This window comes from Methylobacterium sp. J-001, from assembly GCF_022829565.1.
Lineage (GTDB): Bacteria > Pseudomonadota > Alphaproteobacteria > Rhizobiales > Beijerinckiaceae > Methylobacterium.
In genome coordinates, this window is the sequence record NZ_JAKSYN010000027.1 from 1 (window position 1) to 55148 (window position 55148).

The 55148-nt window shown below is 70.5% G+C and carries 54 protein-coding genes, 1 tRNA gene and 1 pseudogene; 33 read left to right on the forward strand and 23 right to left on the reverse strand.

Going from position 1 to position 55148, the window contains the following annotated elements; translation table 11 throughout:
- The 8 genes from MKK65_RS01445 to MKK65_RS01480 form a co-directional block, all read right to left on the reverse strand.
- The coding region (locus MKK65_RS01445) for a helix-turn-helix domain-containing protein (protein WP_243954679.1) at window positions 1-318 on the reverse strand (318 nt) is incomplete at its 3' end.
- Window positions 319-1051: 733 nt separating this feature from the next.
- Window positions 1052-1143: transfer RNA gene (locus MKK65_RS01450), tRNA-Ser, on the reverse strand.
- Between the two features lie 12 nt (window positions 1144-1155).
- The gene (locus MKK65_RS01455) at window positions 1156-2007 is read right to left on the reverse strand and encodes a glycosyltransferase family 2 protein (RefSeq protein ID WP_243954681.1); all 852 of its coding nucleotides are present in this window, start codon (window positions 2005-2007) and stop codon (window positions 1156-1158) included.
- A complete protein-coding gene (gene lysA, locus MKK65_RS01460) occupies window positions 2004-3272 on the reverse strand; it encodes a diaminopimelate decarboxylase (protein WP_243954683.1) in 1269 nt (422 codons plus the stop codon). Before lysA ends, MKK65_RS01455 begins: the two co-directional genes overlap by 4 nt.
- A 115-nt stretch (window positions 3273-3387) precedes the next feature.
- Window positions 3388-3735, reverse strand: a complete 348-nt coding sequence (gene lptM / locus MKK65_RS01465; protein ID WP_243954684.1) for an LPS translocon maturation chaperone LptM — start codon at window positions 3733-3735, stop codon at window positions 3388-3390.
- Between the two features lie 116 nt (window positions 3736-3851).
- Window positions 3852-4154: a hypothetical protein gene (locus tag MKK65_RS01470; RefSeq protein ID WP_058191274.1), complete on the reverse strand. Its 303-nt coding sequence runs from the start codon at window positions 4152-4154 to the stop codon at window positions 3852-3854.
- 127 nt (window positions 4155-4281) lie between these two features.
- Window positions 4282-4968, reverse strand: coding sequence for a hypothetical protein (locus MKK65_RS01475; protein WP_243954686.1), 687 nt, complete (start codon window positions 4966-4968; stop codon window positions 4282-4284).
- Between the two features lie 109 nt (window positions 4969-5077).
- The gene (locus MKK65_RS01480; RefSeq protein WP_243954688.1) at window positions 5078-5698 is read right to left on the reverse strand and encodes a DUF1134 domain-containing protein; all 621 of its coding nucleotides are present in this window, start codon (window positions 5696-5698) and stop codon (window positions 5078-5080) included.
- A 253-nt stretch (window positions 5699-5951) separates the two neighbouring features.
- On the opposite strand from MKK65_RS01480, the gene MKK65_RS01485 reads away from it, so the two are divergent.
- Window positions 5952-6488: a YHS domain-containing (seleno)protein gene (locus tag MKK65_RS01485; RefSeq protein ID WP_243954690.1), complete on the forward strand. Its 537-nt coding sequence runs from the start codon at window positions 5952-5954 to the stop codon at window positions 6486-6488.
- On the opposite strand, the gene MKK65_RS01490 is transcribed toward MKK65_RS01485, so the two are convergent.
- Both MKK65_RS01490 and MKK65_RS01495 read right to left on the reverse strand, forming a co-directional pair.
- Window positions 6469-7353: a 3'(2'),5'-bisphosphate nucleotidase CysQ gene (locus MKK65_RS01490; protein ID WP_243954692.1), complete on the reverse strand. Its 885-nt coding sequence runs from the start codon at window positions 7351-7353 to the stop codon at window positions 6469-6471. The genes MKK65_RS01485 and MKK65_RS01490 overlap by 20 nt on opposite strands.
- A gap of 162 nt (window positions 7354-7515) precedes the next feature.
- Window positions 7516-10452, reverse strand: a complete 2937-nt coding sequence (locus MKK65_RS01495; RefSeq protein WP_243954694.1) for a bifunctional [glutamine synthetase] adenylyltransferase/[glutamine synthetase]-adenylyl-L-tyrosine phosphorylase — start codon at window positions 10450-10452, stop codon at window positions 7516-7518.
- A 420-nt stretch (window positions 10453-10872) separates the two neighbouring features.
- On the opposite strand from MKK65_RS01495, the gene chpT reads away from it, so the two are divergent.
- From chpT to MKK65_RS01530, 7 genes are all read left to right on the forward strand, one after another.
- Window positions 10873-11583, forward strand: coding sequence for a histidine phosphotransferase ChpT (chpT, locus tag MKK65_RS01500; protein ID WP_243954696.1), 711 nt, complete (start codon window positions 10873-10875; stop codon window positions 11581-11583).
- 103 nt (window positions 11584-11686) lie between these two features.
- On the forward strand, window positions 11687-14434 hold the full coding sequence (locus MKK65_RS01505; protein WP_243954698.1) for a hybrid sensor histidine kinase/response regulator: 2748 nt from the start codon (window positions 11687-11689) through the stop codon (window positions 14432-14434).
- Between the two features lie 45 nt (window positions 14435-14479).
- On the forward strand, window positions 14480-14971 hold the full coding sequence (locus tag MKK65_RS01510; protein ID WP_058191282.1) for a chemotaxis protein CheW: 492 nt from the start codon (window positions 14480-14482) through the stop codon (window positions 14969-14971).
- A gap of 9 nt (window positions 14972-14980) precedes the next feature.
- Window positions 14981-15373: a response regulator gene (locus tag MKK65_RS01515; RefSeq protein WP_058191283.1), complete on the forward strand. Its 393-nt coding sequence runs from the start codon at window positions 14981-14983 to the stop codon at window positions 15371-15373.
- Between the two features lie 45 nt (window positions 15374-15418).
- Entirely contained in the window at window positions 15419-16603 is a 1185-nt protein-coding gene (cheB, locus tag MKK65_RS01520; RefSeq protein ID WP_243954700.1) for a chemotaxis-specific protein-glutamate methyltransferase CheB, read from the forward strand.
- Window positions 16600-17466: a CheR family methyltransferase gene (locus MKK65_RS01525; protein ID WP_243954702.1), complete on the forward strand. Its 867-nt coding sequence runs from the start codon at window positions 16600-16602 to the stop codon at window positions 17464-17466. Before cheB ends, MKK65_RS01525 begins: the two co-directional genes overlap by 4 nt.
- A 175-nt stretch (window positions 17467-17641) precedes the next feature.
- A complete protein-coding gene (locus MKK65_RS01530) occupies window positions 17642-18658 on the forward strand; it encodes an asparaginase (protein ID WP_243954704.1) in 1017 nt (338 codons plus the stop codon).
- 201 nt (window positions 18659-18859) lie between these two features.
- Here the strand turns inward: MKK65_RS01530 and MKK65_RS01535 are convergent, their stop codons facing one another.
- Window positions 18860-19231, reverse strand: coding sequence for an efflux RND transporter permease subunit (locus tag MKK65_RS01535; protein WP_409565345.1), 372 nt, complete (start codon window positions 19229-19231; stop codon window positions 18860-18862).
- Here MKK65_RS01535 and MKK65_RS01540 point away from each other — a divergent pair.
- From MKK65_RS01540 to MKK65_RS01575, 8 genes are all read left to right on the forward strand, one after another.
- Window positions 19230-19385, forward strand: a complete 156-nt coding sequence (locus tag MKK65_RS01540) for a hypothetical protein (protein ID WP_243954706.1) — start codon at window positions 19230-19232, stop codon at window positions 19383-19385. The two genes, MKK65_RS01535 and MKK65_RS01540, sit on opposite strands and share 2 nt — an antisense overlap.
- Window positions 19386-19491: 106 nt before the next feature.
- Complete coding sequence (locus tag MKK65_RS01545; protein ID WP_243954708.1) at window positions 19492-20175, forward strand: type 1 glutamine amidotransferase domain-containing protein; 684 nt, start codon at window positions 19492-19494, stop codon at window positions 20173-20175.
- 146 nt (window positions 20176-20321) lie between these two features.
- Entirely contained in the window at window positions 20322-20741 is a 420-nt protein-coding gene (locus MKK65_RS01550) for an amidase family protein (protein ID WP_243954710.1), read from the forward strand.
- A gap of 159 nt (window positions 20742-20900) precedes the next feature.
- Window positions 20901-21335, forward strand: a complete 435-nt coding sequence (locus MKK65_RS01555; RefSeq protein ID WP_243954712.1) for a tautomerase family protein — start codon at window positions 20901-20903, stop codon at window positions 21333-21335.
- 440 nt (window positions 21336-21775) lie between these two features.
- Window positions 21776-22510, forward strand: coding sequence for a response regulator (locus MKK65_RS01560; protein WP_243954714.1), 735 nt, complete (start codon window positions 21776-21778; stop codon window positions 22508-22510).
- Window positions 22510-23883: a sensor histidine kinase gene (locus MKK65_RS01565; protein ID WP_243954716.1), complete on the forward strand. Its 1374-nt coding sequence runs from the start codon at window positions 22510-22512 to the stop codon at window positions 23881-23883. The genes MKK65_RS01560 and MKK65_RS01565 overlap by 1 nt, the downstream gene beginning before the upstream one ends.
- Before the next feature lie 182 nt (window positions 23884-24065).
- Complete coding sequence (locus tag MKK65_RS01570) at window positions 24066-24329, forward strand: GCG_CRPN prefix-to-repeats domain-containing protein (RefSeq protein ID WP_243954718.1); 264 nt, start codon at window positions 24066-24068, stop codon at window positions 24327-24329.
- A gap of 60 nt (window positions 24330-24389) precedes the next feature.
- Window positions 24390-24725, forward strand: coding sequence for a GCG_CRPN prefix-to-repeats domain-containing protein (locus MKK65_RS01575; protein ID WP_243954720.1), 336 nt, complete (start codon window positions 24390-24392; stop codon window positions 24723-24725).
- A 236-nt stretch (window positions 24726-24961) separates the two neighbouring features.
- On the opposite strand, the gene MKK65_RS01580 is transcribed toward MKK65_RS01575, so the two are convergent.
- Complete coding sequence (locus tag MKK65_RS01580) at window positions 24962-25606, reverse strand: hypothetical protein (protein WP_243954721.1); 645 nt, start codon at window positions 25604-25606, stop codon at window positions 24962-24964.
- On the reverse strand, window positions 25603-26244 hold the full coding sequence (locus MKK65_RS01585) for a hypothetical protein (RefSeq protein ID WP_243954723.1): 642 nt from the start codon (window positions 26242-26244) through the stop codon (window positions 25603-25605). Before MKK65_RS01585 ends, MKK65_RS01580 begins: the two co-directional genes overlap by 4 nt.
- A gap of 45 nt (window positions 26245-26289) precedes the next feature.
- Between MKK65_RS01585 and MKK65_RS01590 the strand changes: the two genes are divergently transcribed.
- Entirely contained in the window at window positions 26290-27318 is a 1029-nt protein-coding gene (locus MKK65_RS01590; protein ID WP_243954725.1) for a hypothetical protein, read from the forward strand.
- Here MKK65_RS01590 and MKK65_RS01595 read toward each other — a convergent pair.
- Together MKK65_RS01595 and MKK65_RS01600 are read right to left on the reverse strand one after the other, a co-directional pair.
- Window positions 27306-28484, reverse strand: a complete 1179-nt coding sequence (locus MKK65_RS01595) for a glycosyltransferase family 4 protein (RefSeq protein WP_243954727.1) — start codon at window positions 28482-28484, stop codon at window positions 27306-27308. The genes MKK65_RS01590 and MKK65_RS01595 overlap by 13 nt on opposite strands.
- Window positions 28484-29524 (reverse strand): glycosyltransferase family 4 protein, encoded by a 1041-nt coding sequence (locus MKK65_RS01600; protein WP_058191298.1) that lies wholly within the window; start codon window positions 29522-29524, stop codon window positions 28484-28486. The genes MKK65_RS01595 and MKK65_RS01600 overlap by 1 nt, the downstream gene beginning before the upstream one ends.
- Before the next feature lie 60 nt (window positions 29525-29584).
- Here MKK65_RS01600 and MKK65_RS01605 point away from each other — a divergent pair, with 60 nt between their 5' ends.
- From MKK65_RS01605 to MKK65_RS01625, 5 genes are all read left to right on the forward strand, one after another.
- Window positions 29585-31639, forward strand: coding sequence for an HAD-IIB family hydrolase (locus MKK65_RS01605; RefSeq protein WP_243954731.1), 2055 nt, complete (start codon window positions 29585-29587; stop codon window positions 31637-31639).
- A gap of 58 nt (window positions 31640-31697) precedes the next feature.
- Window positions 31698-32543, forward strand: a complete 846-nt coding sequence (locus MKK65_RS01610) for a glycosyltransferase family 2 protein (RefSeq protein WP_243954733.1) — start codon at window positions 31698-31700, stop codon at window positions 32541-32543.
- 8 nt (window positions 32544-32551) lie between these two features.
- A complete protein-coding gene (locus MKK65_RS01615) occupies window positions 32552-33673 on the forward strand; it encodes a glycosyltransferase (protein ID WP_243954735.1) in 1122 nt (373 codons plus the stop codon).
- A 257-nt stretch (window positions 33674-33930) separates the two neighbouring features.
- On the forward strand, window positions 33931-34848 hold the full coding sequence (locus tag MKK65_RS01620) for a glycosyltransferase family 2 protein (RefSeq protein ID WP_243954737.1): 918 nt from the start codon (window positions 33931-33933) through the stop codon (window positions 34846-34848).
- On the forward strand, window positions 34845-35930 hold the full coding sequence (locus MKK65_RS01625; protein ID WP_243954739.1) for a glycosyltransferase: 1086 nt from the start codon (window positions 34845-34847) through the stop codon (window positions 35928-35930). The genes MKK65_RS01620 and MKK65_RS01625 overlap by 4 nt, the downstream gene beginning before the upstream one ends.
- Before the next feature lie 257 nt (window positions 35931-36187).
- Here MKK65_RS01625 and MKK65_RS01630 read toward each other — a convergent pair whose 3' ends face one another.
- The gene (locus MKK65_RS01630; RefSeq protein WP_243954741.1) at window positions 36188-36460 is read right to left on the reverse strand and encodes an usg protein; all 273 of its coding nucleotides are present in this window, start codon (window positions 36458-36460) and stop codon (window positions 36188-36190) included.
- Between the two features lie 308 nt (window positions 36461-36768).
- Here MKK65_RS01630 and serA point away from each other — a divergent pair, with 308 nt between their 5' ends.
- From serA to MKK65_RS01645, 3 genes are all read left to right on the forward strand, one after another.
- Window positions 36769-37992, forward strand: a complete 1224-nt coding sequence (gene serA / locus MKK65_RS01635) for a phosphoglycerate dehydrogenase (RefSeq protein WP_279596447.1) — start codon at window positions 36769-36771, stop codon at window positions 37990-37992.
- 214 nt (window positions 37993-38206) lie between these two features.
- The gene (locus MKK65_RS01640; RefSeq protein ID WP_243954745.1) at window positions 38207-39262 is read left to right on the forward strand and encodes a catalase family peroxidase; all 1056 of its coding nucleotides are present in this window, start codon (window positions 38207-38209) and stop codon (window positions 39260-39262) included.
- Entirely contained in the window at window positions 39259-39819 is a 561-nt protein-coding gene (locus MKK65_RS01645) for a cytochrome b (protein WP_243954747.1), read from the forward strand. Before MKK65_RS01640 ends, MKK65_RS01645 begins: the two co-directional genes overlap by 4 nt.
- Window positions 39820-39847: 28 nt before the next feature.
- Here the strand turns inward: MKK65_RS01645 and MKK65_RS01650 are convergent, their stop codons facing one another.
- On the reverse strand, window positions 39848-40225 hold the full coding sequence (locus tag MKK65_RS01650; RefSeq protein WP_243954749.1) for a PH domain-containing protein: 378 nt from the start codon (window positions 40223-40225) through the stop codon (window positions 39848-39850).
- Window positions 40226-40513: 288 nt separating this feature from the next.
- On the opposite strand from MKK65_RS01650, the gene MKK65_RS01655 reads away from it, so the two are divergent.
- The 7 genes from MKK65_RS01655 to MKK65_RS01685 all read left to right on the forward strand — a co-directional run bounded on the left by MKK65_RS01655 (window position 40514) and on the right by MKK65_RS01685 (window position 48837).
- Window positions 40514-41317 carry an FTR1 family protein gene (locus MKK65_RS01655; RefSeq protein ID WP_058191308.1) on the forward strand — a complete coding sequence of 268 codons (804 nt, stop codon included), beginning with the start codon at window positions 40514-40516 and terminating at the stop codon, window positions 41315-41317.
- Window positions 41318-41571: 254 nt separating this feature from the next.
- Window positions 41572-42786, forward strand: a complete 1215-nt coding sequence (locus MKK65_RS01660) for an ABC transporter substrate-binding protein (protein ID WP_243954751.1) — start codon at window positions 41572-41574, stop codon at window positions 42784-42786.
- Window positions 42787-42837: 51 nt separating this feature from the next.
- Window positions 42838-43596, forward strand: a complete 759-nt coding sequence (locus tag MKK65_RS01665; RefSeq protein ID WP_243954753.1) for an SDR family oxidoreductase — start codon at window positions 42838-42840, stop codon at window positions 43594-43596.
- A gap of 239 nt (window positions 43597-43835) precedes the next feature.
- Window positions 43836-44792 (forward strand): GlxA family transcriptional regulator, encoded by a 957-nt coding sequence (locus MKK65_RS01670; protein WP_243954756.1) that lies wholly within the window; start codon window positions 43836-43838, stop codon window positions 44790-44792.
- Between the two features lie 150 nt (window positions 44793-44942).
- The gene (locus tag MKK65_RS01675; RefSeq protein ID WP_243954758.1) at window positions 44943-45389 is read left to right on the forward strand and encodes a (2Fe-2S)-binding protein; all 447 of its coding nucleotides are present in this window, start codon (window positions 44943-44945) and stop codon (window positions 45387-45389) included.
- Between the two features lie 10 nt (window positions 45390-45399).
- Entirely contained in the window at window positions 45400-47655 is a 2256-nt protein-coding gene (locus MKK65_RS01680) for a xanthine dehydrogenase family protein molybdopterin-binding subunit (RefSeq protein WP_243954760.1), read from the forward strand.
- Window positions 47656-47775: 120 nt separating this feature from the next.
- On the forward strand, window positions 47776-48837 hold the full coding sequence (locus MKK65_RS01685) for an SLAC1 anion channel family protein (RefSeq protein WP_243954762.1): 1062 nt from the start codon (window positions 47776-47778) through the stop codon (window positions 48835-48837).
- Between the two features lie 27 nt (window positions 48838-48864).
- Here the strand turns inward: MKK65_RS01685 and MKK65_RS01690 are convergent.
- The 3 genes and pseudogenes from MKK65_RS01690 to MKK65_RS01700 form a co-directional block, all read right to left on the reverse strand.
- A pseudogene (locus MKK65_RS01690) lies at window positions 48865-49866 on the reverse strand (4-hydroxyproline epimerase).
- 10 nt (window positions 49867-49876) lie between these two features.
- On the reverse strand, window positions 49877-51133 hold the full coding sequence (locus tag MKK65_RS01695; protein ID WP_243954764.1) for an NAD(P)/FAD-dependent oxidoreductase: 1257 nt from the start codon (window positions 51131-51133) through the stop codon (window positions 49877-49879).
- 444 nt (window positions 51134-51577) lie between these two features.
- Window positions 51578-52600: a glycosyltransferase family 2 protein gene (locus MKK65_RS01700; protein WP_243954766.1), complete on the reverse strand. Its 1023-nt coding sequence runs from the start codon at window positions 52598-52600 to the stop codon at window positions 51578-51580.
- A gap of 172 nt (window positions 52601-52772) precedes the next feature.
- On the opposite strand from MKK65_RS01700, the gene MKK65_RS01705 reads away from it, so the two are divergent.
- Complete coding sequence (locus tag MKK65_RS01705; protein ID WP_243954768.1) at window positions 52773-52964, forward strand: hypothetical protein; 192 nt, start codon at window positions 52773-52775, stop codon at window positions 52962-52964.
- 11 nt (window positions 52965-52975) lie between these two features.
- Here MKK65_RS01705 and MKK65_RS01710 read toward each other — a convergent pair whose 3' ends face one another.
- The 3 genes from MKK65_RS01710 to MKK65_RS01720 all read right to left on the reverse strand — a co-directional run bounded on the left by MKK65_RS01710 (window position 52976) and on the right by MKK65_RS01720 (window position 54742).
- Window positions 52976-53380, reverse strand: coding sequence for a lysozyme inhibitor LprI family protein (locus MKK65_RS01710; protein ID WP_243954770.1), 405 nt, complete (start codon window positions 53378-53380; stop codon window positions 52976-52978).
- A gap of 19 nt (window positions 53381-53399) precedes the next feature.
- On the reverse strand, window positions 53400-53867 hold the full coding sequence (locus MKK65_RS01715; protein WP_243954772.1) for a hypothetical protein: 468 nt from the start codon (window positions 53865-53867) through the stop codon (window positions 53400-53402).
- 689 nt (window positions 53868-54556) lie between these two features.
- On the reverse strand, window positions 54557-54742 hold the full coding sequence (locus MKK65_RS01720) for a hypothetical protein (RefSeq protein WP_243954774.1): 186 nt from the start codon (window positions 54740-54742) through the stop codon (window positions 54557-54559).
- Window positions 54743-55148: the final 406 nt, after the last annotated feature.

A 55148-nucleotide genomic window follows, 5' to 3' on the forward strand; every position in this document is an offset into this window, starting at 1 on the left:
GCCCGGCGGCTCCGAGCCGGTCAGCGCCAGCACCTCGGCGACCGTCTCGGTCGAATGGGGTGGTGTCCCGGGCGGACGCGTCTTGTCACGCAGCAGACCTTCAACGCCCGCCTCGGCGTAGCGCCGCTGCCAGCGCCACACCGCCGGGCGGCTGACGCCCGCCCGCCGGGCCACATCTTGGACGCTCAGGCGCTCGGCCGAGAGTAAGACGATGCGGGCGCGCTGGGTGTGCTTGAGCGGACGGGAGCGGTCGCTGGCGATCGCGGCCAGCCGTGCCGCGTCGGTCGCATCGAGGAGTACGCATACCGTCTGAGCCATCGCACAGACTCGCACGTCTCACCGTGTGCGTGAATCCTCCGTCCGCGTCACTGCACTAGGTGCTCGAGCGAGACGAGCGCCCCCGGCGGAGCCGTCAGAAGATGATGGCAGAGGCGTACCGGCTGAAGCGCGAAGCCGAGATATTGGCCAGGCGCCGCATGCGCGGCTCCCTTCGAGGGAATGTCCATTTCGTACCCTGGGGAACAGTTCCGCAAGGAGGAGGGCAGGTCAATCTCCTTTGAGGTGCTCGTCACCTGATTTTCGTCGGCCTCCGCCGGTTCCGATGATGAGCCGCCGCTCCCAGTTCGGCGATCTCCGATGCCAGCCTTGTCGGAGCGCGATTCCGGAAAGGCGGAGAAGGAGCGGCAATAGGGCGGCCGCCAACCGATGGGCGGGGCGCCTCTCCCACCTTCGTTCGGATGAGAGGACGATGCCGTCATCGCGATCCATCGTCGATTGCGGTACCCTCCACTATGCGACGGCCTAGATCGTCGGCGTTGCCGGTCGCGCCACACGGTTCCTTCCGATTGCCTAGCGCAGGGCAGGCTGAAGGAACGATCGTTCCTTCATCTCAAGCGAATCGGCAGCGTCACGAAGCTTGACGGCGCGAGGATGGAGTTCCTTCAGAAGCAGAAGCCGGTGTCGCCGTGCGGGGACAAATCGGGGGCAAACCGAAATTAAAAATTTTGGAAAAGCTAGCAATCGCGACCACTTAAGTGGTGTCGAGTCATGTTGGCGGAGACGGAGGGATTCGAACCCTCGATACCCCTTTCGGGGTATGCTCATTTAGCAAACGAGTGCCTTCAGCCGCTCGGCCACGTCTCCGGCGCTCTGGCTCTAGAAGGTCGGACCGGGCGGGTCAACCCGATCCGGGCCGGTCGTTGTGCGGCGGCGGCGTTCGTAGTGCTTGGCGATGCGCAGATGGCGCGACATGGCGTAGTTCATGGCCGTCAGGAAGCCGTAGGTGCCGCGCAGGACGTGGCGTCGGCCGAGATAGGCCTTGAGGAAATTGCCCGGCAGCTCGACGAAGACGCGCCAAGTGGGGATCACCACGCCGCGGGCTTCGAGGTCGTCCGCCTGCTGGTCGGAATAGCGGTTCAGCTTGTCCAGCTGGTTGCCCAGCGAGCGCACCGAGAAATGGTGGATGACGCCCCGGAGGCGGCCGGGCTTGACCCCGGGCTCTAGGGCGACGCGGTCGTGGACCGGGGAGGGGGCGTAGCGCCCCCGGTCTTTGCGGTAGAGCCGCACCGGCGTGAGCTTGTAGGCCCAGGGATGAGGCCGTCCCTCGCCGGGGAAGACCTCCGCGATGCCGATTCGCCAGGCCGGCCGGCGCGGCTCGCCGGCGGTGAACAGGGCGCGGATTTCGGCGGCGAGGTCGGCGGGGACGACCTCGTCGGCGTCGAGGTTCAGGAGCCAGACGTGCCGACACTGCTCCTCGGCGAAGCGCTTCTGAGGGCCGTAGCCCGGCCAGGGATTGTGAATCATCCGGGCTCCGAGCGAAGCCGCGAGCGCCTGGGTTCCGTCCGTGGAACCCGAATCGACCACCACGAGGTCGTCGGTCAGGTCGCGCACCGCCCGGATCGTCGCGCCGATCCGATCCGCCTCATTGCGGGCGATGATGAAGATCGACAGCGGTAGCGGCGCGGCGCCCGCCCGCGGGGCCGTCGAGCCCACGGGAGCGTCGGTCACGCCAGCCAGTCCGGCATCCGGTCGAGGGCGATCAGCGCCTCCACGCTGACCCGCGGCCGCACCACGGCCGCTTGGTCGCCGCGCACCAGCACCTCCGGCACCAGGGCGCGGGTGTTGTAGGTGCAAGCCTGGACCGCCCCGTAGGCGCCCGCGCTCATCACGGCGATCAGGTCGCCGGCCTTCACCGCCGGCATCTCGCGGTTGAGGGCGAGGTAGTCGCCGGTCTCGCAGACCGGGCCGACCACGTCGGCGACGATGCGGGGCGTGTCCGGCCCCGGCTCGGCGACTGGGCGCAGGCCGTGATAGGCCTCGTACAGGGTCGGGCGGATCAGGTCGTTCATCGCGGCGTCGACGATCACGAAGGTGCGCCCCTCGGAGTGCTTCACGTACAGCACCCGGGTCAGCAGGATCCCGGCATTGCCGCAAATCATCCGGCCGATCTCGAAGACCGGGCGCAGGCCGAGCGGGGCGAAATGCGGCCGCAGGGTCGCGGCCAGGGCGGCGGGGTCGGGCGGTGGGGCGTTGTCGTCGCGGTACGGGATGCCGAGGCCGCCGCCGAAATCGATGTGGCGCAGGGGATGACCCGCCGCCAGGAGCTGCCGGGCGAGGTCGGCGAGCAGCCGTGCCGCGCTGGCGAAGGGCGCGAGGTCGGTGATCTGGCTGCCGATATGCATGTCGACGCCGTGGATCGCGATGCCCGGTAGGGTCGCGGCCGCGGCGTAGACCGCCGGCGCCCGGGTGATCGGGATGCCGAACTTGTTCTCGTACTTGCCGGTGGAGATCTTGGCGTGGGTGCCGGCATCCACGTCCGGGTTGACCCGCACTGAGACGGGGGCGGTCAGGCCGAGGCCCACGGCCGTCTCGGAAAGCTGGGCCAGTTCCGGCTCGCTCTCGACGTTGAAGCAGAAGATCCCGGCTTGGAGCGCGGCCACCATCTCGTCCCGGGTCTTGCCGACGCCGGAGAACACGATCTTGGCCGGATCGACCCCGGCCGCGAGCGCCCGATGCAGCTCGCCGCCGGAAACGATGTCCATGCCGGCGCCCTGGGCCGCGAGGGTCCGCAGCACGGCCTGATTCGAATTCGCCTTCATGGCGAAGCAGACCAGCGCGTCGTCGCCCGCGAAAGCCTCGGCGAACACGCGGTAGTGCCGCTCCAGGGTGGCGCTGCTGTAACAGTAGAACGGCGTGCCGACCTCCGCGGCGAGGCCCGTCAGGTCGACGTCCTCGGCCTGCAGGCGGCCTTCGCGATAGTGGAAATGGTGCATCTCGGCCGAGTCTCTCGAGCATGCCGGAGCGCGGGGTGTTTCCCGTGAAACATCCCAGCCGCCTGCCGGCGGGCACCCATCGACGGGTGCGGGGCGGGGCTCCGGCAGAAGCCGTCTACAGCAGCGGATCGAGAATGAAAGGCTCCTTAGGGACCCGGTAACCGCGCTTCGCGCCGCGGCTGGTCTCGATCGGCGCCCCGGTGCCACCCGGCGGAACCGCCGCGATGGAAAGTTCGTCCCCGGCCCGCACGCCAGCCGCTGTCGGCTCTTCCGCACCGCCGCCGAGGCCGACCGAGACCGGCAGGGTCCGGCGGCCGTTGACCGCGTCGGATCCAGCCTGGGCCGTCGGCGTCGGCGCCGCCGTCTGGGGCGGCTCGAGAGCGCCCCGCCGTCCGCAGGCGGCGACCGCCAGGGCGACGAGGCCGGACACGGCAAGGAGCTTCAGGGCGGGAGACGACAGCATCGCGCGCGGGTCCGACGGGCTCGGCGCCGGCGCTCGATAGCCGGCGGGAGCGTTAGCTTAGCGGTTGCCGGGCGCCGGCGCGAGCGCGGAGCCGCCACACGCGTCCGGGTCTTGCCTCAGCCGCGCCGCTCCTTGGTGCCCTGGGCACCCTGCTTGCCCTTGGCGGGGGCGTCCTGCTGCTGCTGGGCCTCGTAGGCGTCGATCGCCCGGCGGCAATTCTCGCTGAGCTTCTTCCAGTTTTTCTGGAAGCAGGCATCGGTGGCCGGATCGTCGGGGGCGAGGTTGCCGCAATAGGTGAGATAATCCCCGGTGCAGTACTTCTTGAGAGTCTCGTTGCCGCGCTTCGACTGCTGCGCCGCGGCCGGAAGCGTCAGGGCGGAGGCCGCCGCGACGGCGAGAAGGATTGGCTTCAGGCGCATGAGGATACGTACCATCTCTCGGGGTCAGGAATGTCGGGATCAATCCCGGTTGCGATGATGCCTTTGCATGGTCGAAACAAGGCAATCCGCAAACGTTTCTGAGTGACAATCAGCCATTGCGGCTCGGTCAGACGCGCTCGGGCTGCGGAGCGGGAAACGCCGCCTCGGGCATCCGGTTCGAACCGGTTAGGGCGTCGGCGACCTCAGTGATCCGCCTGCGGAGATCGGCGTTCTCGCCCTCGAAGCCGCTCTGGCGGTCCGCAAGAGTCTGCGCGAGGGCCTCCTCGGCCGCCTTCAAGCTGGCACGCAGATCGTCGCGCTCAGCCGCCAGGGCCGACTTCTCACTCTGCGGCTGATCGGCGCCTCGGCCCTGCCGAACCGCCAGGAGGCTGTCGAGGAGGTCCGCATGCGCCTCCTCAAGGGCACGCAGCGTGGCAAAGCTCGCGGTGCCGTCCTCGCGGGCGCTGGTCAGCTCGGTTTCGAGTTCCCGGGTCTTAGCCTGCACTTGCGCGATCTCGGCATCGCGGGCCGCCACGTCGCGGGCGAGGGCGGCGGCCCGCATCGCACCGGCGCCGATCGCAGCGAGATCCTCGTGGCGCTTGGCCTGCACGGTCTCGACCCGACGTTCCAGACGCCGCTGCTGCACGGCGAACTGCGCGCGCAGAAAGTCACGCTCCGCTGCGATCTCAGCCGGCGACAGCGGCAGCCGGGCCTCGGCGCGTCGCCGTGCCAGACGCGCGGCACGCGCGTTAAGCGCCGGGAGCAGTAGCAAGCCGCACAGGCTCGCCGCCAGGAAACCCAGCGCGAAGATCATCACGGTTTCGATCACGAGGGAGCAGCCCGCGCATGCAGCCGGAAGGCCCGGCCGAGGATCAGTCTAACCCAGGTCGGTTGCCGGGGCGAACTCAAGCTACGCTCATCAATCAGAACGGGTTCCAGGTCGCCTCTCGGGTGAACTTGAGATAGCCGACGTTGATGCCCAGCCGGGCGCCGACGCCACTGCGGATCGGCACCACGATGATGCGGTCGCTCACCACCGCGGTCATGCCGAAGCCGCCCACCAGATAGGCCGAGCCGTCGACGCCGCCGAAGCGACGGAACAGGTCGCGCACGTTCGGCAGGTTGTAGACCAGCATCATGGTGCGGGCGCCGTCGCCGCCGATGTCGAAGCCGAGGGACGGCCCCTGCCAGTAGACGTTCTTCTGCCCGGCATTGCGGGTGTAGAGCGTACCCTCGCCGTAGCGGACGCCGGCCACCACCGCGCCGCCGCCCTCCTGGCCGAGGATGTAGCCGTTCGGCTCACCCCAGCGGCGCCCCGCCTCCTCGACGGTGAGCGCCAGGCCGCGGGAGACCGAGCCGAAGAACCGGTGGCCGGATTCCACGATCTCGCCGGGGCGGAAGGTCTCGGGTGTGTCGAGGTCCTCGCCGCGCGCCAGCGCCGTGCCGAGGCCGGCGAGGCCCGCCAGCGGCGTACCCAGTGCCAAGCCGAGGCCCGCGCGGAGCAGATGCCGGCGATGGGTGCCGCGTTCGTCTCGTGCCGTCATCGTTGCCTCCTCGCGCGGTTCGACGGCAGCATCGGATCCGGGCCGATGCCGCCGGTCTTCGACTCCGCATCATTCCGAAAGGCGGTGATCACCTTTCAGGGCGATGCTGTAACGGTTGGTGTGGCGGATCTAGGCCGCCGCACTCACGGGTCGGTCTCGGCCGCACCTCGATCGGGATCGGCCTCACGACGGGCCCGCTCTCCGGGACGGCGCGGACCGATACGTCGGACCAGCTTCGGAGGAAAACCGCAAGATGTGGTTAACGCGCTCTGACGCCGCCCCCGCTCCGGGTTCGATCCGTGTCGGGATCTTCGACCTGCGTCGGATCGCGCCGCTACGGGTCCTCGTTGCGATCCTGATCACGGCCTGCGTGCCAGCGACGGCCGAGCCGTCGCTGGCGATGATCGAGCTGCTGGCGCTCGAGGGATTCGATCCGGTCAGCTATTTCGTGAAAGAGGGACCGCTGGCCGGCTCTGCGCGGTTCGAGCTGACCTGGGGCGGCCGGGTCTGGCGCTTCGCCAGCGGCGCCGACCGGGCTGCCTTCCGAGACAACCCCGAGGTCTACACCCCGCGGCTCGGCGGCTTCGACGCCGCCGGCATCCTGGACGGGCGCTTGGTCGATGCCGACCCCTTGGTCTTCGCGGTGATCGGCGAGCGTCTTTACCTGTTCCGGGACGGGGAGCGGCGCGCCCGGTTCCTGGCGGACCCCGACCTGGCCCGGCAGGCGGAAGCGGCCTGGCCTGGCCTACAGGACCTGCTGGACGTGCCGATCAGGGATGCGCCGCGCTGAGGCGGGTCTCCGGCGACCGGCCTTTTCCGCCGGGGGCGGGGAGGGCGACGCCTGCGGCCAGATCCGGGTCGCCGAGGGCTGCGAACGGGCCGTTGCGGTAGCTCGCCCGGTAGCGGCCATACAGGATCGGACCGCCGCCCGGGACCACCACGCAGCCGCCGGCCGCCGTCAGGATGTGGTCGCCGGCGGCCGTATCCCATTCCATGGTCGGCCCGCAGCGGATGTAGACATCCGCCTCCCCGGCGGCGATCAGCCCGAACTTGAGCGCGGACCCGGATTGGCGGGTCTCCGACACGGGCAGGGCGGCGAGGCAGGTGGCGGTCTCGGGGTCGCCGTGGCGTCGGCTCCCCAGGGCGACGAGGCCGCTCCGCGGCGCTGGGCGCGCATGCACGGGCCGGCCCACGCCTGGGCGACCCTCGAGTATGGGAGCCTCGACGCTGGCCTGCCCCGACCACCAGACCCGGCCGAGGCCGGGGGCGACGAGGGCGGCCGCCACCGGCCGGTCTCCCGCCACCAGGGCGATGTTGACCGAATAGTCCGGCGTTCCGGCCAGGAAGTCGCGGGTGCCGTCCAGGGGATCGACCAGGAAGAACTTCTGGGCCGGCCGCAACGCGAGGTCGTCGGCCGCGGTGCCCTCCTCGGCGATGACGGCGATCCCGGGAAAGCGCGCCGCGAGGGCGGCAACGATCAGCGCTTCGGCCTCGACATCGGCGGCGCTCGACGGCGAGCCGTCCGGCTTGAGGGCGTGGGGGCAGGGGCCGCGATGATAGCGCCGCAGCACCTCTCCGGCGTCGCAGGCGATCTCGGCGAGCACCGCGGCGATCCGCTCGCGCTCAGGCCCCGAAAACATCGCCGCGCCCGTCATGTCGCCTCCCGCACCCGCTTGAATGCCCGAGCGGGTTGAGCTTGTCGACGGTTTCGGCTGGGGAACGGTTCCGTTGCGTGGTCCTCGCGTGGGAAAGCGCGCCAGAAAGAAACGGGCGCGAAGTGCCTGAGGCTGTGTGTTTCCGTCACGATCCGACATCTGTCACGATCCCGGCACCCCGATCACCGTCCGCTTGATCCGCGCCAGCAGCGCGCAGGTCCGGCGCCGGTGGCGATGCAGCTCCGCCGCGAGGCCGCGGGCATCCGGCAGGCCCACAGCTTTGGCGATTTGCCGGGCCGCACTGTGTGAGGGGACCGCACCGGGATCGGCCATCACCAGCCGCTGCCACTGGTAGACCGCGTCGAGGAAGCCGTAGGTCTCGGCCAGGGGCTCGGCCATGGCGGCGGGCAACAAGCCGTGCTCGCCAGCCCGACGCAGAACCGCCTCGCCGGAGAGGCCGAATCCGTCGGCCTGGACCTCGGGGTGGTTCAGCACGATCGACTGAGCCAGGAAATCGAGGTCGAACAGGCCGCCGGGGGCGAGCTTGAGGTCGTAGGGACCGGCATGTCCGCGCTCGGCCGCGACGAGCCCGCGCATTTCTCCCGCCGCGGCGCAGACCCGGGCTGGATCGCGTGGCTGTGCGATCGTCTCGGCGATCACCGTCATGACGGCAGCGGCGAGCGCGGGATCGCCCGCCACCACCCGGGCCCGGGTCAGGGCCATGTGCTCCCAGGGCTCGGCCGCCTCGCGCTGATAGGTCACGAAGCTGTTGAGCTGCACCGCGGGCGGGCTGTGGCTGCCGTAGGGCCGCAGGCGCAGGTCGACTGCGTAGAGCCGGCCGCGGCGGGTGGCGGTGGTGAGCGCCGCGTAGAGGCGCTGTGCCAGGCGGTTATAGGCCACCACCGCGTCGAGCGGGCGCGGGCCGTCGCTCATCCGGTTGTCCGGATCGAAGTCGTACAGGAACACCAGATCGAGGTCGGAGACCGCGCTGAGCTGCCGGGATCCGAGCCGGCCGAGCGCCAGGACGCAGCACCGGCCCTTGGGCATGGCGCCGTGGTCTTGGGCGAACCGGCGCGCCTCCGCCTCGAGGTTCAGCGCGACCGTGGCCTCGGCGATCGCCGAATAGGCCTCTCCGGCCTGACAAGGCGTGATCAGTCCGGAGAGAAGCCGCGCGCCGGTGACGAACACCATCTGGCGGGTGGCGTCCCGGCACCGGTCCAGAACCTCCTCGTGGCTCGCCGGCTGCCCGACCAGCGCTCGGTACTGCTCTCGCACCTGCTCGGGCGCCGGCATCGGCGCCACGAAATCCGGATCGAGCACGGTGTCGAGGACGTGGGGGCTGAGGCTGACCGTGTCGGCGAGATGGGGCGAGGTCCCCAGGATGTCGGCGAACAGCAGGCGCAGGCGCGCGTGCGAGCGCAGGATCGCCAGGAGTTCCGCCACCGCCGGCATCCGGGCGAACGCCCGGTCGAGGGTGAGCAAAGCCGCGTCCGGGTCGTTGGTGCCGCCGAGCGCCCGCAGCAGGCTCGGCAGCAGCTCGGTCAGGATTTCCCGCGCCCGGCCAGCCTGGAGCGCCGGCCGGCGGCCGACATGCCAGCCCTGCACGGTTTCCCAGGCGAGCCGGGGATCGCGAAACCCGAACGCCGCCAGGCTCTCCAGGGTGGCGGGGTCGGGCTCGCTCGCGCCGAAGACGAGGGCGTCCTCCGGGGTGCCGTCTCCGGGCGTCGTCTCGAACAGGAGGGCGTAATGGGCCTGGACCCGGCCGGCGTGGTAGAGCAGCGCCGCCTCGAAATCCGCCCGGGTGGCGAACCCCGCGAACCGCCCCAGGGCGTCGAGCGCCGCGTCGCCGGTCGGCAGGCGCTGGGTCTGCTCGTCGCGGATCATCTGGATGCGGTGCTCGAGGGTGCGCAGGAAGCCATAGGCCTCCGTGAGCTCGTCGCGCGCTTGTCCGTCGATCCAGCCCTCTTCGACGAGGCGGCCCAGCATCTCGACGGTCCGGCGCCCCCGCAGGGTGGGCTTGCGGCCGCCGAAGACGAGTTGTTGGGTCTGGACGAAGAACTCGATCTCCCGGATGCCGCCGCGGCCGATCTTGATGTCGTGACCGGCCACCGTGATCGTGTCGTGCCCACGGACCATGTGGATCTGGCGCTTCATCGCGTGGATCTCGGCGATGGCCGCAAAGTCGAAGTGCCGGCGCCAGATGAACGGTGCGAGATCGGCCAGAAAGGCCGCTCCGGCCGGGATGTCGCCGGCGATCGGCCGGGCCTTGATGAAGGCGGCGCGCTCCCAGTTCTGGCCGAGCGTCTGGTAGTACTCGAAGGCGAAGCCTGTGGAGAGTGCCACCGCCGTAGAGCCTGGATCCGGCCGCAGCCGGTAGTCAAGCCGGTGGACGTAGCCGTCCGCGGTGCGCTCGGAGAGAAGCTTCACCAAGCCCTGCGCGAGCTTGACGAACACGGCCTTGGGATCACCGCCGGTGGTCGCGGCTGCGCGCTCGGCCTCGTAGAAGACGACCAAGTCGATGTCGCTGGAATAGTTCAGCTCGGCCCCGCCATGCTTGCCGAGCGCCAGGATCACGAGCCCGGAGCCGACCTGCGGCGCCTCCGGGTCCTGCGGCCGGAACCGTCCGGCCGCCATCCCCTGCCGGAGCAGGGCGTCGGTAGCCGCGCTCACCGACGCATCGGCAAAATCGGATAAGGCCTGGACGACCGCGTCGAGATCCCAGCAGCCGCCCAGATCGGCGAGCGCAACCAGGAGGGCGTGCTCCTCCCGGTTCTGGCGGAGACGGCGGCCGACCTCGGTCAGGTCGGGATTGTCGCCGCAGGCGACGCCGACCGCGCGCTGCCGGGCGATGATCGTGCGGCTCGCGGCCTCCGGCGACTGCCCCATCAGGGCGACCAGGCGCTCCGGCGAACGGGTGACCGCCTGCCAGAGGAAGGGCGAATGGTCGGCGAGCCCGAGCAGCAGGGTGCGGCAGGCCGGGGTGAGGAAATCGGTCGGGAAGGCCGGCTCGATCTCGGCGAGCCGAGCGTGCGCCGCGTTCGGGTCGGCGAGGTGCAGGCCGGGGCAGAGGCGCACCAGCAGGGTGGGTTCAGGCTGCATGGGGGCGCCGTGTCCGCATGATCACCCGGCGAGCCATGTCAAAATGGCTCGACGCGCTAGGGGCCTTGATGCGGCTGGCGGTCTCGCGTGGCACGCCGATCCCTCCCTGGCTGGAGCCGTCCGCGATGCCCTCGGGCGCCGGGACGGCTCGCGGTCCTCGTTGCGACGCGCGCGTGTTGGCCGGTATCGTACCCGATCCGAGGGCGGCCGGCACCGGTGCCGGCCGGTAACGCTTTTCAAAGCCGGCCGTGGCGTTTATCCGTGCGGACCGGTCCATCGCCCCCGGCCCGACCGGCGGGCCGCGCGGCATGTTTCGCGGGGACTCGACCGCTGATCGGGCGGCCAAGGATCGGCGGCTCCGAAGCGACGAGCCGGCCCGCAGAGTGTTCGCCCCCCAGATCCGCCCGCCCGGAGCGCACCATGTCCTCCCCGAACGCCCCCAGCCTGACCCTCGACGGCCTCGACCTCGCCGCCCTGCTCTGCTCCCGCGTCTGCCACGACGTGATCAGCCCCGTCGGCGCGATCGTGAACGGGCTGGAGGTGCTGGAGGACGACGATGACGAATCGATGCGGGTCTTTGCCCTCGAACTGATCGGCAAGAGCGCCCGGCAGGCCTCGGCCCGGCTGAAATTCGCCCGGATCGCCTTCGGGGCGGCGGGATCCGCGGGCGCCTCGATCGACCTCGCCGACGCCGAGGGCGTAGCCAAGGGCATGTTCAGCGACGAGAAGACCAAGCTCGCCTGGAGCGCGCCGCAGGCGCTGTTTCCTAAGAACAAGGTCAAGCTGCTGCTGAACCTCGTGATGATCGCCACCTCGGCGATCCCCCGGGGCGGGCTGATCGACGTCACCGTCTCGGGCGACGGCGAGGCCCCGACCCTCGTGCTCAAGGCCAAGGGCTCGCATGCCCGCATCCCGCCCCATGTCGAGGAGCTGATGGCCGGCAGCCCCGAGAGCGGCACCGTCGACGCCCACGGCATCCTCCCGTTCTATGCCGGCCTCGTGGCGCGGGCCGCCACGATGGATGTGCGATTCGCCATCGAAGGTGATGAAGTGACGGTCACGGCCTCACCGACAGTGATCGCGGCGCCCGCGGAGGCCGGTGACGAAGCTTCCGACACCGCGCTGGCCTAAAAAACTGGAAAACCACGGGGTGGGGAAGGGATCGAAACGCTTCCCTAACCCCGCGTGAGTAAGTACGTTGCGCGAGAGCCTCTTCGTGTAACGAGTATCGCCTATGGACGACCTGCTTCGTGAGTTCCTGACCGAGAGCGGGGAGCACCTCGACACGGTCGATGCTGAACTGGTTCGGTTCGAGCAGGATCCGAATAACCAGACGATACTTCGGAATATCTTTCGTCTCGTCCACACGATCAAAGGGACTTGCGGCTTTCTCGGTCTTCCGCGCCTCGAGGCCTTGGCGCATGCCGCCGAGACCTTGATGGGTCGCTTCCGGGACGGTCTGCCGGCCACCTCCGAATCGGTCACGGTGATTCTTTCGACCCTGGACCGTCTCAAGGCGATCCTGGCCGACCTGGAGGCCACCGGCACCGAGCCGGCGGGCTCCGACGATGACCTGATCTCGGAGCTGGAGCGCATGGCGTCCGCCGAGCCGGAGCCCGAGGCCGCGCCGGCCCCCGCGCCCGAGCCGGTCTTGCCGGAGCCGGTCTCCCGCGAGCTGAAGCCGGGCGAAGTCACCCTCGACGAGCTGGAGGCTGCCTTCCTGGCGGCCCCGGGCCCGGGCGAGGCGGACGTTTCCGCGCTGGTTCCGCCCCCCGTCGAAGCACCGAAAGCCGAGGTGCCGAAGGTCGAGGCCCCCAAGCCGGCCGCTCCCAAGGCTGCGGCGCCCAAGCCAGAGCCGGCCGATGTCGATTCGAGCAGGGCCGAGCCGGCGGGCGACACCGAGGCCGTGGTCGCCACCGAGACTACGGCGGCCGGCAAGATTCAGACGATCCGCGTGAACGTGGATACGCTCGAGCACCTGATGACCATGGTCTCGGAGCTGGTGCTGACCCGCAACCAGCTCCTCGAGATCGCCCGCCGGCACGAGGATTCGAGCTACAAGGTTCCGCTGCAGCGCCTCTCCCACGTCACGGCCGAGCTGCAGGAGGGCGTCATGAAGACGCGCATGCAGCCGATCGGCAGCGCTTGGCAGAAGCTGCCGCGCGTGGTGCGTGACCTCTCGGCCGAACTCGGCAAGCAGATCGACCTCGTGATGGTCGGCGCGGAGACCGAACTCGACCGGCAGGTCCTTGAGGTGATCAAGGACCCGCTGACCCACATGGTCCGCAACTCGGCCGACCACGGTCTCGAATCGACTGCCGGGCGCGTGGCGGCGGGTAAGCCGGCCCGCGGCACGATCCGGCTCGCCGCCTACCATGAGGGCGGCACGATCACGATCGAGATCGCCGACGACGGCAAGGGCCTCGACCTCGCGGCGATCCGCAAGAAGGCGGTGGAGCGCGGGCTGACGTCCCAGGCCGACGTCGAGCGGATGACCGACGCGCAGGTCGCGAAGTTCATCTTCGATGCGGGGTTCTCGACCGCGGCGGCGGTCACGTCGGTGTCGGGCCGCGGCGTCGGCATGGACGTGGTCAAGACGAACATCGAGACCATCGGCGGCATCATCGACATCGCCACCACAGCGGGCCGCGGCACCACCTTCACGATCAAGATCCCGCTGACGCTGGCCATCGTCGCCGCCCTGATCGTGCGCGCTGGCGAGCATCGTTTCGCTCTGCCCCAGGTGGCCGTGCTCGAACTCGTGCGGGTCGATGCCGGGGCGCAGCGGGTCGAGCGCATCAACGGTTCGCCGGTGCTGCGCCTGCGTGAGCGGCTGCTGCCGATCGTCTCCCTCACCGGCCTGCTCGGGCAATCGGACGGCCAGGGTGCGGAGACCGAGCAGGCGGGCTTCGTGGTGGTTGCCCAGGTTGGGCGTGAGCGCTTCGGCATCCTGGTCGACGAGGTCTTCCACACGGAAGAGATCGTCGTGAAGCCGATGTCGGCCAAGCTTCGACACATCCCCATGTTTGCCGGCAATACGATCCTCGGCGACGGCGCCGTGGTGCTGATCGTCGACCCCAACGGCGTGGCCCGGCAGGTCGCCCAGGGCGTCCAGGGCAGCAGCGGCCATGCCGATGTCGACGCGGAGGCCGAGGCGTCCGAGATAGGCGATACCAAGACCACGCTGCTGGTGTTCAAGGGTGGCCACGGCAGCTTCAAGGCCGTTCCGCTCTCGCTGGTGACCCGCCTCGAGGAGATCGAGTGCAACAAGGTCGAGTGGCTGGGCGGGCGACCGCTGATCCAGTACCGCGGCCGGCTGATGCCGCTGGTCCCGGCCGATCCGGCGATCACGATCAGCTCCGAGGGGACGCAGGCACTGGTTGTGTTCTCCGACGGCGAGCGGGCGATGGGCCTCGTGGTCGACGAGATCGTCGACATCGTCGAGGAGCGCCTCGATATCGAGATCGCGGCTGACCGCTCCGACCTGATCGGCTCGGCAGTGCTGCGCGGTCGCGCCACCGACATCATCAACATCGCCCACTTCCTGCCGCTCGCCTACGACGACTGGGCGCGCGGCCCGAAGAAGTCGGAGCAGGTCTCGACGCTGCTGCTCGTCGACGACTCGGCCTTCTTCCGCGACATGCTGAGCCCGGTGCTCAAGGCCGCGGGCTATCAGGTCCTCACCGCGGCGAGCGCCGATGCCGCGCTGACGCTCCTGCAATCGGATCCGCGCATCGAGGTCGTGGTCACCGATTTGGAGATGCCGGGCCGCAGCGGCTTGGATCTGGTCGCCGCCATGCGGGGGAGCGAGCCGCGTCTCGCCGGCCTGCCGGTGATCGGCCTCACGGGGACAGTCGGTGCGGAGGCGGTGGAGCGGGCCCGGTCGCTGGCGATCAGCGACCTCGTGGCCAAGTTCGACCGCAGCGGGCTGATCGCGGCCTTGGCCGAGATCAGCGCCACCACCGTTTCGCAAGCCGCCTGATCCCGGCGCCGCCCGCCCTACGACGATCGAATCCGGAGAGTTCTGATGCAGGCTGCCAATGCCAACGGCGCCGAGACCGGCCCCACCGACGATTATGTCACCGTCTATGTGGGCGACACCCTGTTCGGCCTGGCGATCGAGCGGGTCCACGACGTGTTCGTCCCCTCCGGGGTGACGCCAGTGCCCCTGGCGCCCAACGAGATCGTCGGCCTGCTGAACCTGCGCGGGCGCGTGGTCACGGCGCTGTGCCTGCGCCGGCGCCTCGGTCTGCCCGACGCCGAGCCGCAGGGCGACAAGGCCAGCCCCAAGATGGCGATCGGTCTGGAGCAGGGCGGCGAGACCTTCGCTCTCGTGGTCGACGGCGTCGGCGAGGTGCTGAAGCTCGGAGCCGACAGCCGCGAGGCGGTGCCGATCAATCTGGATCCGCGCTGGCGCAACCTCGCCACCTGCGTCCACCGCCTCGACGGCCGCCTGCTGGTGATCCTCGACGTGGATGCGCTCCTCGGCTTCAGCGCCGCCGGCGCGAAGGCGGCGTGAGGAGGGGGTATGAAAGCGCCACACGAGACGACCTGCCTGGTGGTCGATGATTCCGCGGTGATCCGGAAGGTCGCGCGCCGGATCATCGAGGCCCTGGGCATGAATGTGAACGAGGCTGAGGACGGCACCGCCGCCCTCGAAGCGTGCGCGGCGAACATGCCCGACGCGATCCTGCTCGATTGGAACATGCCGAACATGGACGGCTACACCTTCCTCCAGGCCCTGCGCCGGAGCGAAGGGGGGGCGGCTCCCAAGGTCCTGTTCTGCACCACCGAGAACGACGTCGGCGCGATCGCCCGGGCCCTTCGGGCGGGGGCGGACGAGTACATCATGAAGCCCTTCGACCGCGACATCCTGGCGGCCAAGCTCGAACAGGTCGGACTGGTCGCCGACGCCGCCTGAACCGACGCCGACTTCAACCGCGACCCAGTACCTGAGGCATTCATTATGGCCCTGAGCCCCGCGGTCGTCCCGCTTCGCAGTCCGCCTGCGCAATCCACGACATCCGCCGCTCCGATCCGGGTGCTGATCGCCGACGATTCCGCCGTGGTGCGCGGGCTCGTCGCGCGCTGGATCGCCGAAGCCGGATTCGAGCTCGCCGGCACCGCCTCCAACGGCCGGATCGCCCTGGAGATGATGGCCAAGCACGACCCGGATGTCGTGCTGCTCGATATCGAGATGCCGGAACTCGACGGCACGACGGCGCTGCCGCGCATGCTGGCGATGAGCCCGAATCTTCAAGTCGTGATGATGTCGACGCTGACCACGCGGAACGCAGACATCTCGCTGAAATGCCTCGCCCTCGGGGCGGTGGATTACATCGCCAAGCCCGAGAGCAACCGTGGCGTCACCACCTCGGAGACGTTCCGGGTCGAGCTGATCGAGCGGGTCCGTGTGTTCGGAGCCGCCCGCGCCCGGGCGCGGCGTCCGTCCGCCGGGACCGCACAGGCTCCGGCCCATGCGGCGCCCGCGCTGGCCCCCGCCGCGCCGGCGCCGCGCCCGGCCACACCCTTCACCCTCCGGCCCAAGGTCCGCAACCGCACCCAGCCCCGCGCCCTGCTGATCGGCTCCTCGACCGGCGGACCGCGCGCGGTGGGCGAGATGCTGGAGGGGATCGGCGCCGCTGCCCTGCGCCGGGTGCCGGTTCTGATCGTGCAGCACATGCCGCCGATCTTCACGGCCGTGTTCGCCGAGCACCTGTCCACCCGCACGGGGCTGCGCGCCGCGGAGGGCAAGGCCGACGAACGTCTGGAGGCGGGCCGGATCTACGTGGCGCCGGGCGGCCGCCATATGGGGCTCGTGGCGGGACCCAACGGTCCCATGATCCGGCTCACCGACGGGCCGCCGGTGAATTTCTGCCGCCCCGCTGTCGACGTGCTGTTCAAGGACGCGGCCGTGGTCTTCGGCGCTGCCACGGCGACGGTGATCCTCACCGGGATGGGCTCGGACGGCACCAACGGCGCCCGCGCGCTCACCGATGCGGGCGGCCCGGTCCTCGCCCAGGACGAGGCGACCAGCACCGTCTGGGGCATGCCCGGCAGCGTCGCCCGGGCCGGCCTTGCCGAGGCCGTGCTGCCGCTCCCCGAACTCGCGACGGCGCTGCGCGCCCTGATCACGGGCCAGCCGTCATGACCGAGTTCGAGTTTGAATACCTGCGCACCTTCCTCAAGCAGCGCTCCGGCCTCGCGCTGACCGCTGAGAAGCGCTACCTCGTCGAGAGCCGGCTGACCCCGGTCTGCCGGCGCTTCGGGATCGCCGCCCTCAGCGACCTGATCGGTGCGCTCAAGCTCGGCCAGGACGGGGCGATCGAGCGCGCCGTGGTCGAGGCGATGACCACGAACGAGACCTTCTTCTTCCGCGACCGCATCCCGTTCGACCTGTTCCGCGACACGATCCTGCCCGAGGCGCTGGTGCGCAACGCCAGCAAGCGCCGGCTTCGGATCTGGTGCGCCGCGGCCTCCACCGGCCAGGAGCCCTATTCGCTGGCCATGCTGCTCCAGGAGGCCGGGCCCCGGCTTGCCGGGTGGCAGGTCGAGATCGTGGCCACCGACCTGTCCACCGAGGTGATCGAGAAAGCCAGACTCGGCCTCTACAGCCACTTCGAGGTGCAGCGCGGCCTGCCGGTGCAGTGGCTGATCAAGTATTTCACCCAGGTCGGCGAGCAGTGGCAGATCGCACAGAGCCTGCGCTCCATGGTGGATTACCGCCAGCTCAACCTGCTGCACAGCTTCACATCGCTCGGCCAGTTCGACGTGATTTACTGCCGCAACGTGCTGATCTACTTCGACGCGCCGACCAAGTCGGACGTGCTGGCGCGGCTCGCGGCCCAGCTGGCGCCGGATGGCGCGCTCCTGCTTGGGGCGGCCGAGACGGTGATCGGCCTGACCGACCGGCTCAGCCCGAATCCGAAGCATCGGGGCCTCTATGGCAACGCCGAGCCCGTGGGCCGCACACCGGAAATGACAGCCCCGCTGCGGGTCGCGGCCGGCGTCTGACAGCCCGGCGCGATCCCGTTCGGACAAAGATCGCGCCGAATCGCGTATCCTGACGAGGGTCCCGTCGGCCGGCGCATCGCCCGCCTGCGCACGCACGGGGTCGACCGCGACCGTGCGAGACGGCATCACGGACCTGGCGGGGCCGGCGGTCGGCCGGGCAGCCAGGAGGCACGGCATGGCGGCAGGATACGGGGCGGGATTGCCCAAGGTCGCGTTCATCGGCACGGGCGGGACGATCTCGTCCCTCGGGCGCGATGCCCTCGACATCCTCGACTACACCGCCACCGACCGGCGCCTGGAAGCCGGTGGCATCCTGGACGCGGTCCCGGAACTCGCCGCGGTCGCCGATGTGATCCCGGTGCCGTTCCGGGCGGTGCCGAGCCCGGCGATCGGGTTCGCCGAGTGGCGCGACCTCGTCCTGCTGTGCGCGCAGACCGCCGCCGCGCATCCGGACCTCGCCGGCATCGTCATCGGGCACGGCACCGCCACCCTGGAGGAGACCGCCTACGCGCTCAGCCTCACCCTGACGGTCGACCTGCCGGTGGTGCTGGTCGGCTCGCAGCGGCCGATGAGCGCCCTGTCCACAGACGCCAAGCTCAATCTGGTTGCGGCGATCCGCACCGCCGCTGCGCCGGCGTCCCGCGGCCGGGGCGTACTCGTGGTGCTCAACGATGAGATCCAGGCAGCCCGCGAGGTCACCAAGACCTCGGTCGCACGGCTGCAAACCTTCCGCACCCCGGATTTCGGCGTGCTCGGCCAAGTCGACGGTGATCACGTCCGGTACTACCGCCGCTCCGAGCGTGCCCATGCGCCCGGTACCCCGTTCGACATCCGGACGCTGCCCGCCCTGCCGCGGGTGGACGTGTCCTACGGCTATGCCGATGCCGACGGTACCGCCGTGCGGGCGTTCCGAGCGGCCGGCGCCCGCGGCCTGGTCTCGGCCGGGCTTGCCCCGGGCATGACCCCGCCGGCCGAGGCCGACGCTCTCGAGGAGGCGGCCGCCGCCGGCATCCTGGTGGTGATGTCGACCCGGGCCGGAAGCGGTGTGGTACCGCTGACCACACGCCTGCGCGACCGCGGCATCCTCAGCGCCGACAACCTGAACCCACAGAAGGCCCGGATCCTGCTCGCCCTGGCGTTGACCGTGACGTCCGAGCCCGAGGCGGTCGCGCGTCTGTTCGCCACGTATTAGCGCCGCGTGCTGACAGGTGGTGTCCGGCTGAAGGCGAGGCGCTCGCAGCCTGCCGGAGAACCACGATGCCGCCGGTCCAGCGGCTGAAGCCGTGCCCATGGACTGCGCCGCGGAGGAACCTCTGCTTTCCGCGCTCGCGATCGGCCGTGCCGGCGGATCCCGAGCGCACTCGAGGGGAGGGCGTGTCCATTGCGGCTGCGCTCACACGTCCTGGCCCTCCCGTGTCCGGGCAGCGGATCGGCCCGGTATCCGGCCGGGAGCGGCGTCAGCCCCATGGCCGCCGAAAGGCAGGCGGGGCCGCGACACGAATGGGTCGATCGCGGGCAGCACCACGAGGGTGAGCAGGGTCGCCGAGATCAGGCCGCCGATCACCTTGGTGGCCGGAGGGCGCTGGACCTCGGGGCCGGCGCTGAACGAGAGCGCCATCGGCAGGAAGCCCAGCGCCGTCATCATCGCCGGCTGCGGCCGCATCTCGGCTGCCCGGGTCGCCGCCTCCCGCGGGTCGAGGCCGGCGCGCTCCAGCTTGCGGATGTAGCTCGTGAGCACGACGCCGTTCAGGATCGCGATCCCCATGGCTGCGGCGCAGGAGAGGATCACCCTGGAGACCATCGGCGCCGTCCGCATGGCCAAAGCCGACGCGATCCGCCGCGCGAGCCCGGAACTCCGGCGCATGGAGACGGCGGCTGCGCGGGAGCAGCGCGCAGAGCGCCCGTCTCAGGCACGCTGACACCGCGTCAGCGTCCGCAACACCATCGGAAATCAGCGCGGCGCGGGCCTGACCGGTCTGCCCCCGGAATCCCACCCTTCCACCCCGACGACCACGGAGAACGACAATGAAGATCCTGATGGTGCTGACGTCCCACGATCAGCTCGGCGACACGGGCCGCAAGACCGGCTTCTGGCTGGAGGAACTCGCCGCGCCCTACTACGTGTTCAAGGATGCAGGCGCGGAGATCGTGCTCGCCTCGCCCAAGGGGGGCCGCCCCCCGCTGGACCCGAAGAGCAGCGAGCCGGCTTCACAGACTGACGCGACGCGCCGGTTCGAAGCGGATGTGGACGCCCTGTCGGCGCTGGCGAACACGACCCGGCTCGAAGCCGTCACCCACGGGGTGTTCGACGCCGTGTTCTATCCGGGCGGGCACGGTCCGCTCTGGGACCTCGCTGAGGACCCGGTCTCGATCACGCTGATCGAGACGACGCTGGGAGCCGGCAAGCCCATTGCGCTCGTGTGCCATGCTCCCGGCGTCCTTCGCCATGCGAAGGCCCCCAGCGGGACGCCGCTCGTGCAGGACAGATCGGTGACCGGGTTCACGAACACCGAGGAGGAGGCCGTCGGCCTCACTCAGGTGGTTCCCTTCCTGGTTGAGGATGAACTCCGGCGGAATGGCGGACGGTTCACCAAGGCGGACGACTGGGCGCCGTACGTGGTGGCCGACGGCCTCCTGATCACCGGCCAGAACCCGGCCTCGTCCGGGCCCGCCGCCGAACGTCTTCTCGAACGTCTCGCGAACGGCTGACGACAGCCTCGGCCGTCCCTGAACACCTCCGACCGTGCATCCGTGCGGGCGGAGACCGGCCCCGGATCGGTGCGCCCCGATCCGACAGAAGCTCCGAATCCAGCGGAGCTTCTGTCCCTATGCCTCATCGCGAAGGACACCGAGCCATGACAACCGGTATCGTCTTCTCGGATGCGACACGGCTCGCCGAACTGATCCGCACCCGCCAGGTCTCGCCGGTGGAGGTCGTGCAGACGGCGGAGCGGCTGCGGGACGGCTACGCTGACTACTTTCGGCGCTACGACGCGCTGATCACCCCGGTCCTGCCGATCCCGGCCCACAAGCACGGCATCACCGAATTCGTCATCAATGGGCAGACCGTCGACGCCACCTACCTCCAGGGCGCGACCGTGCCGCTGAACGTCACGGGCCTGCCGGGCCTGTCGATGCGGTTCGGGACGAGCGGCGAGGGACTGCCGATCAACGTCCAGGTCGTCGGCAGCTGGCAGGCCGAATCGACGATCCTTTACGTCGCCGCGCTGCTGGAGGCGTTGAGCCCGGTTCGGGGACTGCGCCCGAGCCTCTAGGACGGCCGTTCCGTGTCGGCGCCAGCCCGGCACGGAACGGAGCGGGGCGTCACGGCCTTGGTCCCACCGGCCGGCGGACTGCGTGATGGCGGCCGGCCGGCGAGAAGTCGTCCGGCGGACCGGGCGGCACGCCGAGCATCAGCGATCGGGAGAACGCCCATGCCGACCTATGCCCTCTCGACTGCGAAGGACCTCACGGCCGATCAGCGCGCCGCGATCGTCGCGAGTATCACGGCCATCCATGCGGTCGAGGCGAACGCTCCGCGCTACTTCGTGCAGGTCCTCTTCCATAAGGTCGAGCCCGGCTCGATCTTCATCGGCGGCGAGCCGGCCTCTCCCGACCACGTCTGGGTGCGTGCCGATATCCGGGCGGGCCGGACCCGGGAGCAAAAGGCCGCGATGCTCCGGCGCATCATGGCGGAGACCAGCGGGATCCTCGGCATCTCGGACCAGGACGTCTGGGTCTACATCTCGGACATCCCGGCCCTCGGTGTCCTCGAATTCGGCCATGTGCTGCCGGAACCAGGCGAGGAGGAGCAGTGGCTCGCCGCGTTACCCAGCGCTCTGCGCGAGAAGCTCGAGCAGGCGACCTGATCTCGGTCTGGATCTGCCCATCCTCCGGGCGACCCGGCAGCCACGACGGCAGCACTCCCCTGACACGGCAACGATGCCGATGCGGTCCGTGTCGGCGGTTGCGATAGCGCGGCGTCGGATCCGTCTCCGGAGGGGCAGAGGATCCGGATCCGATCCGCGTCGATCTCATCTGCGCCGGCTGTGATCCATGCCTTTGCCGGAGCCAGACCGAACGTTGTCCGGGAAGCGTGGTCACACCGGGCCAGAACGGGGACCGAGATCGGATTCCACCCAGCGTCTTTGCCCGTCTTCCTCACGGCCCATCGGGACCCCGCTGTGATGTGCGGAACCGTCGGGTCGGCCCAATTCCCGGATGTGACGCGATGCCGGCAGCTTGTAACGTTTTGTGACAGCGGTCGTTTTCGCGTTGCCGCGCCGTCGCGTCGGTCTATCCTCGCGGCATGACCGACGGCACGACCATCGCCATCGTCGAGGACGACGACGACATCCGCACCCAGCTCGCCGGTTACCTGGACGGCGAGGGCTTTCGCGTGATCGGTCTTTCCGGCGGCGCCGGCCTCGACCAATTGCTGACGGCGGGTCCCGCGCCGGATCTGATCGTCCTCGACTGGATGCTGCCGGGAGAGGACGGCCTCTCGATCTGCCGCCGTCTGCGCGCGGCGAACGGCCCGCCCGTCGTCATGCTCACCGCCAAGGACGAGGACATCGACCGGGTGCTCGGCCTGGAGATGGGCGCCGACGACTACGTGTCGAAGCCGTTCAGCCCCCGCGTGCTGCTGGCCCGCATCCGCGCCGTCCTGCGCAGGGCCGGCGGAGCCGGCGCCGCAACCCCTGAGGCCGTGTCCGAACGGCTGAGCGTCGCCGATCTCGTCGTCGATCTCGCCGCCCGCACGGTGACCACCGGCAACCCGGCTGCCGAGATCCCGCTCACAAGCGCCGAGTACGACCTGCTGCATTGCTTCGTCACCCGGCCGCAACGGGTGCTCTCGCGCGACCAGCTCCTCGATTGGACCCGCGGCCGAACTGCCGACGCCTTCGACCGCACCATGGATGTTCAGGTGAGCCGCTTGCGGCACAGGCTCGATGCTGCGGGCAGCACCGTCGCCGGCCTGATCAAGACCGTTCGCAACGCCGGCTACATTCTGGCGGCGCCGGTGAAGTCCGGGGCGCCGTGATGGGGCGCGTCGGCCTTCTCGGGCGGATCATGCTGGTCCTGCTGGGGGCACTCTCGCTCCTCGTCGTCGCGACTTTCGGCATCGACCGTTGGCAGCGCAGCCAGGAACACTGGCCCTACGGATCGCGGTTCCCCCGCCTCGACCAGGCGGCGGGCATCATGGCCCTGCTGAAAGACGCGGATCCGGCGCAGCGGCCGGCCATCTTGCGTGCCGTGAGCGGCGAGGCGCTGAAAGCCGAGATCGTGGACGCGCCGCCCGACGCGACAGCGTTGATCCGCGAGCCGGTCCTCGAGGCGCGCTTGCACCGTCTCACCGGGGATTCCAGCGACGGCATCCGGGCCTTCACCGAATCCGACATGCTTTACCGGGGCAAGGGGCCGGCCGATGCCGGGACCGGTACCTGGCACCGGTCCATCGGCGGCCTGGCCGAGGCCACCTACCGCTTGCCGGACGGGCGGACGCTGGTCATCTCGGCCATCAAGGGGCACCACTCGCTCATGCCGTGGCTGCTCGGGCAGCCGCTCAGCCTGTGGGTGGCCGTGCTCGGTGTGGCGGTCGCCGGCCTCGTCACCGTTGGCGCCCGGCACGAACTCGCACCGCTCCGTCGCCTGACCGAAGCGGTCTCCCGGTTCGACGGCCGCGCGGCAGAGCCTGCCCTCGCCCCGCAGGGCGCTCCCGAGATCCGGCGCCTCGCCCAGGCCGTACAGGCGATGCAGGAGCGCATCGTCGGCCTCATGGGCGAACGCTCGATGCTGATCGGCGCGATCTCGCACGACCTCAAGACGTACCTGACGCGCATGCGCCTGCGGGCCGAGGGCATCGCCGAGCCCGAGCGCCGGGCGCGGCTGGTCGAGGATCTCGACACGATGACGGCGCTGATCGAGACCGCGCTGGGCTTCGCCCGCGGCACCGCGGCCGAGGTCGGGCGCTCGCCCGTGGACCTCGCCGACATCGTGGCGGTCGAGGTCGCCGAGCATGCCGCTCAGGGGGCTCACATCAGCCTGAGGGGCGAGGAGGTGCCGGACGCGACCGTGGCCGGCGACGCCGTCGCCCTGCGCCGGGTGGTCGCCAACCTCATCGGCAACGCCGTCAAGTTCGGGCGCTCCTCTGTCGCCGTCGCGGTGACGCGGGCGGGGTCGGCCTGCCAGGTCGTGGTCGAAGACGACGGACCGGGCATTCCGGCGGCCGAGCGGTCCGCGGTGTTCAGCCCGTACTATCGTGTCGAGCGGTCCCGGAACCGCCGGACCGGCGGGACCGGGCTGGGGCTCGCCATCGCCCGGCAGATCGCGGAGGCGCATGGCGGCACCATCGTGGCCGAGACCGCTATGTCCGGCGGCGCGCGGCTCGTCGTGACGCTGCCGGCCCTGGCCTGACCGCCGGCAACACCGCGCAAGCGGCGGTTACATAACGTTACGCTCCGGCGCGAACCCGTCACATCCGGGTACAACGCGGGCGCGAACCTTCGCTCAACCCGACGCGGCTTGACCGCTGCCGGGACACGGGACGGGACGGCATCGCGCCGGTCCCGGTCCCATCGAGCAGAAGGAGTCCGTCGATGTTGAAGGTCCTCGCCCCCGCCGTGCTGCTGGCCGCCCTCGCCGTGCCCGCCTCGGCCCTGCCGCTGGTCCAGGACGCGATGTCCGCCGGGTCCGACGGTGCGCAGATCATCCAGGTCTACGGCGGCTGTGGCCCCTACGGCCACCGCGGTCCCTACGGCGGCTGCCGGACCGGGGGGCAATGGGGTGGCTACGTGCGCGGCCGCTCATGCCCAGCCGGCTTCCACATCGGCCCCTACGGCCGTCGCTGCTGGCCGAACTGAACCCGTCATTCCTGAAACCCGACGCGTCCGGCCGCGTGCCGGGCGCCCATGGAGCGCGTCATGATCCGCAAGTTCGTCATGTCCCTCGCCCTCGTATCCGGTGTGCTGCTCGCCGCCCCGGCGGCGGAGGCCCGGGACGGGTGCGGCCCCGGCTTCCACCGCAACTTCTACGGCTGGTGCCGGCCGAACGTCCGGCCTTACGCCTATCGCCCCTACGCCTATCGCCCCTCCGTCTACGGCCCCGCCTACCGCCGGTTCGGCTACCATCGGTGGGGCGGCTACCGCTGGCATTACAGCTGGCATCGCCGTTTCGCTTGGCATCGCCACTTCGCGTGGCATGGGGGTGGGCACCGATGGGGCGGGTTCCGGCACGCGGGATGGCACCGCCGCTTCTAATCGAAGCGTGGCCGGCCTTGGACGAGGCTCTCCCGACCGCGGCCGCGGCGCCGCTGGTCTCGGATCGCCTTGCCACTTCGAGCCGGCATCCTGAGGCCCCACCATCGGGGAAGACGACGCGGCCCCCCGGCGGCGGGGTCCGTCGTGATCTGGCCCCTGTCCGCCCCGAACAGGGCAAACCGGCGGCTGAAGCACCGAACGATGGCCTGGCCGTGCGGATCGCCTTGGCGCAGCACTCAGCTATCGGTCCATGCGGCGTGGACGGATCCGGCGGCCGTATCCGGTTTCGCGGTACCGATGAAGATGACCACCGGCCCATGGGCGTCGCGCCGGGGATCATAGAAGTCGAGCAGGCCCGGATGGATCCGTTGGATGAAGTCCGGAGACTGACCGTTCCGGCGGAGGAGATGGTCGATGACGACCTGATCGCCGTGCACCGCGTTCGGCACGGGGCCGCAGGAGCCGGGCGTCATCCAGTGGTCTGGATTGGCCGCGAATGTCGCGTAGAGGTCGGCGAGTTCCTCCCCGTGCCACCGCAGGAGGGCGCTGGAGAGCCGGCCCCGGTGGAAATAATCCTCCATGGCTGCGAGGCCGGGCTCGGCCAGGGCGTCGGCCGGGCCGGTGAAGACGGTGTCGAGGTCGCACAGCAGGGTCGTGCCCTCCGCCAGCCCCGGGCGGAACGCTTCCATCTTGGCCCACCAGGCCGGCCAGCCGTGCCGCAGCGGCACCCGCTCGACCCCAGCCACGGCCAGCGGCAGGTCGGTCAGGCACAGGATCCGGTCGAAGGCCGGTGCGTGGCGGCGCACGCCCCGGGCCAGGCGCGCGACCCAGGTCGCGTCGTAGCGGCCGCCGCTCTTCAGGACGGTGATCAACGTGGTCATGGCGCGTCCGTCGCAACGGGTGGGTGGAGGCGCAGGCGCCCGGCCGCTGCGGCCTCGGCGAACCAGGCCCGTTCGGCTGCCCAGGGGTGGCCGGGCCAGCCGGCGAAGCCGAAGCCGTAAACGTCGACCGGGCCGGCGCCCGCGGGGCGGTCGAGCAGGAGCGCGAGGCTGACCAGGAAGCCGGTGCTCGGGTTGGGGCGCGCTTCCGTATGGGGTGTGAGCCGGCGCTGCGCGGTTTCGTGCAGGGTTTCGGGCAGGATATGGACCGGCTTGCCGAGGGGGCGCAGCAGCGCCAAAGCCTCGCGGGTCCAGCAGATCGGCTCGGGGAGATTCGCCTCGACGGGCAGCATCGGGAACGGCAGGATGAACGCCTCGGCCTGCCGGACCACCGGGCGGTCGAGGAACCCGGGGTCGGCCAGCCATTCGCGCATCTGGCCGCCGCGATTGACCAGGGCGAGATGCGTGACCCGTGAGCCGGTGGGCCCGCCGAAGCCGGGAGCGTTGTTAAAGCGCACCACATGCGTGGCCGCGTCGATGGCGCGTGCTGCCGGGCGGATCCCGGGCGCGTTACCGACGATGGCGAGGGAGGCGCGCGGGTCTGCGCGCGCCGCGCTCAAGGGATCGATAGCGATGGACATGGGCGGCGGGGGCGTGAGGAACAGCCAAGGTATGGCATCGGCTTCATGCCACCAGGGCGCCGCGACAAACCGGAACCGGCGGTGACCGGCCCGCGCCGGTGCTTCGTCTGCGCCGCCGCTATGCTGGCGCCCAGCACGCGCCGGCTCGATTTCCCGGACGGGCGTCGGCGGGTGTTCCCGGCCGCCTGCGGCTCCTGCGGGGTCCTGATCGAGCCGGATGCGGACCCGGAACGATGTTGGTGGGATCTCGCCGGGCGCTTGGCTGCGCCGGTCTTCGTCCCCGACCCGGAGGCGGGCTACGGCCTCGACCTCTACACCCTGCGCAGCGCCGCGACTCGCCTCGGCCGCGGCATCCGCCCTCTCGGCCTGGAGGACCGCGCCGCCCTGCTGCAGCCCCACAGCCTGCGCGCCGCGGAAGGTGCCCTGTACGATCTCGACAGCGCGGAACAGCGCCTGGTCTCGCTCGGCGTGATCTGCCGCTCGGCGGAACGGGACTCCGTGCTGGCGGCCCTGCCGGCGCAGGCAGCCTGGGCCGCGGATGTCACGATCCTGCTCGACGCGCGGACTGCCCCGGCCCGGGCCGTGGCGGTTCCGGGTTTCGCCCCCGGCGCGGTGCGGGTGGCGGCCCGGCCGCTGGCCGGCGACTTCGCCGCCCAGCGCAACGCCCTGCAGGATCTCGCCCGCAGTCCCTGGATGCTGCAGCTCGACGCCGACGAGGCCGTCGATCCCGCGACCGGCGCGCGTCTCCCCGCGCTGGCGGCGCTCGCCGAGGCCGGCAACGTCGTCTCGGTCGGGCTTCCCCGGCGCAACCGCGTCGACGGCATCCTGTCGGATGTCTACCCCGACGTGCAGTACCGGTTGAACCGCATGGTCGTCCGCTATGCCGGCCGGGTGCACGAGCGGCCGGAGCTGCCCGGCGGCTGGCCGCAGAGCTTCATCGCGCTCCATGGGGCGATCGACCACACGCTCACCGGAATCCATGTCCGGGCGCGCTCGCAACGCTATGAGGCGCTGGATCCGGGGCGCGGGCGGCCTGAGGAGCGGGACGCGCTGCTGCAGCCCTACCGCGCCTGAGCGATCGCCCGGCGGTAGAGGTCGAGGGTCTCGCGCGCCAGGCTCGCCCGGTCGAACCGCCCGGCCGCCTCCAGGGCTCGGGCCCGGTAGGCCGAGCGCAGGGCGGGATCGCGCAGGAGCGGGCGCAGGGCCTCGGCCAGGGCCGGGCCGGTGGCCGCCGGCGCCAGCGGCCCCGCCCCCGGGACGCCCACGAAGGCCCGGGCGCTCGCATCCTCGGCGCAGGCCACCACCGGCCGGCCATAGGCCAGGGCCTCTTGGTAGACGAGGCCGAAGCTCTCGTAGCGCGACGGCGCCAGCACGATGTGCGCGCCCGTATAGGCCTCGGCCAAGCCCTGGGCATCGATCCGGCCGCAGGCCCGGATGCGGCTCCGGGCGGCTTCGGGCAGGTCCGCCGGCAGGTCGGCCTGGGGCACACCGACGAGATCGAGCGTGAAGGGCGGCAGCTCGCAGCGCGCCTGCTCCCCGGCCAGGATCGCCACCGCGGCGAGCAGGGCGTCGAAGCCCTTGCGCGCCTCGGCCCGGCCGACGAACAGCAGGCGGACCGGCCCGTCCGCGTCCGGATAAGGGGCCGCCCGGGCGGCGGTGGCGATCGTCGGCGGCAGGCTGAGGCCGATCACCGCCTCAGGTCTCCCGTCCGGCAGCCCGTAGGCCCGGGCGATCACCGCCGCATGCGCCTGTGTGTTGGCGATCAGACCTGCGCTGCCCCGTGCCTGCCGACGCTCCAGGCGATCGGCGGCGGCGCCGTCGAGGCGGTCGCGCAGGCCCGGCATGCCGTCGCGGGTGAAGGCGGCGGGGGTCGAGCTGCGGGTCACCAAGGGCAGGTCCCGGCGGCCTGTGAGCAGCACCGCCGGGGCGTACCAGTTCGTCGCCTCGAGCACGTCGAACGCCGCCCGGGCGTGCTCGGCCAGAACCGCCCTCCGGAAGGCCAGCGGCGCCGCGAGATGGCCGACCGCTCCCCAGAGGCGCAGCCGCGCCAGCAGGCCCTCCGGCTGCAGGGCGAGCCCTACCACGCTGACGCCGCCGACCCGCTCCCGGCCGGTCCGGTCGAGGGTGAACACCGTCACGTCCGCCCCCGCTTCGGTCAGGCTCTCAGCGATCTCGCGGGCCGCGGTGGAGAGCCCACTGGGTGACGGCGGGTAATCCCAGGCCAGGAGCGCGGTGCGCATCAGGCGGCGAGGAGGCGGTGGTAGATGGCCAGATATTCGCGCGCCATGCGCTCGGCGGTGAAGCGCTCTTCGAAGCGCCTTCGAATGGACGCCCGGTCCAGCTCCGCGACTCTTCGCAACGCCGTCACCGCCTCGGCTTCGGACGCGACGACGAAACCGGTCACGCCGTCCTCGACGATTTCCGGGACCGAGCCGCGATTCCAGGCGATGACCGGGGTGCCGCACGCCATCGCCTCGATCATCACCAGCCCGAACGGTTCGGGCCAGTCGATCGGGAACAGCAGCGCCCGGGCACTACCCAGTAGCGAACCCTTCTGGCTGTCGTCGACCGGCCCGAGATAGGTCGCGTCGGGCCCGAGCAGCGGGCGCACCTGCCGGTCGAAATAGTCCGGGTTGCCGGCATCGATGGTGCCGCCCAGCCGGATCGGCATCCCGGCCGCCCGGGCGACGCGGATCGCGGTGTCCGGGCGCTTCTGGTCGGTCATGCGCCCGACGAAGGCGAGATGCGCCTCCGGCTCGGCTCGGAAGGCGTAGCGGTCCCGCGCGATGCCGTGATGCACGATCCCGGCCCGGTTGGCCGCCGGTATGCCGGCTTCCTGCGCGGCCGAGATCGCCGCCACCGGCAGGTCGGGGAAGCCGGCGAAGAACAGGGCGCGGTCGAGCTCGTCCACCCGCCAATGCACCGTGGTCAGGCTGCGCCGCCGGGCCGCGCCGAGCAGCGCCGCATGCGCGAACTCGCCGTGGCCATGGACGATGTCGAACGCGGGCAGCCGCAACCGCAGCGCTTCCAGCTGCAGCGCGTCGAGGGCCGCCGGAACCCCCGGCGCGACCCGACCGTGGCGCTGCTCGAGAGCCGCGAGACTCGGGTAATCGCCGACGCGCGGTAAGTCTGTCGCACTGTCCGAGGATGCGAACAGTGTTACTTCCACGCCCAAGCTTCGCAGCGCCGTGCTCAAATCGTGCACAACCCGCTCGGTGCCGCCGTGATGGTTTGGGGGAACGGGAAAAATGTTCGGTGCGACCTGGGCAACACGGATCACGACGCTCTCTTCACATAAGTTAGTTTTCGGGGAGCGCCTGACAGCTTCAGCAAACGCCTGATGTTCGTTCTGCACATCGCCCTGCAGGGCTGCCTGCGCGGGCGCGATGTCGTCTACGGCCTCACCGCGGATACCGGCGGCCACATCCGCTACCTGCTGGACCTCGTCGCCGCCTCGGCGCAGGATTTCGGCGTGGCCGAGATCGTCGTGGCGACGCGCTTGTTCCACGGGCCGCCCGGCCCGGATTACGCCGTGCCCGAAGAGCGGATCTCCGACAAGGTCAGGCTGGTGCGGCTCCCGAGCGCGGCGCCGGGCTACCGGTCGAAGGAGGCGATGCATGAGGAGGTCGCGCGGTTCGCCGAGAACCTCGTCGCCTGGATCGGCACCCAGGAGCGCGCGCCCGACCTGATCCACGCCCATTACGCCGACGCCGCAGCGGTCGCGGCGATCGTGGAGGCGCGGCTCGGGATCCCGTTCGTATTCACCGCCCACTCGCTCGGGCGGGTCAAGGCCGCGATGCTCGGCGGGGATGCCGCCCAGGCCCCCGACCTCGTCCGCCGGATCGCCACCGAGGAGGCGGCCTTCGCCCAGGCCACCCTGGTCATCGCCTCCTCCCGGGACGAGGCCGAGGTCCAGTATGCCGGCTACGACGCCTACAATCCCGGCCGCGTCCGCGTCGTGCCGCCGGGCAGCGACCTCGCGCGCTTCGCCGCCGCCGAGCCGCATCCCCGGGTCGACGCCCTGATCGACCGTTTCCTCGACGATCCCGCCAAGCCGCCGCTGCTGGCCCTGGCCCGGCCGGTGGCGCGCAAGAACCTCGCGGCCCTGGTCCAGGCCTACGGCGAGAGCCCGGAGCTCCAGGCCCGGGCCAATCTGGTGATCGTGGCCGGCACCCGCAGCGACATCGACGCCCTCGATGGCGACATGGCCGCGACGATGCGCGACCTGCTGGTGCTGATCGACCGCTACGACCTCTACGGGCGTGTGGCCTACCCGAAGACGCACCGGCCCGACGACGTGCCGGCGATCTACGCCTATGCCCGCGCGCGCGGCGGCATCTTCGTCAATCCGGCGCTCAACGAGCCCTTCGGCCTGACCCTGCTGGAGGCGTCGGCGGCCGGCCTGCCGCTGGTCGCCACCGACAGCGGCGGCCCCAACGACATCGTCGAGACCTGCGGCAACGGGCTGCTCGTCGATCCCCGCGACCCGGAGGCGATCGCGCGGGCCTGCCTGCGCATCCTGGCCGATCCGGCACTGCGCGCCCGCTACGTCGCGGGCGGGGCCCGCGCCGCGGCGGCCTACGACTGGGACCGGCACGCCGCGCGCTACCACGCGCTGCTGCGCGCGCTCCTCGCCCCGGAGCCGCCCCTGCGGACGCCCTGGCAGCTCCTGGTCTGCGATATCGACAACACCCTGGTCGGCTGCGAGGCGGCCCTCGGCATCTTCCGGCGCTGGCGCAGCCAGCAGGCGGGGCTGGCTTTCGGGGTCGCCACCGGCCGCTCGTTCCACAGCGCCATGGCGGTACTGGAGCAGCAGATGAGCCCGAGGCCGCAGGTGATGATCACCTCGGTCGGCTCCGAGATCTACCACCTCGATGCCAACGGTGTGACCTACACGGCCGATGCCGCTTGGCGCGCGGCCATTGCCGCCGGCTGGGACCGGGAGGCTTTGCGCGCGGCGCTCGCCGGCATCGACGACCTCCTGCCCCAGGGGCCCCTGGAGCAGCGCCCGTACAAGCTGAGCTATTTCGGCGGGGCCGCCGCCGCCCGCCGGGTGAGCGCGCATCTCGCCGAGGCCGGCCTCGGCGCCCGGGTGATCCACAGCCACGACCGCTACCTCGACGTCCTGCCGGCGGCGGCCTCGAAGGGCACCGCGGTGGACCATGTCCGCGCCCTTTACGGCCTGCCGGAGCGGGCGGTGTTCGTGGCCGGGGATTCCGGCAACGATGTCGAGATGCTGCGCGCCCGGGTGCAGGCGATCATCGTGGCGAACTATTCCGACGACCTCGCCAGCAACGCGGCGCTGCAGCACTCCTACGTCGCCCGGGCCTCGCATGCCCGCGGCATCATCGAGGGCGTGGCGCATTTCCGCCGGATGCTGGCCGATGCCTCCTGATATTCGGCCTCCTGACATTCGGCCCGCTGGGGTGCGCTCACCGGCGCCTTCGGCAAGCGTGCTCACTCTGGTGCGCGGCCGCGCCGGGTGCCTGCGCAACCTGATGCGCGGCCTCGCCCGCCAGACCGTGCCGCCGCGCGAGCTGGTGATCGCCTGGATGCAGCCCGAGCCGGCTCCCGGCCTGCCCGATCCCGGCTGCCCGGTGCGCCATCTCCATGTCCCGGGTGAGCCGATGCCGCTGGCCGCCGCGCGCAACCGCGCCGCCGAGGCCGCCGCCGGCGACCTTCTGGTCTTCCTCGACGTGGATTGCATCCCGGCCGCCGGCCTGGTCGGCGCCTACGCGGCGGCCGCCTCCGGGGCGGAGGGCCTGTTCCTCGGGGAGGTCCTGTACCTGCCGCCGGAGGCCGGCCCCGACCTCGACGACGCGGCCCTCGACCGCCTCGGCCGCCCCCACCCGGCCCGGCCCCCGGTGCCCGAGACGGGCCTGCGCCTCGAGCCCGATCCCGGCCAGCTCTGGGGCCTGGCCTTCGCGTTGTCCGCCCGAGCCTGGCGCTCGGTCGGCGGCATGGACGAGGATTTTACCGGCTATGGTGGCGAGGAGACCGACTTCGCCGCCCGCCTCGCGGCCACGGGGCTGCCGACCTATTGGGTCGCGAGGGCCCGGGCCTACCACCAGCACCACCCGGTCCATGTCCCGCCGCTGCAGCATTTCGCGCCGATCCTGGCCAACGCCGCGCGCTTCCGAACCCGCCACGGGCGCTGGTGCATGACCTATTGGCTCGGCCAGTTCCGCGCCGCCGGGCTGATCGACTGGGACGACGCCGCCCCGGCGATCCGCGTGATCCGCCCGCCGACCGCCCCGGAGATCGCCGCGTCCCGGCGGCCCGGCGCCCTGTTCTCGTGAAGCAGACCATGAAGAAGCCGATCGCGTTCTTCGTCCACCACCAGGGCCGGGGCCACGCCAACCGCACCATGGCGGTCGCCGCTGAATTCGCCCGCGACCGGCCGGTCTCGGTGCTGACCGCCGGCCCGCACCTGTTCGACGGCTTCGCCCGCGACATCGAGATCGTGCCGCTGCCCGACATGATCGGCGCCGCCGTGCCGACCCCGCGCCTCTACGCCGAGCCGACCCCGCAGGTGATGCATTGCGTGCCGCTGGGGCTCGCCCCGATGCGCCGGACCATGCGGACCATCCTCGACCATCTCGACGACCGCGCGGTCGGCCTGTTCGTGGTCGACGTCTCGGCCGAGATCGCGCTGCTCGCCCGGATCGCCAGCGTGCCGGCGGTGCAGATCCGGATGCACGGCGACCGTTCCGATATCGGCCATGTCGGCGCCTACGAGGCCTGCGTCGGGATGCTGGCACCGTTCGATGCCCGGCTGGAGCAGGCGGATTACCCGGCCTCGCTGCGCGCCAAGACCTTCTACAGCGGCGGCCTGTGCACCAGCCTCGACCGCATCCCCGACCGCACGGAGGCGCGGGCGAAGCTCGGCCTCGACCCGCAGCGCGAGATCGTCGTGGCGGTGACCGGCGGTGGCGGCAGCGGCACCCCCTACGCGCCGCTCACCGTGGCGGCGCGCGCCGAGCCCGACGCCCTGTGGCTGACCCTCGGGCCGACCCACCGGGAGGGGCACGAGACCGACTTCGCCAACCTGCGGGAACTGGGCTGGGTGCCCTCCGTCACCGACTACCTCGCGGCCGCCGACATCGTGATCGCCTCGGCGGGTGACAACACGGTCCACGAGGTCGCCCGGGTCGGCGGCCGCCTGATCGTGATGCCGGAATGGCGCTATTTCGCCGAGCAGACCCGCAAGGCCGAGGCCCTGGTCCGGCTCGGCGCCGCCGTCCAGGCACCCGCCTGGCCAGGCGATCTCCAGGGCTGGCGCGACCTCCTGGCCCGTGCCCGGACGCTCGACGGCGCCGAGCTGCGCGGCCTCTACGCCCTGGACGCCGCCGCACGCGCCGCCGGCTGGCTCGAAGGGCTCACCGACGAACTCTGGCAGGGCGCCGAGGCGCCTGTCGCGCCTCCCTGACCGGCCCCTTGCCCCTACGGCCTGCGCAACGCGCTCTCCTCCCCCTTGCGGGGAGGAGCTGGAGGTGGGGGTGGTTCAGGATGGGGCGTCACGGTGCCTCCTGCACCACCCCCACCCCTGCCCCTCCCCGCAAGGGGGAGGGGAAACGCGTAGTGTTTCATGAACTTGCTTAACCCTTGCCGGGACGCGGCGAGGGCCGATCGAAAACAAAACCCCGTATCGCCCCCGTCCCCCACCAGCCGGAGCCCGACCGTCGCATGTCCACCGTTTCCGTCGTGACCCTGGCCAAGGGCCGGCCGGCGCATCTGCGCAATGTGCTGCGCGGCCTGGAGCGCCAGACGCAGGCGCCCGCCGAGTTCATCGTCGCCGTCATGCAGGACGAGCCCTACGACCTGCCCGAGACGGCGTTCCCGGTCCGCCAGATCCGGGTTCCGGGGCGTGAGCTGCCGCTCGCGGCCGCCCGCAACCGCGGCGTGGACGCGGCGAGCGGCGACGGCATCGTCTTCCTGGATGTCGATTGCATCCCGGCCCCCGACCTCGTGGCCGATTATGCGCGCGGGCTCGGCGAGCTCGACGGCCTGCTGATGGGCGAGGTCCTGCACCTGCCCGAGCGCGCCACCGCGGGCGCCTGGCGCTACGCCGACCTCGCAGCGAGCGCGGAGCGGCATTCCGACCGCCGCGGCCCGCCGGCCTCCGGCATCGAATTGTGCAACGATTACCGCTGCTTCTGGTCGCTCAACTTCGCGATCCGGCGGGACACCTTCCTGGCGCTGGGCGGCTTCGACGAGCGCTACACGGGCTATGGCGGCGAAGACACCGATTTCGGCAAGATCCTCGACCAGAGCGGCACGCCGATCGCCTGGATCAAGGGCGCGCTGGCCTATCACCAGTACCACCCGCACCACATGCCGCCGATCCACCACCTCGACAGCGTCGTGCGCAACGCCGAATTGTTCGAGGCCAAGTGGGGCTACCGGACCATGGGCCACTGGCTCTACGCGTTCCGGGTCATGGGCCTGATCGACGACACGCCCGACCGGCCGATCCGGATCCTGCGCCGGCCCGACGCCGACGACCTCGCGCTCACCGGGCAGCAGAGCCACCAGCCCTACACCAACTCCGCCTCCGTCATCCGGTATCTGGAATCCCGGGTCGGCGCGGCGGCGACCGCGTGAGGATCGCGCTCCTCGCCCATATCCGCCACCCGGTCGCGCCGCCCTTCACGGGGGGCATGGAGGCCCATAGCTGGCACCTCGCCGAGGGTCTGACGGCCCGCGGCCACGACGTGGTGCTGTTCGCCTCCGGCGACAGCGATCCGCGCTTCGCGATCGACGCCGTGGTCCCGGTGCATCACGAGCGCGTCTTCCCGGGTCTCGAGCATCGCGGCGATCCGGGGCTGCGGGCCTACGTCGATGACGGCTACGCCGCTGCCTGCGACCGGATCGCGGCGGGCGGGTTCGACGTGCTGCACAACAACAGCCTGAGCCGGCTGCCCCTGGAGCGGCGGCGGACCGCGCGGGTCCCCACCGTCACCTCCCTGCACGTGCCGCCCTACGACGCCCTGCGCGGCTTCGTGCACGCCAGCCCCGCCCCCGGGCATCGGATCACCGTGACCTCGCAGGCCCAGCTCCGGACCTGGTGGCCGGAGGGCGCGCCGCCGGAGGTGTCGGTGCTCCACAACGGCGTCGACCCCGCGGCCTGGCCGTTCCAAGAGCGCGGCGACGGCTCCGCCGCCTGGTCCGGGCGGCTGGCGGCGATCAAGGGCGCGCACCACGCGATCGCGGCGGCCAGGCTGGCCGGCATCTCGCTGACCCTGTACGGCCCGATCGAGGAGCCGGATTACTGGGCGGAGCGGATCGCCCCGGAACTCGGCGGCCCGATCCGCTACGGCGGCCATCTCGACGGCCGGGCGCTGGCCGCTGAAATCGGCCGCGCCTCGGTGTTCCTGTTCACCCCGTGCTGGGACGAGCCGTTCGGGCTGGTGGCGATCGAGGCGATGGCCTGCGGCCTGCCGGTCGCCGGCTTCGCCAGCGGCGCGGCCCGGGAGATCGTCGGCGAGGCCGGATGCCTCGTGGCGCCCGGGGACGCGGCGGACCTCGCCCGGGCGATCGGCGGGGCGCTCGCCCTGCCGCGCACGGTCCCGCAGGCCCGGGTCCTGCGCCTGTTCAGCCGCGACCGCTGGCTCGACCGCTGCGAGGCGCTCTACGCGCAGGCCTGCGCCGGAGCCGTTCCGGCACGGCCCGTGCGGGTCGGCTGAGCCGCGGCGCTCACCGCGATTCGGAGGCCGCGTCACGGCTGATGATGCCGATCGTCTCGGAGACCGTTTCCGGGGTGCGCGCGACGCGATCGAGCCCGTTTGGGTTCGGGATCCGGCTCGGATGAGACGCGCACGCGCAGCCGGACCGGCGATGCCGAACGGCCGCGGGGATCCTGCGGCCGACCGGGGCGGTCTGGAGATCAACGAGGACGGTGGGGCCGTCCCGTTTGCTGGGTCAGGATCCGTCGCGGCGCCCGTCAGTGGAGCAGGAACTCCCCGGATACCGTGCGCAGGTCAGCCGGTTTGATGAGCTGACGATGCATGACCGTCACCGAATGCACGGGGCCATCCAGCGTGGTCTGCCAGAACGCCAGGAACTTCTTCAGTGCGGGGAGATGGGGAAACAGATCCAGCTGCTGCCAGATGAAGGTTTGGAGCAGATGCGGATAATCGGGGAGATGATAAAGGATTTCCGCCGTCGTCAGGCTGTAGCCATCGATCCAGGAAGGCCGCTTTTTCAAGGTCGCCATCACCCAACTCACACAAGCCGGTTGACCGAAGCCGTAAGCTAACCCGGGCCGTTTGCCGCCTCAAGGAAACGGTTCGCCCAATCCTCGTTTCGACAGAGGCCTCTGACGTTCCGAGCCGCCACGACGCTGGCCCGTGCACGAACTGGGCCGCACGATCTTGCCCGATTGGATCAATCGATGGCCGTCATGATGTTCGAACTAGTATAACGCCGTCTCTGTTTATTCTTGACGATCGAAAAAGGTTGCCGGCGGGGCCATGCGCCGGGAACGTGATAATCTGTGCCCTCCCATCCACAGAGGTGCCGGCTTTGCCCACGGATCGTATCGTCCTGACCGAGAATATCGCGTCCACAGCCCGTCAGGTCTTCGCGGAGGCGGGCCTCGACGATGTCCAGCTGCTGTCGCACGCCATCGGCTTGCCCGACGCGCCGCGCATCGCCGACACCAACGTGCTCGGGATCCGCTCGCGGACCACGATCACCGCCACGCTTCTCGACGCGCTGCCCAAGCTGACCGCCATCGGCTGCTTCAGCGTCGGCACCAACCAGGTCGATCTCGCGGCCGCCCGGGCGCGCGGGGTGCCGGTCTTCAACGCGCCGTTCTCCAACACGCGCAGCGTCGCCGAGCTCACGATCGGCGAGATCGTGATGCTGCTCCGGCGCATCCTGCCGCGTTCGGCTTCCGCGCATGCGGGCGGCTGGGACAAGTCGGCCGCGGGATCCTTCGAGGTCCGCGGCAAGACGCTCGGGATCGTCGGCTACGGCAATATCGGCTCGCAGCTGTCCAATCTCGCCGAGGCGATGGGCATGCGGGTCATCTTCCACGATCTGACCGACAAGCTGCGGCACGGGAACACCGAGCCCGTGGAGAGCCTGGACAGCCTGCTGGCGGCCAGCGACGTCGTCAGCCTACACGTCCCCGAGACGCCCGCGACCCACGGGCTGATGAGTGCGGAGCGCATCCGGGCGATGAAGCCCGGCGCCTACCTGATCAACAACAGCCGCGGGACGGTGGTGGATCTGGAGGCTCTGGCGCAGGCGTTGCAGGACGGGCGCCTGGGCGGCGCGGCGATCGACGTCTTCCCGGTCGAGCCGACATCCAACGCGGAGCGCTTCGTGTCGCCGCTTCAGGGGCTCCCCAACGTCATCCTCACCCCGCATATCGGCGGGTCCACCGAGGAGGCGCAGGACCGCATCGGCGCGGAGGTCGCCCGCAAGCTGGTCGATTATGCGCAGACCGGCTCCACCCTCGGCGCCGTCAACTTTCCGCAGGTGCAGCTGCCGCCGCGCCTGTCCGGGGCACGCTTCCTCCACGTGCACCGGAACGTGCCGGGCGTCCTGGGTCAGATCAACGCGATCTTCTCCAGCCGCACGCTCAACATCGATGCGCAGTACCTGCAGACCGACGGGGATTTCGGCTACGTCGTGGTGGACGCGTCGGTGCAGCTGCCGGAGGCGGACACAGTCCTCCAGGCGCTTCGGAGCATCGACGGCACCGTGCGTGCGCGGCACCTCGCGCAGCGGGCCGGGTGAGCGGCGCGGGCGAAAACCCGTCTTTTTGGCGAACACGATCCGTATTCGGCGGCGCGCCGAGGCTTTGCTTTCCTGAATTCAAAATTTCTGGCAGCCTACGAGGCCTCGAACGCGGGGAGATTCGGTCTCGCCGACGGCCGAAACCGGGATCGCTCGTCGCCGCGTCTCCGCTGTCCGCGGCCGGTGCCGGGCGATGTCCAAGGGAGACCCGCGCATGCCGCTTCCTCCGTCGGGGCCGCGCTCGACCCTGGCCTCGCTCGCCCTCATCGCCGCGATTTGCGCCGGCGCGACTGGCGCGCTCGCCTACACCGCGGGCTGGCTCTCGCCGGACCGCCTGACGCCGACGAAGCTCGTCGACGCCCTCGCGCCGCCGAACGGGCCGGTTCCCGGGTACCGGCGCAACCACGCCAAGGGGATCTGCTTCACGGGCGTGTTCGAGGCCAACGGCAACGGTGCCGCGCTCTCGCGGGCCCGGGCCTTCGCGACCGGGCGCCATCCCGCCCTGGGGCGGTTCAACCTCAGCACCCCCGATCCCGGCGCGCCGGACGCCACCGTCCGGGTGCGGGGCCTCAGCCTGCAGATCACCGCGGAGGACGGCGCGGTGTGGCGCACCGCCATGATCAACGCGCCGGTTTTCCCGGTCTCCAGCCCGGAGGCCTTCTACGCCCTGCTGCGGGTGCCCGCGAGCAAGGCGCCGAACGCGATGGCGGCCTTCGTCGCCGCGCATCCGGAATTCGCCCCGTTCGGCGCCTGGGCCAAGAGCCCCGACTGGACCGCGAGCTACGCGCAGGAGCCCTACAACAGCCTCAACGCCTTCCTGTTCACCAACGCGTCCGGCGCCGAGCAGGCGGTGCGCTGGTCGTTCCGTCCGCAGGCGCAGGCCGAGCGGATCACGCCCGGGGACCTCGCCAAACGGGGCGAGGCCTATCTGGAGCGGGAGATCACCGAGCGGGTCGCGGCCGCGCCGCAGCGCTGGAGCCTGATCCTCACCGTCGCCGAGCCCGGCGACCCGACCGCGGATCCGAGCCGCGCCTGGCCGGAGGGACGGCGCAGCGTCGAGGCCGGCATCCTGGTGGTCGAGCGCATCGAGCCCGAGGCGGACGGCCCGTGCCGCGACGTCAACTTCGACCCGACGATCCTGCCGGACGGCATCCGGGTCTCCGACGACCCGTTCCCGGCGGCGCGCTCGGCGGCCTACGCGCGATCCTACGATCTGCGCACCGCGGAGGCGAAGGACTATCCCAGGTCCGCAGCGGAGGCGCCACGATGACAGCCGACGGGAAGCGCTTCACCGGCGTCCAAAGGTTCCTGCACTGGTCGATGGCGGCGTGCATCATCGCGATGTTCTTCATCGGGGTCGGCATGGTCTCGACGATCATGCCGAAATACGTGCCGCTGCTGGCGACCCATAAGACGCTGGGCGTGGCGATCTTCGTCCTCGCCCTCGTCCGCCTGGCGGTGCGGGCGCGAAGCGGGACGCCGCCCCTGCCGGCGGACCTCCCCGCCCCGATGAAGCTCGCCGCACACCTGTCCCATTACGGGCTCTACGGGCTCATGGTCGCGATGCCGCTGCTCGGCTGGGCGATGCTGTCGGCCGGCGCCTACCCGGTCGTGCTCTACGGCGACATCCGTCTGCCCGCGATCCTACCGCAGAACGCCGCCCTCCATACGCTGCTCTGGAACGCGCATTCCTACCTCGCCTTCGCGTTCTTCGCGCTGGTCCTGACCCATGTCGCGGCGGCGCTGTTCCACGCCCTGGTGCGCCGGGACGGTGTGTTCGCGGCGATGGCCCCCGTCGGATCGCGGAGCGGCGCGGCGCCCCGATGAGCTGGCGTCCATCGTTCGGGGCCAGGCTCTAGCGCAGCACGCCCTCCGCCAGGGCGCGCTGGATGCCGCGCACGTCGGCGCCCTTCTTCAGGGTGCGCTCGATCGGTTGCGGCGTGCCCGAAACCCAGATCTTGAGCTCGGCATCGAGGTCGAAGGTGCCGGCCGTCTCCACCGAGAAGCGGACGATCGCCCGGTAGGGAATCGAGGTGAACGCGACCTTGCTGCCGGTGACGCCCTGCACGTCGATCAGGATGATCCGGCGTTCCGTGAAGACGAACACGTCGCGGATGATCTTGAACGCCAGGCGCGCCGTCTCGCCATCGATCAGGATGCCGGCAAGCCGCCGCTCGAGCGATGCGGCATCGACCTCGGTGCCGTGGCCCAGCAATCCGTCCAAGAGTCCCATGCCCACCGCTCGCCGTCGCCCGCTTCGGGCGGCAGCATGCCGACCGGGCTCCGCTTCGGCAACCGGACCGGCGCTGCCGTCAAGCGGCGGGGGCATATCCGGCGAGGAAACCAGGTCGGCGCGCAGGACTGCGGGGCGCCCGCACCGATCGGCCAGGGCATGGCCGCCCACGGACATCATGGTCCGGATCACATTGGATTGTTTCAAATTCCAATGAGCAGTCCCGGGCATTGAGATCGATCCCGAACAGTTGTTCACTGCAGATCGACGAGTCGCAGGGGATTTTTCATGACCGATGGGTCGACGTTCATTCAGGCTTTCACGATCCTGTTCCGGGAAGGTCTTGAGGCCTTGTTGGTGGTTGCTGCGCTCGCTGCCCTTTTACGGCGCGCCGACGCGGCCCACCGGATCATGCCCATCTATCTCGGCGCAGGCACTGCCGTTCTCGCCAGTCTCGCCATGGCGTGGGTGTTCGAAGCTTATTTCGACGGCAATCACAACGACCTGATCGAAGCCGGGGTCATGCTGCTGGCCGCCGGACTTATGTTCTACATGAGCGGCTGGCTGTTCCTGCGGCAGGATCCCAAATCCTGGCAGGCGGAACTCAACCGGTTGGCCGGCCGGGCGCTTGGGACGGGCACCATCCTGTCTCTAGCCGGCATCGCCTTCCTGGCGGTGTTTCGGGAGGGGGCGGAGACGGTGCTGTTCCTGCATGCCCTGGCCAGGACCGCCGGCGGCTGGGACGGGGCGCTGCTCAGCGGCCTCGGCGCGGCCGCGCTGGCCCTCGTGGCCCTGTATGGGGCGATGCAATGGCTGGCGCTGCGCTTGCCGCTGCGGCCCATCTTCGTCCTGACCTCGGCCTTCCTGTTCGTGATGGGGCTGAGGCTCGTCGGGGCCGCGATCCAGGAGTTCCAGGAGCAGGCGCTGGTCTCGGTGCACGATGACGGCGTGCCGGCTGCCGTCGGCGATCTCGGCTTCAACGGCAGCTGGGAGGCCCTGAGCATACAGGGCGTCCTCGTCCTGATCGCTGTCGCCGGCCTGCTGGTTCTGCGAAGCCGTCGAACCGAACTGAAAGCTGTCACGAGCAGCTGAGGGTCGATCCGATCCGCACCGACGGTGACCCGATGGAGTTGGCCCGTGGGTTCGAGCCGGCAGGACAGGTCAGCCGCCCTGCTCGGCATCCCGCCTGGGGCGGCGGGCGGCCCATGGCGCGTTGCTTTGCGTGAAAGTCGCCGGGCAGATGTGCCGTTTACAGGTCTCGATCCGCGCGATCAGTCTTGACGCTGGGTTGTATGCCGTGCCCTCGTGACATCCATAACAAAGATTCACCGCGGGGGAATCGTGTCATGGCGCTGGTCCGCAACTGCGTCGTCTCCGCTGCGATCGTTTACGCTGCCACGATCGGGGCGGCTGCGGCCCAGTCGATCAACGTGAAGGTCGGCGTCCTCAACGACATGTCCGGAGTCTATTCCGATACCGGCGGGCCGGGTTCGGTCGTCGCCGCCCAGCTTGCGATCGAGGACTTCGCCAAGATCCACCCGGATGTGCGGGTTGAGGTGGTGTCCGCCGACCACCAGAACAAACCCGATGTCGGCGCCGCGATCGCCCGCCAATGGTACGACCGCGAGGGCGTCGACGCGATTCTCGACGTGCCGACTTCCTCGGTGGCGCTCGCGGTGAGCCAGGTTACGCGCGACAAGAACAAGATCTTCATCGATTCCGGCGCCGGCACCACAGACCTGACCGGCAAGGCCTGCTCGCCCAACACGATCCAGTGGACCTACGACACCTATGCCCTGGCGCATGGGACGGCCGGTGCACTGCTCAAGCGCGGGGGCACGACCTGGTATTTCCTGACCGCCGACTATGCGTTCGGAATCTCGCTGCAGAACGAGGCCAGTGCGGTGGTCGAGACGGGCGGGGGCCGCGTCCTCGGTGCCGCCAAAGTGCCCTTTCCCGCCACGGATTTCTCCTCGTTCCTGCTCCAGGCGCAGGCTTCGCAGGCGAAGGTCATCGGGCTCGCCAATGCGGGCGGCGACACCATCAACGCCGTCAAGCAGGCGCATGAGTTCGGCCTCACCGAAAGCGGGCAGACGCTCGCCGCCCTGCTCGTCTACGCCGTCGACGTCCATTCGCTCGGCCTGCAGACGGCCCGCGGCCTGGTGCTCACCGAGGCGTTCTACTGGGATCTCAACCCGGGCACGCGCGCCTTCTCGGAACGCTTCGCGCGACGCCACAGCGGCAGCATGCCGACGATGAACCAAGCTGGCGTCTATGCCGGGTTGCTCCACTACCTCAAGGCGGTCGCCGCGACGCGATCGAAGGACGCGCAGACGACGATGGCCTGGATGAAGGCCAACCCGACGGACGACCCGCTGTTCGGCCGGGGCTCGGTGCGGGCCGATGGCCGGAAGCTGCACCCGATGTATCTGTTCGAGGTCAAGGCACCCGCAGAATCGAAGGGCGAGTGGGATCTGTACAAGCTCCTCGACACCATACCCGCCGAGCAGGCGTTCCGCCCCCTCACCGACGGCGGCTGTCCGTTGATCGGCAAGGGATAGTGGGGGTCGCAGCCTGCCCCGCATGCAGGAGAGTCGAGAGGGAGCCGCCACATGCTGCGCGATATCGAGGGGCAGGTCGCCTGGGTGACCGGGGCCGGATCCGGCATCGGCCAGGCCGCATCGGTGGCCCTCGCGCGGGCCGGGGTTCGGCTGGCGCTCACCGGACGCGGGCACGACGCTCTGGAACGGACTGCGGACCGCGTTCGCGCGGCGGGCGGTGAGGCCCTGGTGGTTCCAGCCGACACGAGTCAGGCCGACGCCGTCCAGCGCGCCTGGGATGCGGTCCACACGGCCTATCGGCGGTGCGACATCCTGGTGAACGCCGCAGGTCTCAATGTGCGCGAGCGGAGCTGGCGGGAGATCTCGCCGGCCGCCATCGATGCCGTGATCGGCGTGGATCTGAACGGCCCGTTCTATACCTCCCGGGCCGTGCTGCCGACGATGCGGGCGCAGCACGGCGGTCTGATCATCCAGGTCTCCTCGTGGGCCGGACGCTACGTCTCGAAGCTGACGGGACCAGCCTATTCCGCAGCCAAGCACGGTCTCATGGCCCTCTCCGAAAGCCTGAACCAGGAGGAATGCGGACACGGCATCCGCTCCTGCTGCATCTGCCCGGGCGAGGTCGCCACCCCCATCCTCGACAAGCGGCCCGTGCCTGTCACCGCGGAGGACAAAGGACGCATGCTGCAATCGGAGGATCTCGCCGAGACGATCCTGTTCGTCACGCGACTTCCCTCGACCGTTTGCGTCAACGAGATCCTGATCAGTCCGACTTGGAACCGCGGCTATCTGGAAGGCATCAAGCTCTGAGGCGGTTGGAACCGAACCTCGGCCCGTCCTCCGCGCCGCCGGGGCACTCGATCCGCACGCTCCCTAAGCAAGTGTCGCCCCGCACCCCGTCATGCACCCTGTCTGCGCGGCGGATGATCCGTATCCGGTCGGGAAACCGCACCGCGCATCGCAGGATGTGCTGTGGCGGTTCGCGTCGATCCGAAGGAATGCTAAGACAACCATCGATATCGGGCCGGAGCGGAGCGGAGCGGCTATCCATGGCAACGGCCCGTCGCATCGGCCTCGTCCTCTGCCCCGATTTCGATTTCATGGGCCTGGCCGTGACCTCGCCGTTCGAGATGGCGAATTGGTACGCCGGCGAGCGGCTCTATGACGTCCGCCTCCAGTCGGAACAGGGCGGCTGGCTCCGGGCCGGCCTGGGTGCCGCCGTCGCCACCGAGCCGCTGGCCGAGCCGGAGGCCTTCGACACGATCCTGGTCGCGGCCGGCGTCGGCATCCCGACGACGGCGCCAGGACTCGCCGCCTATGTCCGTGCCGCCGCGCAATCGACGCGCCGGCTCGCCGGCCTGTGCCTGGGGGCCTTCATCCTGGCCGATGCCGGCCTGCTCGACGGGCGGCGCGCCACGACCCACTGGTACTTCGCGTCCCAGTTCCGCGCGCGCTATCCCAGCTGCAAGCTCGACGTTGACAAGATCTACATCGCCGACGACAACATCTGGACCTCCGCAGGCATGTCGGCGGCCATCGATCTCGCGGTCGGCATGGTCGAGCGCGACCACGGCCGGGATCTCGCCACCGCGGTGGCCCGCGGGTTGGTCATGGAGCGGCGCCGGTCCGGCGGCCAGGCGCAGCGCTCCGCCCTCCTGGAGGTCGACCCGCCCGCCGATCGGATCCAGAGCGTTCTGGCCTATGCGCGCCACAACCTGCGCAAGCCCCTGACCGCCGAGGACCTGGCGGCGGTGGCCTGCCTGAGCCCGCGGCAACTGACGCGGCTGTTCCGGGCCGAGACCGGGACCTCGCCGGCCAAGGCCGTCGAGACGATCCGGGTCGAGGCGGCCAAGCTGATGCTGGAGGAGAGCCGGCTGCCCCTGGAGGCGATCGCCCAGGAGGTCGGCTTCGCCAACCGCGAGCGGATGCGCCGGTCGTTCCTCCGGGTCTACGGCGCGGTCCCCCGGCGGATCCGCCAAGCCGCGGGGCCCCTCGCCGTCATGTGAGGCGGCGCGACGCTGCCGCGCCCAGGCCCGGCGTCCGTGCCCGGCGCCCATGCCCCGTGTCCGAAAACGTGGCCTTTATGGCGTAGGCGGCTGTCATGGTCGTGCGTAAGCATGGCGCGGGGAATTGCCGATATTCGGACGGACACAATCATGGTGAACCTGACGATCAACGGTCGCCAGCATGCAATCGATGCCGAGCCCGATACGCCATTACTGTTTGTGCTGCGCGATACGCTCGGCCTGACCGGCACCAAGTACGGGTGCGGCATCGGCCAATGCGGCGCCTGCACGGTGCTGCTCGACGGCCAGGCGACGCGTTCCTGCCAGGTCCCGATCGAGAGCGTCGGTACGCAGCCGGTCGCGACGATCGAGGCGGTCGAGCAGGGCGCGATCGGCCGGAAGGTCGTCGCGGCCTGGGTGGCGCTGCAGGTGCCCCAATGCGGCTATTGCCAGTCGGGCCAGGTCATGGCGGCGACCGCCCTGCTGCAGCAGACGCCGCGCCCCACCGATGCCGACATCGCCGACGCGATGACCAACCTGTGCCGCTGCGGGACCTACAACGCCATCGCCGCCGCCGTGCGGCAGGCTGCAGCCTGAGGAGACCGGCATGGACCCGCTTCTCGCACCGGCCCGCGCGGACGCCGTGACCGTGGTCGAACCCCCCGGGGCGTCGCGGCGCGGCTTCCTCGCGGCCGCCGGCAGCGCCCTGGTGCTCAGCGTGGCCCTCCCGGGCCGCAGTGCCCGCGCCCAGGCGCAGGGGCCCGCGGAGGGGGCGGGCGCGATCGCGCCCAAGCCCGGCACCCGGGTCGCCGCCTTCCTGGAGATCCACCCGGACGGCACCGTCAAGCTGCTCAGCCCGTTCGTCGAAGGCGGCCAGGGCATCGCCACCGGCATGGCGCAGATCGTCGGCGAGGAGCTCGACGTGCCGCCCGCGCGCTTCGACGTGGAATGCGCGCCGCCGGGCCCCGACTACGCCGTGGTGAACGGCCTGCGCATGACCGGCGGCAGCTTCTCGACCCGGTCGAGCTACGCGGTCATGCGCCGGCTCGGCGCGACCGCCCGCGACATGCTGATCCGCGCCGCCGCGGCCCGGCTCAAGGTGCAGGAAGCCGAGCTCACCACCCGCGACGGGGTCGTGATCCACGCGGCGACCGACCGGTCGCTGCCCTACGGCGACTTGGCGGCCGACGCCCTGCTGCTGAAACCGAACGAAGCCGTGCCGCTGCGCGACCCGGCGACCTTCCGGTATATCCGCCAGCCGGTCCCGCGGCTCGACGTGCACGACAAGGCGACGGGACGGGCGGTCTACGCGATCGACCAGAAGCTCGACGGCATGCTGTACGCGGCCGTGCAGCACGCGCCGCATCTCGGCACCGAGCCGGAGGCGCTCGCCAACGCGGCCGAGATCCAGGCGATGCCGGGCGTCCATTCGGTGCACCGCCTGCCGGGCGCCGTCGCGGTCGCGGCCGACAGCTGGTGGCGGGCCCGCAAGGCGGTCGAGGCGCTCGGCGTGCGCTGGTCGGCGCCCAAGCCCAGCGGCCTCGACACGGTGGCGGCCGATTTCTCGTCCGACGGGATGGTGGCGGCTCTCAAGGCCGCCACCGATCCGGGCCTCGCGGCCGAGGCGGTGGGGGACACCGAAGACGCCTTCGCCAAGGCCGCCAAGGTCATTGAGGCCGAATACGAGGCGCCCTATCTGGCCCACGCCCAGCTCGAGCCGCCCTCGGCGCTGGCGCACTTTGCCGAGGACGGCACGCTGGACCTCTGGCTGCCGAACCAGATGCCCGAGCTGTTCCAGGCCCTGTCCGCCCAGGTGGCGGGGCTGCAGCCGGCGCAGGTGCGGATCCACTCGCCGATGCTCGGCGGCTTCTTCGGCCGCCACTTCGCCTACGGACCCGGCAACCCGTTCCCACAGGCGATCCGCCTCGCGCAGGCGACCCGCCGCCCTGTGAAGGTGATCTGGTCGCGCGAGGAGGAGTTCCGGTCCGACGCCCTGCGTCCGCTCAGCTACAGCCGCTTCCGTGCCGCCCTCGACGCCCGGGGGCGCCCCAGCGCCATCGAGGTCCGCACCGTCGGCGAGGGGCCGATCGGGCGCTATTTCGGCGCGCTGTTCAAGAACCCGATCGATTCGTCCGCCGTGGAGGGGATCGTCGAGAAGCCCTACGCCATCCCGAACCGGCGGATGACCTTCACCAAGCTCGCCCATCCGGTGACGATCGCGTTCTGGCGCTCCGTCGGCCACTCGATGAACGACGCGTTCTACGAGAGCTTCCTCGACGAGATCGCCCAAGGGGGCGGCCAGGACCCGTTCGCCCTGCGCCGGGCACTCCTGAAGGACAGCCCGCGCCACCTGGCGCTGCTGGCGGCGGTGGCGGAGATGTCCGGCGGCTGGCGGCGCGGGCCCTATCCGGCCGAGGGCGGAACGCGGGCTCGGGGTCTGGCCATGGCCTCGCCGTTCGGGTCGGAGACGGCCACGATCGCCGAAGTCTCGGTCGCGGGCGGCGAGGCCCGGGTCCACACCCTGTGGATCGCGTTCGATCCCGGCAGCGTGGTCAACCCGGCGATCGTGCGGGCGCAGGTCGAGTCGGCCGCCGCCCTGGGCCTCTCCTCGGTGCTGTTCGAGCAGATCGTCTACCGTGACGGGGTGCGCCAGTCGCAGAACTTCGACACCTATCCGATCCTGCGCCGGGAGCACATGCCGGCGGTGCACGTGCGCATCGTCGAGAGCGGCGCCCCGATGGGCGGCGTCGGCGAGCCGGGCCTGCCCGGTGTGCCGCCCGCCGTGCTGAACGCCATCGCGGCCCTGACCGGCCAGCGCATCCGCGCGCTGCCGATCGCCAACACCAAGCTCTCCGCGGCCTGACGGCGGCGGTTTGCGGGACCGTCCGAGCGCTCGGGCGGGGAGGGGGGCACGCGCCATCTTGCGCGCCTCCGTGACGGCCGGCACCCGACGGGGTGGCCGGCCTGGAAAAGGAGTCAGCCGATGCTGGATGTGGTCGACCGGACCGAGCGGATCGCGGATCCGTCCGAGGCCGCCCTGACCGCACACAAGGCCGCCGAGGCGCCGCCGACCATCCCGGCGGGTTGGCGGCAGCTCGAAGTGCTGCCGGTCGGCCTGTTCGCCGCGGTGATGGGCCTGACCGGCCTCAGCGTCGCCTGGAGCCTGGCCCAGGCCCGCTACGCCGCGCCGGCCTGGATCGCCGACGTCCTGGGCTGGGCGGCGCTCGCTGCCTTCGTGGCGATCGCGGCGGGCTACGCCGCGAAGGCCGCCATCGCCCCGCAGGCGGTGCGTGCCGAGTTTGTCCATCCGATCGCCGGCAACCTGTTCGGGACGCCCCTGATCAGCCTGCTGCTGCTGCCCATCCCGCTGGCGCGGGCCAACCTCCTCGTCGCGCAGGTCGTCTGGGTCCTGGGCGCCGTCGGCATGACCGTGTTCGCCTGGCTGATCGTGACCCGCTGGCTGAGCGAGCGCCAGCAGGCGGCGCATGCGACGCCGGCCTGGATCGTCCCGGTGGTCGGCCTGCTCGACGTGCCGCTCGCCTTGCCGGGGCTGGGCCTGCCGCCGATGCACGCGGTCATGATGTTCGGGCTCGCCGTCGGCCTGTTCTTCGCGGTGCCGCTATTCACGCTGATCCTGTCGCGGCTGCTGTTCGAGGCGCCGCTCCCGGTGGCGCTGCAGCCGGCTTTGCTGATCCTGATCGCGCCGTTCGCGGTCGGGTTCTCGACCTACGTGGCGACAACCGGGACCATCGACCTGTTCGCGGAGGCGCTCTACGCGCTCACGCTGTTCCTGCTGGCGGTGCTGCTGCCCAAGCTCGCACGCCTCGTCCAGGCCTGCCCGTTCCGGGTCGCCTGGTGGGCGGTGAGCTTCCCCCTCGCCGCCGCGGCGGTCGCGTCCCTGCGCATCGCGACGGCGATGCCGGGCGCGCTCGCCGACGGCACCGCCCTGGCGCTCCTCGCCTTGGCGACGCTGGTGATCCTGTGGCTGCTCGGCCGGACCCTGTTCGGGCTCGCCCGCGGGGAGTTGCGCACCCTGACCCAGTGAGGGCGGGGCACGCCTTCACGTCACAGGCTACGCCACCACGAAGCCGTGGGCGAACGGGTCGCGGTCGTCGATGAAGATCGTGTTGATCCCGGTCTGGCGCGCCCAGCCGGCCACCGAGGGCACGATCGCGGGCTTGCCGGCCACCGTGGTCGCGGCCTCGACCCGGCCGTGGAACAGCGAGCCGATGATCGATTCGTGCACGAAATCGTCGCCGACGGAGAGTTTGCCCTTGGCGGCGAGCTGCGCCATCCGGGCCGAGGTGCCGGTGCCGCAGGGCGAGCGGTCGATCGCCTTGTCGCCGTAGAACACGGCGTTGCGGGCCTGGGCCTCGGGGTGACGCGGCGCGCCGGTCCAGAGGATGTGGGACAGGCCCCGGATCTCCGGATGCTCCGGGTGGACGAAGTCGTATTGGGCGTTGAGCGCCGCCCGCAGGCGCTGCGACAAGGCGATGAGCGCGCCGGCGGAATGGTCGGCCATGTCCCGGAAGTTCTTCTGCGGCTCGACGATCGCGTAGAAGTTGCCGCCATAGGCGACATCCACCACGATCTCGCCGAAGCCCTCGACCTGCGCGGTCAGCCCCTCGGCATGGAGGAAACCCGGCACGTTGCGCAGCCGCACCTCCTCCACGAAGCGGCCCTCCTGCCGGTAGGTGACATCCACCTTGCCGGCCGGCGCGTCGATGGCGAGCTTGCCCGGTTCGCGCGGGGTGACCAGGCCGTTCTCGATCGCCATGGTGACCGTGCCGATCGTCCCGTGGCCGCACATCGGCAGGCAGCCGCTGGTCTCGATGAACAGCACCGCCACGTCGCAATCGGGCCGGGTCGGCGGATACAGGATCGCGCCCGACATCATGTCGTGGCCGCGCGGCTCGAACATCAGCCCGGTGCGGATCCAGTCGAAGGCGCGCAGGAAATGGGCGCGCTTCTCCAGCATGGTCTAGCCTTCGAGGATCGGGCCGCCGCCCGAGACCAGGCGGACCGGGTTTCCGCAGGTATGGCCGTCGAAGCAGGAAAAGGTGTGGTTCGCCATCGTGGAAGCCCTATCGGAAGCGCTGGGGCGAGAACGGTGCGAGATCGATCGCCGGCGCCGCGCCGGTGACGAGGTCGGCGACGAGGCGGGCCGTGCCCGCCGACTGGGTCAGCCCGAGATGGCCGTGCCCGAAGGCGTAGACGACCCGGCGGGTGGCCGCGGCATGGCCGATCGCCGGCAGGGAATCGGGTAGCGACGGGCGGAAGCCCATCCAGGGGCGCCCACCCTCGATGTCCAGGCCCGGCAGGAAGCCCTGCGCCTTGCGCAGCATCGCCTCCGAGCGCCGGAAATCCGGCGGCCGGTCGAGGCCGCCGAGTTCCACCGCGCCGCCGACCCGGATGCCGGACGACAGGCGGGTCACCACGAAGCCGTGGCCGCCGAAGGTGATCTGGGTGCGCAGGTCGAAGGCGCCCTCGAGCAGGGTCGTGTTGTAGCCGCGCTCGGTCTCCAGCGGGATCCGCTCGCCGAGGCTGCGGATGATCCGATGCGAGAAGGCCCCGGCCGCGACGACGACCTGCGCGGCCTGCCGGGTCCCGCCTTGCGTCACGAGGGCGACGCCGTCCTCCGTGGGCCGGAGCGCCGTTACGGCGGCGCGCTCGATCGTGCCGCCTTCGGCCCGGAAACGATCGGCCAGGGCGAGCCCGTATGCCTTCGGATCGGCGATCGAGAACCAGCCGGGGGTGAACGTCCCGTGCGTGAACCGCGGCGACAGGCCGGGCTGGAGTGCCGCCATGCCGGCGGCGTCGAGATGCGTGACGGCGATGCCGTGATCGGCCCGCACCCGCCAGCCGGGCAGGGCGGCCTCGAACTCGGCCTGCCCCTCGTAGACCTGGAGATTGCCGTCCTTGCGCAGCATCGCCCGGGTGCCCGTGGCCGCGAGGAACGGCTCCAACGCGTCCCGTGACAGGTTCATGAGCGCGGCCTGGGCCGCCGTCGCCCGGCGGACCCGCTCGGGCGCGCAGGCCCGCCAGAAGCGCAGCATCCAGGGCAGGATCCGCGGGGCGTAGGCCGGCGGCACCGAGAGCGGCCCGAGCGGGTCGAGCAGCCAGCGCGGCGCCTTCCTGAGGATCCCGGGCGAGGCCAGCGGCAGGATGTCGGTGAAGGCGAAGGCCCCGGCATTGCCGGCGCTGGCCCCGGCCACCGGGCCCTCGCGGTCCAGCACCGTGACGGACAGGCCGCGGGTGCGCAGCGCGAGCGCGGCGGACAGGCCGATGATTCCCGCGCCGACGACGACCACGTCGCGCGCCTCGAATGCGGAGGAGCCCATCCTAGCGTGCCGCCGGGAACCGGGGCCCGCCACAGGATCGTCCGACGCCGCGCCATTCGTCCCTCGGCGCGATCCCGGCCCCGACCGTCCGAGAAAAGATCCTTCGCGCGTCCAGCATGCCGATCATCGTACCTCCGAATGATCGGCATGCATATTCCAGGCCGCGCGCAGGTATCGCAAGGTCGATCTCCATCCGGAGACGCCGCATGTCGCGGCCCGCATCCAAGCATGGTTCGATCCCGGCGGCAAAGCCGCCCGGGAAAGACTGTCGCATGCCCGCTCGATGCTCGGATGCGATGTGCGCTATCCTTGCGATGCGGCGAGATTCCCGGCTCGCGATGCGTCGCTAACGGCCCGTGGACCATCCGCTTTCCCGGCGCTGCCGCGGGCTGACAAGCGTCCGGAGGCCGGCCCCGTCGGGGCGGACAGGGGGGCAATCCGCTGTCAGCTGGATCGGGCCATGCCCAGAGTCCGGATCTTCGTCAGCATCGGGCGCCAGTTCCGGGTCAGGCGCACTTCCAGGATCGAGCGGACCGTGCGGACCGGGAGGACGATGCTCGCCAGCAGGAACAGGACGACCGATACGCGCCGTGCCGGCCCGTACCAGCCCGGAAAGGCATTCACGGTGCGAAGGATGCTGGTCCAGCGGATGCGTTTGAGGTCCAGAATATCGCAATAGTTGCTGTAGCGCAGGTAGACGTACATATCGGTCGGATTGCCGATCGCGCCGGAGACGCCCTGGTCGCTCAGCGCCTCCTTCAGGTGGGAAACCCGGTCGGCGAACCGTTTCTGGTGCCGTCGGAGGAGGGAGGGGGTCGGCAGCCGGTCGGTTCCGGACTTGTTCTTGCCGTGCACACGATAGCGGCCCAGCGGCTCGGCCAGGCTGATGATGTCGCCGTAGAACGGCGCGGCCAGCAGCATGACGCCATCGACCGCCGAATCGTAATGCGCCGTCTCAAGCAGCGCGCACAGATCCCTGTGGAAGACATTGCCCGAGGTCGGCGGCGAGATGTAGGTGCCGGCCTTCTCGACGGATTCGGCGAAGGAGGCGCGGTCGCGGGCATCCGCGAGCTTCGGGAACGTCGATCCCAGTTCGGTCCCGGTGGCGTCGATCCGAAGAAGCGGGAACTGGATCTTCGCGACGTTCGCGTCGAGATGACGAATGATCGTCTGTATCGAACCCGGTACGAGTTCATCATCTGCATCGAGGAACAATATAAATGGCGCGGATGTCTTGGAGGCGCCGTATCGGCAGGCGCTGACTTGTCCGCCGTTCTGTTTCCGGAAGGCACGGACGTTGAATTTCTGGATCACCTCCCACGAGCGGTCCGTCGATCCGTCGTCGACGACGATGACGTCGCACTGCGACGTATCCTGGGAGAGAACGCTCTCGATCGAATGCCGAACGTAATCCTCGTAATTATAGCAGTTTATTATGATTGCAAGTTTTGCTCCGCCGCATTCCATTGTGCTTGCCCGTGTCAATATCGTTCAGTGCGTTAAAACTGAATCTGCATATATGTAGAGGATTGTTATTATCTATGATTATAACTCTCCCGTAAATGCCTCGGCGGTTGAATAAAGTCGGGATTAAAATCAGATCAGTTGCCGTTACGCCGGCTCGTGCATCCGAGCCGGTTTGGCCCGGCCTCCGCGTCTCGAACAAAGTCACCGCGCCCGCCGGGCCGGCGCGCCAGCGCGGTGCGGGGCTGGCCGGGGCCGAAGCCTGCGCGTCAGCCGGTTCGTCGAGCCGGTGGCGGACACGTTCTTCCTGCTCGGCCTCATGGGCATCACCGGCGTGGCGTTCCTGTTCGCCGACGAGGTAATCTGACGCCCTGCGGCTCACGGCGTGCAGGCGAGGTCGCCCCCCGGGCATGTGATCTGTGCGATCAGGTCCTGGATGCGCTGGCGGGTCAGCTGCGTCTTGCAGGTTCCGACGAGCAGCGGCGCGATCGTACCGTTGGCCTCCGGCGTGGTGGCGTCGTAGCCGGTGCGCAGGTTGCATTCGAGGTCGCGGAAGGCGATCCAGGCCCGCTGGGCGGCCACAAGATTGTGCCGGCCGTTGCTGTCGAGCTTGTCGCGCAGAGCCGTGTACCGCCGGTTCAGCTCGGCATCGGCCGGGGCGAAATTGTTGGCCGCACAGATATTGGCCTCGGTCTGGTTGGGCGCCTGGGTGCAATCCGCCTCCGCGGCGGAGACGGCGACCGGAACGCCCACCAGGAGACCGAGGACGGCAGGGCGCAGCATCTCAGGCTCCGTGAGTGGGCTACGGCTCGTCGGCCACCGGAAGATCGTGCCGGTCGCGGAAAGCGTAGAAGCCACCCTCGGCGTCGTACAGGACGTCGAAGCCATTGAGCAGGCGCAGCCCCGTATTCGCGAATGGAAGCGGGCGGGTGGTGCTGAGGACGATGCGCCCGGGCGCCAGGGGGGAGTTGGCCTCGCCGCTCGCGATCGCGTAGCCGGCCGCGTCGCCGAACCGGAAGCTCAGGCGCGTTCCAGGCAGGAGCGCGCCATGCCCGTCGAGGCTGCCGGCGACCTGCTCGGGCGGGAGCGTCAGGAACATGCCGGTCACGCCGGTATCGATCAGCGCCCGCCCGCAGGTTCCCGGTGCCCGGTCGTTCACCGTGATGCAGACCGGAACGCCGAGCCAGTCCCCGGCGACCCGCGGATGCGGATCGAGCTTCACGAAGCGGAAGCGCCCCCGCGTGTTGGCGCGCGTCAGCCCGATATGCACGCCCCCGCCGTGTCACCACGTAGCCGCGATGCACCGCGCCGGGGCCGGGCGGCTCGGCATGGAGCAGCGGATTGGTGTCCGGCGTGCTCTCAGCCTGGCTGTCGTCCTCGCGCCCGAAGCCGATGCCCATCATGGCGACGTGGCCCGGGGCGTCCTCTTGCGTGCAGTTGCGGGCCTTGGCGGTGCAGTCGATGCGCTCGACCGCGAGAACCGGGATCGGCAGCGTCGGGACGCTGGCGCCGTCACCGCCCCACAGGGTCACCGGCACTGTCACCCAGCGGCCGATCATGATTCGCCCGGAACTCGAATAGGTCAGGCGTCCGGGGCGGCCCGGCAGGGTCTCGACATGCGGGATGCGGGCTGCCGACACGACGATGCCGGTCGAACCGGTATCCACCAGCACCGGACGGGGCTCGCCGCCAAAGGACAGGCCGAGGCGCGGGGATTGCGTCATCGCCGAGCCGGGCCTCGGTGCGTTGAGGAACGACAGGAAGAGGCCCCGCCGGTCGTTCTGGTAGCTCGGGCGCTCTGCGGCCGCGGCGGCGGGGGGGCAGGCCGATCAGCCCGGCACCGAGCAGCATGGTCCGGGTAAGGTGGCGTGGTTTGGCCGGTTTTGTGGTGGCGCAACGCATCGTCGGACTCGGGATCGACCCCGGGAGGATATCATCCGGCACGACCCGAGCCGAGTATCAGGGCCCGGGATCCGCGTGTTCCTGCAATCCTCCCAGCAGAGCCAGGATGCGTCCCAGCAGCGCCCGAGCATGAAGCGCGACACCACCACCGGTCCGTTCGGCAGCCTGGTTCGCACACGCCTCGTAGGCTGCGCGTAGGGCGGCAAGCTGGCGCGCGCGCAGCACGGGATCGTCGGAGCCCATGGGCGACCTCCCCGACAGGCTGGTGTCTGCGGTGCGTCCCCGCGGACATGCCTCCTCAACCACCCTTAGTCGGGGAGTTGGAAAACCGTGTTTGAACGGTCCCTACGACCTTTAGTGCCGGAACACCTGGACATGCGCCGCAGGCTCCCCGACCGCGCGGTCAAGGATACAAGTGCCCTCGCGGTCGGCACCAAACCGTCAAACAAGAGGTTTCCACGCCCCAGAGCGGCACGTACCGCCCCGGGCAGGCGGTTAGCCCATTCTAGGAAGCAAATCCAGGCCGACGCCAGCGCCGAGCCGAGATCGTCTGGGGATAGTCCGGAAACGTACGGATGGCCGGTCAGTGAATAAATTGCCGGAATTTGTGTTAAAAACCATTAACCCTGACGCGGTAGGCCGCTGAACA

Excerpts from the sequence above, each read along its gene's own strand:
- MKK65_RS01545 (WP_243954708.1), top strand. The coding sequence starts at position 19,492 with ATGAAGATCCTGATGGTGCTGACGTCCCACGATCAGCTCGGCGACACG.
- MKK65_RS01650 (WP_243954749.1), bottom strand. The coding sequence starts at position 40,225 with ATGGGACTCTTGGACGGATTGCTGGGCCACGGCACCGAGGTCGATGCC.
- MKK65_RS01550 (WP_243954710.1), top strand. The coding sequence starts at position 20,322 with ATGACAACCGGTATCGTCTTCTCGGATGCGACACGGCTCGCCGAACTG.
- MKK65_RS01645 (WP_243954747.1), top strand. The coding sequence starts at position 39,259 with ATGACAGCCGACGGGAAGCGCTTCACCGGCGTCCAAAGGTTCCTGCAC.
- MKK65_RS01710 (WP_243954770.1), bottom strand. The coding sequence starts at position 53,380 with ATGCTGCGCCCTGCCGTCCTCGGTCTCCTGGTGGGCGTTCCGGTCGCC.
- MKK65_RS01620 (WP_243954737.1), top strand. The coding sequence starts at position 33,931 with ATGTCCACCGTTTCCGTCGTGACCCTGGCCAAGGGCCGGCCGGCGCAT.
- MKK65_RS01570 (WP_243954718.1), top strand. The coding sequence starts at position 24,066 with ATGTTGAAGGTCCTCGCCCCCGCCGTGCTGCTGGCCGCCCTCGCCGTG.
- MKK65_RS01510 (WP_058191282.1), top strand. The coding sequence starts at position 14,480 with ATGCAGGCTGCCAATGCCAACGGCGCCGAGACCGGCCCCACCGACGAT.
- MKK65_RS01695 (WP_243954764.1), bottom strand. The coding sequence starts at position 51,133 with ATGGGCTCCTCCGCATTCGAGGCGCGCGACGTGGTCGTCGTCGGCGCG.
- MKK65_RS01480 (WP_243954688.1), bottom strand. The coding sequence starts at position 5,698 with ATGACGGCACGAGACGAACGCGGCACCCATCGCCGGCATCTGCTCCGC.
- MKK65_RS01590 (WP_243954725.1), top strand. The coding sequence starts at position 26,290 with ATGCCACCAGGGCGCCGCGACAAACCGGAACCGGCGGTGACCGGCCCG.
- MKK65_RS01685 (WP_243954762.1), top strand. The coding sequence starts at position 47,776 with ATGCTGGATGTGGTCGACCGGACCGAGCGGATCGCGGATCCGTCCGAG.
- MKK65_RS01535 (WP_409565345.1), bottom strand. The coding sequence starts at position 19,231 with ATGGGGATCGCGATCCTGAACGGCGTCGTGCTCACGAGCTACATCCGC.
- lysA (WP_243954683.1), bottom strand. The coding sequence starts at position 3,272 with ATGCACCATTTCCACTATCGCGAAGGCCGCCTGCAGGCCGAGGACGTC.
- chpT (WP_243954696.1), top strand. The coding sequence starts at position 10,873 with ATGTCCTCCCCGAACGCCCCCAGCCTGACCCTCGACGGCCTCGACCTC.
- MKK65_RS01700 (WP_243954766.1), bottom strand. The coding sequence starts at position 52,600 with ATGGAATGCGGCGGAGCAAAACTTGCAATCATAATAAACTGCTATAAT.
- MKK65_RS01630 (WP_243954741.1), bottom strand. The coding sequence starts at position 36,460 with ATGGCGACCTTGAAAAAGCGGCCTTCCTGGATCGATGGCTACAGCCTG.
- MKK65_RS01720 (WP_243954774.1), bottom strand. The coding sequence starts at position 54,742 with ATGGGCTCCGACGATCCCGTGCTGCGCGCGCGCCAGCTTGCCGCCCTA.
- MKK65_RS01660 (WP_243954751.1), top strand. The coding sequence starts at position 41,572 with ATGGCGCTGGTCCGCAACTGCGTCGTCTCCGCTGCGATCGTTTACGCT.
- MKK65_RS01560 (WP_243954714.1), top strand. The coding sequence starts at position 21,776 with ATGACCGACGGCACGACCATCGCCATCGTCGAGGACGACGACGACATC.
- lptM (WP_243954684.1), bottom strand. The coding sequence starts at position 3,735 with ATGCTGTCGTCTCCCGCCCTGAAGCTCCTTGCCGTGTCCGGCCTCGTC.
- MKK65_RS01505 (WP_243954698.1), top strand. The coding sequence starts at position 11,687 with ATGGACGACCTGCTTCGTGAGTTCCTGACCGAGAGCGGGGAGCACCTC.
- MKK65_RS01555 (WP_243954712.1), top strand. The coding sequence starts at position 20,901 with ATGCCGACCTATGCCCTCTCGACTGCGAAGGACCTCACGGCCGATCAG.
- MKK65_RS01680 (WP_243954760.1), top strand. The coding sequence starts at position 45,400 with ATGGACCCGCTTCTCGCACCGGCCCGCGCGGACGCCGTGACCGTGGTC.
- MKK65_RS01475 (WP_243954686.1), bottom strand. The coding sequence starts at position 4,968 with ATGATCTTCGCGCTGGGTTTCCTGGCGGCGAGCCTGTGCGGCTTGCTA.
- MKK65_RS01655 (WP_058191308.1), top strand. The coding sequence starts at position 40,514 with ATGACCGATGGGTCGACGTTCATTCAGGCTTTCACGATCCTGTTCCGG.
- MKK65_RS01525 (WP_243954702.1), top strand. The coding sequence starts at position 16,600 with ATGACCGAGTTCGAGTTTGAATACCTGCGCACCTTCCTCAAGCAGCGC.
- MKK65_RS01615 (WP_243954735.1), top strand. The coding sequence starts at position 32,552 with ATGAAGAAGCCGATCGCGTTCTTCGTCCACCACCAGGGCCGGGGCCAC.
- MKK65_RS01495 (WP_243954694.1), bottom strand. The coding sequence starts at position 10,452 with ATGCAGCCTGAACCCACCCTGCTGGTGCGCCTCTGCCCCGGCCTGCAC.
- MKK65_RS01605 (WP_243954731.1), top strand. The coding sequence starts at position 29,585 with ATGTTCGTTCTGCACATCGCCCTGCAGGGCTGCCTGCGCGGGCGCGAT.
- MKK65_RS01595 (WP_243954727.1), bottom strand. The coding sequence starts at position 28,484 with ATGCGCACCGCGCTCCTGGCCTGGGATTACCCGCCGTCACCCAGTGGG.
- MKK65_RS01585 (WP_243954723.1), bottom strand. The coding sequence starts at position 26,244 with ATGTCCATCGCTATCGATCCCTTGAGCGCGGCGCGCGCAGACCCGCGC.
- MKK65_RS01665 (WP_243954753.1), top strand. The coding sequence starts at position 42,838 with ATGCTGCGCGATATCGAGGGGCAGGTCGCCTGGGTGACCGGGGCCGGA.
- MKK65_RS01490 (WP_243954692.1), bottom strand. The coding sequence starts at position 7,353 with ATGACGGGCGCGGCGATGTTTTCGGGGCCTGAGCGCGAGCGGATCGCC.
- MKK65_RS01640 (WP_243954745.1), top strand. The coding sequence starts at position 38,207 with ATGCCGCTTCCTCCGTCGGGGCCGCGCTCGACCCTGGCCTCGCTCGCC.
- MKK65_RS01470 (WP_058191274.1), bottom strand. The coding sequence starts at position 4,154 with ATGCGCCTGAAGCCAATCCTTCTCGCCGTCGCGGCGGCCTCCGCCCTG.
- MKK65_RS01670 (WP_243954756.1), top strand. The coding sequence starts at position 43,836 with ATGGCAACGGCCCGTCGCATCGGCCTCGTCCTCTGCCCCGATTTCGAT.
- cheB (WP_243954700.1), top strand. The coding sequence starts at position 15,419 with ATGGCCCTGAGCCCCGCGGTCGTCCCGCTTCGCAGTCCGCCTGCGCAA.
- MKK65_RS01575 (WP_243954720.1), top strand. The coding sequence starts at position 24,390 with ATGATCCGCAAGTTCGTCATGTCCCTCGCCCTCGTATCCGGTGTGCTG.
- MKK65_RS01540 (WP_243954706.1), top strand. The coding sequence starts at position 19,230 with ATGGCTGCGGCGCAGGAGAGGATCACCCTGGAGACCATCGGCGCCGTC.
- MKK65_RS01565 (WP_243954716.1), top strand. The coding sequence starts at position 22,510 with ATGGGGCGCGTCGGCCTTCTCGGGCGGATCATGCTGGTCCTGCTGGGG.
- MKK65_RS01530 (WP_243954704.1), top strand. The coding sequence starts at position 17,642 with ATGGCGGCAGGATACGGGGCGGGATTGCCCAAGGTCGCGTTCATCGGC.
- MKK65_RS01580 (WP_243954721.1), bottom strand. The coding sequence starts at position 25,606 with ATGACCACGTTGATCACCGTCCTGAAGAGCGGCGGCCGCTACGACGCG.
- MKK65_RS01515 (WP_058191283.1), top strand. The coding sequence starts at position 14,981 with ATGAAAGCGCCACACGAGACGACCTGCCTGGTGGTCGATGATTCCGCG.
- MKK65_RS01485 (WP_243954690.1), top strand. The coding sequence starts at position 5,952 with ATGTGGTTAACGCGCTCTGACGCCGCCCCCGCTCCGGGTTCGATCCGT.
- MKK65_RS01675 (WP_243954758.1), top strand. The coding sequence starts at position 44,943 with ATGGTGAACCTGACGATCAACGGTCGCCAGCATGCAATCGATGCCGAG.